The 56,803-nt window shown below is 66.1% G+C and carries 51 protein-coding genes and 3 tRNA genes (2 of these 54 running past the window's edge); 40 read left to right on the top strand and 14 right to left on the bottom strand.

Features of this window, described 5'->3' with window-relative positions; translation table 11 throughout:
• Together flgL and FHS28_RS24580 are read left to right on the top strand one after the other, a co-directional pair.
• Window positions 1-605: the 3' portion of a flagellar hook-associated protein FlgL gene (gene flgL / locus FHS28_RS07415; RefSeq protein WP_088449985.1), read on the top strand. It extends 280 nt beyond the left edge of the window; the window shows 605 of its 885 coding nt (coding positions 281-885); its start codon lies beyond the left edge, outside the window; its stop codon occupies window positions 603-605.
• A gap of 351 nt (window positions 606-956) precedes the next feature.
• The gene (locus tag FHS28_RS24580; RefSeq protein WP_184294347.1) at window positions 957-2,012 is read left to right on the top strand and encodes a hypothetical protein; all 1,056 of its coding nucleotides are present in this window, start codon (window positions 957-959) and stop codon (window positions 2,010-2,012) included.
• Between the two features lie 90 nt (window positions 2,013-2,102).
• Here the strand turns inward: FHS28_RS24580 and FHS28_RS07405 are convergent, their stop codons facing one another.
• Complete coding sequence (locus FHS28_RS07405; protein WP_184294346.1) at window positions 2,103-3,884, bottom strand: alpha/beta hydrolase family protein; 1,782 nt, start codon at window positions 3,882-3,884, stop codon at window positions 2,103-2,105.
• A 209-nt stretch (window positions 3,885-4,093) separates the two neighbouring features.
• Between FHS28_RS07405 and FHS28_RS07400 the strand changes: the two genes are divergently transcribed.
• From FHS28_RS07400 to FHS28_RS07375, 6 genes are all read left to right on the top strand, one after another.
• A complete protein-coding gene (locus tag FHS28_RS07400) occupies window positions 4,094-4,879 on the top strand; it encodes an acetyltransferase domain-containing protein (protein ID WP_088449982.1) in 786 nt (261 codons plus the stop codon).
• A 19-nt stretch (window positions 4,880-4,898) separates the two neighbouring features.
• Window positions 4,899-5,687, top strand: coding sequence for a 23S rRNA (guanosine(2251)-2'-O)-methyltransferase RlmB (rlmB, locus tag FHS28_RS07395; protein WP_088449981.1), 789 nt, complete (start codon window positions 4,899-4,901; stop codon window positions 5,685-5,687).
• 86 nt (window positions 5,688-5,773) lie between these two features.
• Window positions 5,774-6,403, top strand: coding sequence for a uracil phosphoribosyltransferase (upp, locus tag FHS28_RS07390; RefSeq protein WP_088449980.1), 630 nt, complete (start codon window positions 5,774-5,776; stop codon window positions 6,401-6,403).
• A 226-nt stretch (window positions 6,404-6,629) separates the two neighbouring features.
• Window positions 6,630-7,466: a hypothetical protein gene (locus tag FHS28_RS07385; protein ID WP_184294344.1), complete on the top strand. Its 837-nt coding sequence runs from the start codon at window positions 6,630-6,632 to the stop codon at window positions 7,464-7,466.
• A 123-nt stretch (window positions 7,467-7,589) separates the two neighbouring features.
• On the top strand, window positions 7,590-8,657 hold the full coding sequence (locus tag FHS28_RS07380; RefSeq protein WP_184294342.1) for a hypothetical protein: 1,068 nt from the start codon (window positions 7,590-7,592) through the stop codon (window positions 8,655-8,657).
• Between the two features lie 126 nt (window positions 8,658-8,783).
• Window positions 8,784-9,413 carry an FMN-binding negative transcriptional regulator gene (locus FHS28_RS07375; RefSeq protein ID WP_088449977.1) on the top strand — a complete coding sequence of 210 codons (630 nt, stop codon included), beginning with the start codon at window positions 8,784-8,786 and terminating at the stop codon, window positions 9,411-9,413.
• A gap of 182 nt (window positions 9,414-9,595) precedes the next feature.
• Here FHS28_RS07375 and FHS28_RS24575 read toward each other — a convergent pair whose 3' ends face one another.
• Together FHS28_RS24575 and FHS28_RS07365 are read right to left on the bottom strand one after the other, a co-directional pair.
• Window positions 9,596-11,137, bottom strand: a complete 1,542-nt coding sequence (locus FHS28_RS24575) for a methyl-accepting chemotaxis protein (protein WP_088449976.1) — start codon at window positions 11,135-11,137, stop codon at window positions 9,596-9,598.
• Window positions 11,138-11,298: 161 nt separating this feature from the next.
• Window positions 11,299-11,694, bottom strand: a complete 396-nt coding sequence (locus tag FHS28_RS07365) for a 2Fe-2S iron-sulfur cluster-binding protein (RefSeq protein ID WP_088449975.1) — start codon at window positions 11,692-11,694, stop codon at window positions 11,299-11,301.
• A gap of 17 nt (window positions 11,695-11,711) precedes the next feature.
• On the opposite strand from FHS28_RS07365, the gene FHS28_RS07360 reads away from it, so the two are divergent.
• Window positions 11,712-12,248, top strand: coding sequence for a M48 metallopeptidase family protein (locus FHS28_RS07360; protein ID WP_088449974.1), 537 nt, complete (start codon window positions 11,712-11,714; stop codon window positions 12,246-12,248).
• Here the strand turns inward: FHS28_RS07360 and FHS28_RS07355 are convergent.
• Window positions 12,214-13,860 carry a lectin gene (locus tag FHS28_RS07355; RefSeq protein ID WP_088449973.1) on the bottom strand — a complete coding sequence of 549 codons (1,647 nt, stop codon included), beginning with the start codon at window positions 13,858-13,860 and terminating at the stop codon, window positions 12,214-12,216. The two genes, FHS28_RS07360 and FHS28_RS07355, sit on opposite strands and share 35 nt — an antisense overlap.
• Window positions 13,861-13,943: 83 nt before the next feature.
• Window positions 13,944-17,633, bottom strand: a complete 3,690-nt coding sequence (locus FHS28_RS07350; RefSeq protein ID WP_221193804.1) for an RICIN domain-containing protein — start codon at window positions 17,631-17,633, stop codon at window positions 13,944-13,946.
• Between the two features lie 182 nt (window positions 17,634-17,815).
• Here FHS28_RS07350 and FHS28_RS07345 point away from each other — a divergent pair, with 182 nt between their 5' ends.
• The 3 genes from FHS28_RS07345 (at window position 17,816) to FHS28_RS07335 (ending at window position 19,958) form a co-directional block, all read left to right on the top strand.
• On the top strand, window positions 17,816-18,067 hold the full coding sequence (locus tag FHS28_RS07345) for a hypothetical protein (protein WP_246409721.1): 252 nt from the start codon (window positions 17,816-17,818) through the stop codon (window positions 18,065-18,067).
• Complete coding sequence (locus FHS28_RS07340; RefSeq protein ID WP_310736756.1) at window positions 18,064-18,846, top strand: ATPase; 783 nt, start codon at window positions 18,064-18,066, stop codon at window positions 18,844-18,846. Before FHS28_RS07345 ends, FHS28_RS07340 begins: the two co-directional genes overlap by 4 nt.
• A gap of 353 nt (window positions 18,847-19,199) precedes the next feature.
• Complete coding sequence (locus FHS28_RS07335) at window positions 19,200-19,958, top strand: hypothetical protein (protein ID WP_184294340.1); 759 nt, start codon at window positions 19,200-19,202, stop codon at window positions 19,956-19,958.
• A 228-nt stretch (window positions 19,959-20,186) separates the two neighbouring features.
• Here the strand turns inward: FHS28_RS07335 and FHS28_RS07330 are convergent, their stop codons facing one another.
• The 3 genes from FHS28_RS07330 to FHS28_RS07320 all read right to left on the bottom strand — a co-directional run bounded on the left by FHS28_RS07330 (window position 20,187) and on the right by FHS28_RS07320 (window position 21,398).
• The gene (locus FHS28_RS07330) at window positions 20,187-20,618 is read right to left on the bottom strand and encodes a hypothetical protein (RefSeq protein ID WP_088449969.1); all 432 of its coding nucleotides are present in this window, start codon (window positions 20,616-20,618) and stop codon (window positions 20,187-20,189) included.
• Between the two features lie 41 nt (window positions 20,619-20,659).
• Entirely contained in the window at window positions 20,660-21,004 is a 345-nt protein-coding gene (locus FHS28_RS24740; protein ID WP_375140727.1) for an energy transducer TonB, read from the bottom strand.
• Window positions 21,005-21,098: 94 nt separating this feature from the next.
• Window positions 21,099-21,398, bottom strand: a complete 300-nt coding sequence (locus FHS28_RS07320; RefSeq protein ID WP_184294338.1) for a YrhB domain-containing protein — start codon at window positions 21,396-21,398, stop codon at window positions 21,099-21,101.
• Between the two features lie 349 nt (window positions 21,399-21,747).
• Between FHS28_RS07320 and FHS28_RS07315 the strand changes: the two genes are divergently transcribed.
• The 7 genes from FHS28_RS07315 (at window position 21,748) to FHS28_RS07285 (ending at window position 28,575) form a co-directional block, all read left to right on the top strand.
• On the top strand, window positions 21,748-22,860 hold the full coding sequence (locus FHS28_RS07315) for a tRNA dihydrouridine synthase (protein WP_246409719.1): 1,113 nt from the start codon (window positions 21,748-21,750) through the stop codon (window positions 22,858-22,860).
• Window positions 22,857-25,313: an alpha/beta fold hydrolase gene (locus FHS28_RS07310; RefSeq protein ID WP_088449966.1), complete on the top strand. Its 2,457-nt coding sequence runs from the start codon at window positions 22,857-22,859 to the stop codon at window positions 25,311-25,313. Before FHS28_RS07315 ends, FHS28_RS07310 begins: the two co-directional genes overlap by 4 nt.
• Before the next feature lie 7 nt (window positions 25,314-25,320).
• Window positions 25,321-25,665 (top strand): translation initiation factor Sui1, encoded by a 345-nt coding sequence (locus tag FHS28_RS07305; RefSeq protein ID WP_088449965.1) that lies wholly within the window; start codon window positions 25,321-25,323, stop codon window positions 25,663-25,665.
• Between the two features lie 190 nt (window positions 25,666-25,855).
• Window positions 25,856-26,095: a hypothetical protein gene (locus FHS28_RS07300; RefSeq protein WP_088449964.1), complete on the top strand. Its 240-nt coding sequence runs from the start codon at window positions 25,856-25,858 to the stop codon at window positions 26,093-26,095.
• Between the two features lie 75 nt (window positions 26,096-26,170).
• Complete coding sequence (locus FHS28_RS07295) at window positions 26,171-26,416, top strand: DUF3297 family protein (RefSeq protein WP_088449963.1); 246 nt, start codon at window positions 26,171-26,173, stop codon at window positions 26,414-26,416.
• A gap of 789 nt (window positions 26,417-27,205) precedes the next feature.
• The gene (locus FHS28_RS07290; protein WP_088449962.1) at window positions 27,206-27,421 is read left to right on the top strand and encodes a hypothetical protein; all 216 of its coding nucleotides are present in this window, start codon (window positions 27,206-27,208) and stop codon (window positions 27,419-27,421) included.
• Entirely contained in the window at window positions 27,406-28,575 is a 1,170-nt protein-coding gene (locus FHS28_RS07285) for an Ig-like domain-containing protein (RefSeq protein ID WP_088449961.1), read from the top strand. Before FHS28_RS07290 ends, FHS28_RS07285 begins: the two co-directional genes overlap by 16 nt.
• A gap of 49 nt (window positions 28,576-28,624) precedes the next feature.
• Here the strand turns inward: FHS28_RS07285 and glnS are convergent, their stop codons facing one another.
• The 5 genes from glnS to FHS28_RS07260 form a co-directional block, all read right to left on the bottom strand.
• The gene (gene glnS, locus FHS28_RS07280; protein WP_088449960.1) at window positions 28,625-30,502 is read right to left on the bottom strand and encodes a glutamine--tRNA ligase; all 1,878 of its coding nucleotides are present in this window, start codon (window positions 30,500-30,502) and stop codon (window positions 28,625-28,627) included.
• A gap of 76 nt (window positions 30,503-30,578) precedes the next feature.
• Complete coding sequence (locus FHS28_RS07275; protein WP_088449959.1) at window positions 30,579-31,487, bottom strand: LytR/AlgR family response regulator transcription factor; 909 nt, start codon at window positions 31,485-31,487, stop codon at window positions 30,579-30,581.
• Between the two features lie 21 nt (window positions 31,488-31,508).
• The gene (locus FHS28_RS07270) at window positions 31,509-32,756 is read right to left on the bottom strand and encodes a sensor histidine kinase (RefSeq protein ID WP_246409716.1); all 1,248 of its coding nucleotides are present in this window, start codon (window positions 32,754-32,756) and stop codon (window positions 31,509-31,511) included.
• Window positions 32,757-32,840: 84 nt separating this feature from the next.
• Window positions 32,841-33,437, bottom strand: coding sequence for a DUF6622 family protein (locus FHS28_RS07265; RefSeq protein WP_088449958.1), 597 nt, complete (start codon window positions 33,435-33,437; stop codon window positions 32,841-32,843).
• A 267-nt stretch (window positions 33,438-33,704) separates the two neighbouring features.
• Window positions 33,705-35,396, bottom strand: coding sequence for a helicase HerA-like domain-containing protein (locus tag FHS28_RS07260; protein WP_088449957.1), 1,692 nt, complete (start codon window positions 35,394-35,396; stop codon window positions 33,705-33,707).
• 141 nt (window positions 35,397-35,537) lie between these two features.
• On the opposite strand from FHS28_RS07260, the gene FHS28_RS07255 reads away from it, so the two are divergent.
• The 11 genes from FHS28_RS07255 (at window position 35,538) to FHS28_RS07205 (ending at window position 45,229) form a co-directional block, all read left to right on the top strand.
• Window positions 35,538-36,263 (top strand): YebC/PmpR family DNA-binding transcriptional regulator, encoded by a 726-nt coding sequence (locus FHS28_RS07255; RefSeq protein ID WP_088449956.1) that lies wholly within the window; start codon window positions 35,538-35,540, stop codon window positions 36,261-36,263.
• 24 nt (window positions 36,264-36,287) lie between these two features.
• Entirely contained in the window at window positions 36,288-37,571 is a 1,284-nt protein-coding gene (purD, locus tag FHS28_RS07250) for a phosphoribosylamine--glycine ligase (RefSeq protein ID WP_088449955.1), read from the top strand.
• A gap of 318 nt (window positions 37,572-37,889) precedes the next feature.
• Window positions 37,890-38,501: a 1-acyl-sn-glycerol-3-phosphate acyltransferase gene (locus FHS28_RS07245; protein ID WP_088449954.1), complete on the top strand. Its 612-nt coding sequence runs from the start codon at window positions 37,890-37,892 to the stop codon at window positions 38,499-38,501.
• A 348-nt stretch (window positions 38,502-38,849) separates the two neighbouring features.
• Complete coding sequence (gene hemF / locus FHS28_RS07240; protein WP_088449953.1) at window positions 38,850-39,785, top strand: oxygen-dependent coproporphyrinogen oxidase; 936 nt, start codon at window positions 38,850-38,852, stop codon at window positions 39,783-39,785.
• Window positions 39,776-40,435 (top strand): nicotinate (nicotinamide) nucleotide adenylyltransferase, encoded by a 660-nt coding sequence (nadD, locus tag FHS28_RS07235; RefSeq protein WP_310736755.1) that lies wholly within the window; start codon window positions 39,776-39,778, stop codon window positions 40,433-40,435. Before hemF ends, nadD begins: the two co-directional genes overlap by 10 nt.
• Window positions 40,436-41,404 carry a ribosome silencing factor gene (gene rsfS, locus FHS28_RS07230; RefSeq protein ID WP_088449952.1) on the top strand — a complete coding sequence of 323 codons (969 nt, stop codon included), beginning with the start codon at window positions 40,436-40,438 and terminating at the stop codon, window positions 41,402-41,404.
• A gap of 4 nt (window positions 41,405-41,408) precedes the next feature.
• Window positions 41,409-41,879, top strand: a complete 471-nt coding sequence (rlmH, locus tag FHS28_RS07225; RefSeq protein WP_088449951.1) for a 23S rRNA (pseudouridine(1915)-N(3))-methyltransferase RlmH — start codon at window positions 41,409-41,411, stop codon at window positions 41,877-41,879.
• A 19-nt stretch (window positions 41,880-41,898) separates the two neighbouring features.
• Complete coding sequence (locus FHS28_RS07220) at window positions 41,899-42,513, top strand: Maf family protein (RefSeq protein ID WP_088449950.1); 615 nt, start codon at window positions 41,899-41,901, stop codon at window positions 42,511-42,513.
• A gap of 53 nt (window positions 42,514-42,566) precedes the next feature.
• A complete protein-coding gene (gene rng / locus FHS28_RS07215) occupies window positions 42,567-44,051 on the top strand; it encodes a ribonuclease G (protein ID WP_088449949.1) in 1,485 nt (494 codons plus the stop codon).
• Between the two features lie 73 nt (window positions 44,052-44,124).
• A complete protein-coding gene (locus tag FHS28_RS07210) occupies window positions 44,125-44,826 on the top strand; it encodes a MarR family transcriptional regulator (RefSeq protein WP_310736754.1) in 702 nt (233 codons plus the stop codon).
• A complete protein-coding gene (locus FHS28_RS07205; protein ID WP_088449947.1) occupies window positions 44,783-45,229 on the top strand; it encodes a DNA-binding protein in 447 nt (148 codons plus the stop codon). The genes FHS28_RS07210 and FHS28_RS07205 overlap by 44 nt, the downstream gene beginning before the upstream one ends.
• An 81-nt stretch (window positions 45,230-45,310) precedes the next feature.
• Here the strand turns inward: FHS28_RS07205 and FHS28_RS07200 are convergent, their stop codons facing one another.
• Window positions 45,311-46,198, bottom strand: coding sequence for a type 2 periplasmic-binding domain-containing protein (locus FHS28_RS07200; RefSeq protein ID WP_088449946.1), 888 nt, complete (start codon window positions 46,196-46,198; stop codon window positions 45,311-45,313).
• Between the two features lie 526 nt (window positions 46,199-46,724).
• Here FHS28_RS07200 and tolB point away from each other — a divergent pair.
• The 10 genes from tolB to fdxH form a co-directional block, all read left to right on the top strand.
• The gene (gene tolB / locus FHS28_RS07195) at window positions 46,725-48,041 is read left to right on the top strand and encodes a Tol-Pal system beta propeller repeat protein TolB (protein ID WP_088449945.1); all 1,317 of its coding nucleotides are present in this window, start codon (window positions 46,725-46,727) and stop codon (window positions 48,039-48,041) included.
• Between the two features lie 219 nt (window positions 48,042-48,260).
• Entirely contained in the window at window positions 48,261-48,788 is a 528-nt protein-coding gene (gene pal / locus FHS28_RS07190) for a peptidoglycan-associated lipoprotein Pal (RefSeq protein WP_088449944.1), read from the top strand.
• 5 nt (window positions 48,789-48,793) lie between these two features.
• Entirely contained in the window at window positions 48,794-49,576 is a 783-nt protein-coding gene (gene ybgF / locus FHS28_RS07185; RefSeq protein WP_088449943.1) for a tol-pal system protein YbgF, read from the top strand.
• 106 nt (window positions 49,577-49,682) lie between these two features.
• Window positions 49,683-50,492, top strand: coding sequence for a tRNA threonylcarbamoyladenosine dehydratase (locus tag FHS28_RS07180; protein WP_246409711.1), 810 nt, complete (start codon window positions 49,683-49,685; stop codon window positions 50,490-50,492).
• A 45-nt stretch (window positions 50,493-50,537) separates the two neighbouring features.
• Window positions 50,538-50,613: transfer RNA gene (locus tag FHS28_RS07175), tRNA-Lys, on the top strand.
• Window positions 50,614-50,866: 253 nt separating this feature from the next.
• Window positions 50,867-50,942, top strand: a tRNA-Lys gene (locus FHS28_RS07170).
• Window positions 50,943-50,975: 33 nt separating this feature from the next.
• Window positions 50,976-51,051: transfer RNA gene (locus tag FHS28_RS07165), tRNA-Lys, on the top strand.
• 259 nt (window positions 51,052-51,310) lie between these two features.
• Window positions 51,311-52,405, top strand: a complete 1,095-nt coding sequence (gene apbC / locus FHS28_RS07160; RefSeq protein WP_088449941.1) for an iron-sulfur cluster carrier protein ApbC — start codon at window positions 51,311-51,313, stop codon at window positions 52,403-52,405.
• Between the two features lie 435 nt (window positions 52,406-52,840).
• Entirely contained in the window at window positions 52,841-55,912 is a 3,072-nt protein-coding gene (gene fdnG / locus FHS28_RS07155; RefSeq protein WP_184294336.1) for a formate dehydrogenase-N subunit alpha, read from the top strand.
• Window positions 55,913-55,914: 2 nt separating this feature from the next.
• Window positions 55,915-56,803, top strand: the 5' portion of a protein-coding gene (gene fdxH / locus FHS28_RS07150) for a formate dehydrogenase subunit beta (RefSeq protein ID WP_088449939.1). The gene runs 74 nt beyond the window's last position; the window shows 889 of its 963 coding nt (coding positions 1-889); the start codon lies at window positions 55,915-55,917; its stop codon lies off the right edge, out of view.

The raw sequence follows: 56,803 nt of genomic DNA, 5'->3' as shown, positions 1-56,803 counted from the left end.
TGGTCTGGGCGGCCGACGCAGGCAATACCGGCGACGACCTGAATGCGATGTCCGGGTCGCTCAAGACCCTGCATGACAGCCTGCTGTTCCTGGCCAACAGCAAGAATGCGGAAGGGCGCTATCTGTTCTCCGGCACCGCCAGCGATCAGCCCACCGTCGACGCCACCTACGCCTTCCAGGGCAATCTGCAGACGCAACAGGTGGCCGTGGCGGACAACATGACCGTTTCCGCCAATGTGACGCTGGAGACGATGGGCGGCTTTCTGCAGCAGCTCAATGCACTGACCGGACAACTTGGCGCGCCTGGCGTGACGGCGGAAGGGGCGCATGCCAATGTGACCGCCATGATCACGGCGCTGGATCAGACGCTGAATGCGGTGTCCGGCAAGATCGGCCAGCTTGGCGGTCGCCAGAACATCCTGGAGACGCTGGACAGCAACCATGCCTCAGTCAGCCTCTCCAATCAGCAGGCGGCGCTGGACATCGGCCAGATCGATTACGGCGAGGCCGCGACCCGGCTCAACAGCTACACCCTCGCGTTGCAGGCCACGCAGAAGGCCTACGCCAAGGTCAGCGCGCTGAGCCTGTTCGACGCCATTTCCTGAGTCGCCCTCATGGCCTCCCTGCTCGCCCCGACCCCTTCGCCACTGCTGCCGCGCAGCGGTGCCTCCGGTGCTGCGTCCGGTGTGGCTGGGGCTGCCCCGGGCGCTGGTTCTGGCGCTGGTTACGGCGCTGGTTCCAGCGCTGGCGCGAGTGCCGCTTCAAACGGCAGTTTGAGCGTCCATCCGGGCGGGGCCGTTAGCGCGAGGCAGAGCGCAGACTTCAGCCTGAATGCGCCGGGCACGCGAGGAGCGAGCACAGTCCCTACCGGGACGGCGACCGGCGCGCCAAGCGTTGCCGACACAACAAGCGCCTCGGCTACCGACAGCGCCACCGTGCTGCGCGCTGGGGCCGACTTGCCCATCTCCCGCCAACCGGGTCAGCAGCAACGCCTCGGGCGCCTGCAGCAGGGGTTGGATTACCTGGATCGGCTGGCCTCGTCCGTCCAGCAGATCAAGAGTGGACTGAGCGACACGCTGGCCCGCCGCACGGCACCTTCTGAATCGCTGAACCAGCAGGTGGAGCAATTGCGCCAGCTGTGGTCCCAGCGTCCGGAGGCTGCCGCCGGTCGGGTGGATGCACAGCTGCAGGCGGCCGCAAGCCCGGACGCCAGCGCCCGTCAGCGATTCAAGCTGCGCGGTCTGGATCTGGCGGTGCTGCAGCAGCCCGGTCGCGAAACCCTGCGCCTGCAATTGCCCGGCCAGGCCGTGCCGCAAGGCGAAGGCACCAGCCCCAAGCCGGTGCAACTGGCGGTGACGCTGCAAGGGGAGGGAACCCAGGAACAGTTGCAGGTGCTCGCCAAAGCGCTGGCACCTGCCGGGCTCGAAGTGGTGGTGCAGGGCCAGGACATCATCTTCCAGATGGCGGAGGCCCAGTGGCCCGCGCTGCGGGATGGCCTGACGGTGCGCGGTGAAGGCAAGCGCTTCCCGAGTGGACAGCCAGTGCGCGCGATGCTGGAGCCGGCCCCCGAGGCCCTGCAGCCGCAGCGTTGGAACCTGCAGGATGTGAAGGGCCAGCGGGAGGCACTGGGACAACTGCTGCAGGCCGAGCCGCGGTTGGCGCAGGCGCGGCAGACGTTGGGACAACAATTGGTGCAGCAGGTGGGACTAGGGGCTGATCCGCAGATGGGCCCACAGATGGGCCATCAGAAGGACCCGCTGACGGGCGCGCAAATGGGGGCGCAGAAGGTCCACCACTTGGCGCCTCGGATGGCGCAGCCGCCGGCACCAGCGCTGCAGTCCTCACTGCAGGCAACAACACCGGCGGTGACCAACGCCGAGGAGGCCAGGGACCTGGTCGGTGACATCACCAGTTCCCTGCAGTCCCTGGATTTTCACGCGCTGGGTGCGCTGCTGCCGGCCGTGCAAGGGCTGCACCGCCAGCGGGTGCAGCAGCTGCTCACGCCGCGCTGATCGCACGGTCTGCGTGGCCCGCACGGTCTGCGTGGCCCGCACAGTCTGCGTGGCCCGCTCGGTCCTCGCTAAGCATCCCGTTTGAGCCGGTTACAGGTCGCCCACGAGATCGTTGTATTGGTAGACCGCGCAGATCGTGTGGGTCTTCAGCGGACTCTCCGAGAACTTCAGGACCAGCTCGGTCAACACGGACTTCTCGCGGCAGTCGGCCTGGGTCACCGAGGCCAGGCTGCTCCCGCCCGCCCGCAGGCGGGCCACCATGTCCGCCGTGTTCTGCGCTGGCACCAGGGCGTCCGTGCTGAAGTGGTACATCACCACCTTGGCCTGCGGCGCGTTGTAGACCTGGGAGTTGCTCGTCATGCTGTTCACCCGCCAGTGGGCGCGCAGGGCGTTGTACTTGCCGGCCTGGTAGTCCGTCAGAAAGTCGGCGCGCAGTCCGCCATTGGCGTCAAAGATCTTGGCCTCGTCGTAACGGTAGCTCTGATAGTCCATCAGTGCGTCCAGCGACGCCCGCAGGCGCTGGGGCGCCAGGGCCAGATTCTCATGGGCTGCGTAGGCGTCGCGCGGCTCACCCGCAATAGCCAGGATGGCGCCGTTGAAGGTGCGGTCCACATTGAACGGGCCCGCCAGCGTGTTCACCAGCTTGACGGACGCCAGCGGCGTCAGATAGGGCAGGGAAGCCATGACGGAATGGCCGCCCTGGGACGAACCGACGATGCGCAAGTCCTGAGACGCGGTCGCGCCGTACTGCTGCGCCAAATGCTCGCGCAGGGCCACCAGCATGTCTCGCGTCTGGGCCGCGGTGTCCTTGGACACGAGATAGGCCTGCTCGCGGGGCGCCGAATCGCCCACGCCGATCAGGTCCGGTGAGAGGACGATATGCCCCTTGCCAGCGCCCAGCAGGGCGGGAATCAAACCGACCTGGCTGGCCGATGACGGTGCGGCTGCGGTGCCGTCCTGCGCGCCTCGCTGGCTGATCAGCACCGGCATGCGGGAATAGTCGAGTGGTGATCCGTCTGCATTCACAGGAAGCGCCACCAGTCCGCTCAGCGTCACCGGGTAGCCCTCGGAGACGCTGCTGGTATAGGTCATCTTCTGAAGGCGGACCGCGTACTGGGCGCCCGGACGCGCAAGCTTTGGCAGCTCCACGCTCAGCACTTCGTCCACGAGTTTGGCCAGGATGGCTTTGTCATTGACCAGTTGCAGGGCCAGGGCCTCCAGCAGATTGTTGATCTGCGCCGGCTGGATGATGACGTTGGCCGGGATGCCCTTCATCCCCGCGGGCTGGTCCGTCACCGATACCGGGACGCCCGCCTTCTGCCGGCCCGTGGTAAAGCTGTACAGGCGTTCAGTGCCGCGGTAGACGCTGTATGCCGAATCGGGGGTGAGGTCCTCCAACGGCTGCAGCGTGTGCGTGCCGATGACGCCGCCGTCCGGATCGGCTGCCTGATTGGAGACGAGGGTGCGGGTGGGCACCGTCGCCCCAGCGGCATCGGTCAGGCGGATACCGCAGGGGCCGACATCCGGCCCGGGGCCGGTGTAGACCACCGACGGCTCGATGTTGACCAGAACGCCGGTGGCACCCGACGCGGGCGTGGCCGAAGCCACCGCGCAGGGCTTGCCGTCCGCGACGATGATCTCCGTCTGGGTGGGTGGGGGCGGCGGCGTCGAACCGCCGCCACAGGCCGCCAGGCTCAGCGTCCCGAAGACCCAGCAGGCGCCAACCAGGGCGCGTGCCGGAACCCGCGCGCCCAATCGGGGCTCGCGGGGAACAGCGCCAGCGAAAGCGCGCTCTGGAGAGCCGCCCTGGGACTGTGGGACGGTGCGGCTGGCGAATCGGTGAAGCTCGGTGTGGGTAGGGGTGACGTTCACGGGATTACGTTGAGTGAATTCGATCCCCCAGTGTTCGCGAGGTCACCTCCGCCCCTCAATCGCACACTTGTTTGCATTTGCCGCGGCGCCCTGCAAGCATTTGTCAGCTTTGCCCCCACAAATTGGGTCGAAGCCCGGACCGTCCGGGCCCCCCAATCGAACGGTGCCGCGGCGCTTCGGTGCGCCCGCGTTGGGTAGACTGCGGCCCGATGAATGCGCCGGTTCCTACTCCCATTGCAAGCCCTGACCCCGTCGCTGGTTCGCGCGCGGCGCCAGCGTCCGCCACGCCGCGTTATGCCCGTCTGGATGCCCTGCGGGGCGTCGCCATGGTGTGGATGACCGTTTTCCACTTCTGCTTCGATCTGGCGTTCTTCCGCCTCATCCACCAGGACTTCTATCGCGACCCGGTCTGGACCTGGCAGCGCAGTGCCATCGTCAGCCTCTTCCTGCTGTGCGCCGGCATGGGTCAGGCGGTGGCCCTCGCCCAGGGGCAGACCGCTGAGCGCTTCTGGCGCCGCTGGGGGCAGATCATGGTCTGCGCGCTGCTGGTGTCCCTCGGATCGTGGGTGATGTTTCCCCGTTCCTTCATCAGCTTCGGCGTGCTGCATGGCATGGCGCTGATGCTCATCCTGGTCCGCTTTGGTTTCTCCCGGCTGTCCAACCGCTGGCTGGTGCTGCTGGGGCTGGTGGCGGTGCTCCTGCCGTTGTGGGTCGCCCACCCCTTCTTTGATGCCCGCACCACCAATTGGGTGGGTCTGGTCACGCACAAGCCGCTGACCGAAGACTATGTGCCGCTGCTGCCCTGGCTCGGTCCGATGCTGTGGGGCTGCGCCCTGATGCGCACCCAGGCGGTGCAGGCGCTTCTGCAACGTCCGCTGCCCTGGGTGCTGAAGCCGCTGGGCGTGCTGGGCCAGTGGTCGCTCTCCTACTACATGCTGCACCAGCCGGTGTTGATCGGCGCCCTGATGGGGGCCAAGGCGCTGGGCTGGTTCTGAGACCGGCGACAATCGGGGCATGAGCGCATCCAGAACACCCAAGGCCGGCGGCACCGACGCCCCGGCAGCCGGCGGCAAGACCCAGATCCTGTTCGGCTTCCATGCCATCACCGTCCGGCTGAAGACCGCCGCCGATTCGGTGCAGGAGATCCTTTTCGACGCCACCCGCAAGGACCAGCGCATGCGCGCCTTCCTTGAGAAGGCTGAAGCCGCGGGCGCCCGGCTGGTCGAGAGCGACGACGAACGGCTGCACAAGCTGTCCGGCAACCATCGTCACCAGGGCGTGGTGGCCCGGGTGCGGCCGGTGGCCCAGCATCACTCGCTGGATGACGTGCTGGACGGGGTGGAAGGTCCGCCGCTCGTGCTGGTGCTGGATGGCGTGACCGATCCGCACAACCTCGGCGCCTGCCTGCGGGTGGCCGACGGCGCGGGCGCCCATGCGGTGGTCGCCCCCAAGGACCATGCGGTCGGCCTGAATGCCACCGTCGCCAAGGTGGCCAGCGGTGCGGCGGAAACTGTGCCTTACCTGATGGTCACCAACCTCGCCCGTACCCTGAACGAGCTGAAGGAACGCGACATCTGGGTGATCGGCACCTCCGACCAAGCCGACAAGACCCTGTACGACCTCGACCTGAAAGGGCCAGTGGCCTTGGTGCTGGGCGCCGAGGGCGACGGCATGCGCCAGCTGACCGCCAAGACCTGCGACGAACTGGTGCGCATCCCGATGCAAGGCGCGGTCGAAAGCCTGAATGTGTCGGTCGCGGCTGGGGTGTGCCTGTACGAGGCGCTGCGCCAGCGCAAGCCCTGAGCGCACCCTGACCGCAGCCGGGACCGCCAGCCTGGACCGCCAGCCCGGAGATAATCCGGTCATTTCCTCCCCAAGAGCGCCCCGACATGCCCGTCATTGAAGTCAAACACCCCCTGGTCAAGCACAAGATCGGCTTGATGCGGGAGGCTGACATGTCCACCAAGAAGTTTCGCGAGCTGACCGGCGAAGTGGCCCGTCTGCTGGCCTACGAGGCCACCGCCGACTTCCCGCTGGAAAAGACCACCATCGACGGCTGGTGCGGCCCGGTCGAGGTGGACCAGATTGCCGGACGCAAGGTCACCGTGGTGCCCATCCTGCGTGCGGGGTTGGGCATGCTGGACGGTGTGCTGGACATGATGCCCAACGCCAAGGTGAGCGTTGTGGGTCTGGCCCGCGACCATGAAACCCTGCAGCCGGTGAACTACTTCGAGAAGTTCGTGGGCAAGCTGGAATCGCGCACCGCCCTGATCGTGGATCCGATGCTGGCCACTGCCGGCTCGATGATCGCGACCGTCGATCTGCTGAAGAAGCGCGGCTGCCAGGACATCCGCGCGCTGGTGCTGGTCGCTGCACCGGAAGGTGTCGCGGCTCTGAACAAGGCGCATCCGGACGTGCGCTGCTGGACCGCCGCCATCGACTCCCACCTGAACGAGCAGGGCTACATCATCCCGGGCCTGGGCGACGCAGGCGACAAGATCTTCGGCACGAAGGAGTGACCCCTGCGCTGAGGCGGGCGTGGCGGCTTTTGCAGTCGCCGCGAACGGCTTGCGGTTCATGGGTTCGTTGTGGCGTCCGCGCGTCTCCGAGTTCTCCGGGGCGTAGTCCGAAAGAACTCTTCGTAGTTCCGACGGATCACACTTCCCTGTGCAAAGGCCTGCATCTGCAGGCCTTTTTGCTGCCTGGCCTTTTCCTGTGAGACCCGCACGGGTAGGCTTTGGCGTCATGTCATCAATTCGTCATCTCCTTCCGCTACCGCAGGTGCATGCGGATGGGCAGCTCCTGTCCTGGTGGCGCGGTCTGCGCGCCCTGGCGGTGCTCAACATCGGCCTGTGGCTGCTGGTGTTGAACCTGGGGCCGGTCCACAACCCCTATGCGCAGATTCACCTGGCTTTGTCCGGTGTCTATGTGCTGGTGTGTGCGTATCGATCGGTCTTCCCGCGGGTGGACCTGGAACGCCTGGTCGTGGTGGACACCCGGCTGTCCAGCATCTTCCTGGGCCGAAGCGCGGCCACGGTGGCCGAGATCTGCTTTGCGATGCAGCTGGGGCTGATCGTGCACCAGCTCGCCGGTCAGGCCGGCTTGCCCTGGGTGCAGAAAGCGGCCTGGTCCATTCCGGTCTTCATGACCGTCGCCCAGGCGTTCTGCTGGCACAGCGTGCTCACCCTCAATCACATCACCCAGGCGGTGGAGTCGTCCCTGTGGGCGGCCGGCTTCTCGTGGATGGCCGCGCTCCTCGGAGTGATTGCGCTCAACAGCAGCAGCTGGGTGCAGGCGCTGGCGGTGTTCGGCATGCTGGGCGCGGCATGCTTTGTGACCTATGTGCTGCGGGTGGATGTGCCGATGTATTGGCGGCGGTATCAGCAGGGGCGTGCGACCGGGCTGACCTACATGCCGCTGCATCATGGCGCCCGAGATGCCTGGGAGCGGCGGGTTCACAGTGGCAGTTGGGACGCCTGGAAGGCCGATGCGATGTGGCTGACGCCCTATTTCAGCGTCGGCGTGTGGATCAGCATCGCGCTGGCCTGTGTACCGGCGGGGCCCGGCGTGATGCCGGGCTGAGGCGCACCGCCAACACGCCCGTGCAGCGATGCGCGGATGCATCCGCGGGGTCGTTGCCTCCCGCCCCCTGGGGCACGCCTCAGGGGGAGTGACGCCGGCGTCAGAGCCGCTACAGTCCCGGACATGGTTGCACTGTCCTCCTTCCTCACAGCGGCGATGGCCGCCGTATTGTCCCTGTCCGCTCCGGCCGCTCACGCCGAAGGGGCATGCCCGGACGGCGTCTGGGTCGGTACGCTCGGTGGCACCCCGATCTCCATCGCACTGGATGGCGCGTCAAACGATGTCCGTCGTGTGGGTCGTTATTACTACCGTACCTCCCTGGGAGACCTGTTCCTGAAGCAGGAGTCGGGGGGCGACGAATGGCAGGAGACGGACGAGAAGGGCAAGCCGACGGGGCTACTGCGTCTCAGCTGCCAGGCAGACGGCTTGCGAGGAGAGTGGCGCTCGCTGGATGGATCGCGTCGGCTGCCGGTGGTGGCCACCCCCAGCGAGATCGACCAGTATCAGGCGGCACGGATCGCCGCTCTCAAGCCCAGCGTGGACAAGCGCAACAGTGTCCAGAACCGCCGATTCGACATCTTGAGCTTCGGCTCGCAGACGGGGGGGACGCGCGCGGTGCGACTGTCCGGCAACGGCGTCGGCATCGAGACGGTCAACGCCAGTCTGCGCAAAAAGGCCCTGGATGCGATCGCGGGGCATCTGGACTGCAAGTCGATCGGCTTGCAGGAGAGCGGCAAGGACGCCGGTTGGGAGTCCGCCATTGATCAGACCGTGCTCGCGTGGAACGACAGCTATGTGGTGGTGAAGACCTATGCCGAGGGGTACTGCGGAGGCGCCCATCCATGGCACGGCAGCAACAGCAGCACGTATCGCATGGACAGCGGCGAGGCGGTGGAAGTGTCCACGTGGCTGTTGCCGGAATACCGCAAGGAGATCATCGACACCTCCGCCCTGTGGCGATTGCTGATGAGGACCTACGAGAAGGCCAACGCCGGCCCGGATCTGGCCGAATGCAAGGACGCGATCAGCTGGAGCGCTTCCTCCATTCACGCGGAACCGGGCAAGCTCGTGTTTGAAACTTCAGCGCCCTATGCCATGACGCCGTGCGCCGAAGACGTGGAAGTGCCGCTGGCCGCCATCCAGCGCTTCCTGTCGCCCGAGGGCAAACAGGCGCTGAGTGCGTTTCGTTGAGCGCCTTTCGGCAAGTGCCCTTCGTTGAGCCACCACCGCTGAGTCACCACCGCTGAGTCACCACCGCTGAGCCACTACCGCTGAGCCTCTTCCACTGAACCCCTTCTGCAAAGAATACGGACGCCGATGTACATCCCGCAGCCCTACGCCGAAACCCGCGAGGACGAACTCCACCGCATCCTTCAGGCCCAGCCGCTGGGCGTGCTGGTCACGCAGGGATCGGGCGGCCTGGACGCGAACCACATCCCCTTCCTGCTGGACGCCACCCCCGGCCAGCCGACTGTGCTGCTGGCCCATGTGGCCCGCGCCAATCCGGTCTGGCAGACGGGGCCCAACGGGCAGGAAGTGATGGTGGTGTTCCGCAGCGTGGACGGCTATATCTCTCCCAACTGGTATCCCGGCAAGCAGGAGACGCACCGGCGGGTGCCGACGTGGAATTACGAAGCGGTCCATGCGCATGGCCGCATGGTGGGCCGTGAGGATGCGAAGTTCCTGCGCGGCGTGCTGGCGCGGCTCACGCGGCACCACGAAGCCAGCCAGCCGGTGCCCTGGAAGATGGGCGACGCCCCGGCCGACTACATCGACGAGCTGCTGCAGCACATTGTCGGCATCGAGATCCAGGTGACCCGGCTGGAGGGCAAGCGCAAGCTCAATCAGCACCACACCACGGCCGATCGGCAAGGCGCCATCGACGGCCTGACCGAGTCTGGCAAGACTGCCCTGGCCGCGGCCATGCGGGACGTCGCGCCACTATGACAAAGGCCCCGCCGAGGCGGGGCCCTTCAACGCCGGAGATTGCGATGGATGGTCGGCTGACCGAATCACCGAATCACCGAATCACCGAATCGACGGATCATCGAATCGACGGATCATTGAATCGACGGATCACTAGACCGGGCGCCTGCTGGCAGTCGGTCTGACGCGGCCATTGATCCGCCTCAGTTCAGCTTGAAGCTCGCGACCGCCTGCACCAGCTGCGCGGACTGATCGCGCAGGCTTTCCGCGGCTGCAGCCGACTGCTCCACCAGTGCTGCGTTCTGCTGCGTCATCTGATCCAGCTGCGTCACCGCCTGGCCGATTTCCCCCAGCGTCAACGCCTGCGACGCGCTGGACGACGAAATCTCGCCAATGATGCGCGTCACCCGCTGCACGCTGGACACCACATCACGCATGGTGTCGCCGGTTTCTCCCACCAGCCGGCTACCGCCGTCCACCCGCTCCACCGAGGCGGAGATGAGGGTCTTGATCTCCTTGGCCGCCTCGGCGCTGCGCTGCGCCAGCGAGCGCACCTCACCGGCCACCACCGCAAAGCCGCGGCCCTGCTCGCCCGCGCGCGCCGCTTCCACCGCCGCGTTCAGCGCCAGGATGTTGGTCTGGAAGGCAATACCGTCGATGACACCGATGATGTCGGCAATCTTGTTGGACGACTGCTGGATGTCGTTCATCGTGCTGATCACCTGTTGCACCATCGCGCCCCCGCGGCCGGCGACGTCCGAGGCGGTCTTCGCCAGGCTGTCCGCTTCGCGCGCGGCTTCGGCATTGAGCTTCACACCTTCGCTCAGCTGCGCCATCGCGGCGCCGGTTTCTTCCAGACTGCTGGCGGCCTGCTCAGTCCGGTTGGACAGGTCGGCATTGCCAGTGGCGATTTCGGTGGAGGCGTGACGCACTTCGTCCGCCGCCGTGCGCACGCCCGCGATGGTGGCCGCCAGGCGCTGCTGCATCTCCAGCAGCGAGCGGTTGAGCTGCGCCATCTCGTCGCTGCCCTGCACGTCACGGGTCTGGCGCAGGTCGCCGTCGGCAATCGCCTGGCTCAGCGTCTGGGCTTCCTGCAGCGGCTCGGTCACCGAGCGGGTGATCACCAGGGCGATCATCACGCCGAGCACGCTGGCAATGACCATCAGGGTGATGACCAGGGTGCGGGTGGACTGAGCCTCGGCCTGCGCTTCTTCGCGAGCGGCCTGCAGCAGCTTGCGGGTGTGCTCAGCGAAGACGTCGATGCTCTCCAGATAGGCATTCATCGCCGGAATCAGCTTCGTGGCCGCGGCGGCCTTGATGTCGTTACCGGCGGCCTTCTCCTTCACCAGCACATCGCGGGCTTCCTGGTAGGCCTTGCGGGCTTCACCGATCTTGTCGATCAGGCGGGCACCTTCCGGTTCCTTGATGCTTTCGTCCAGTTCCTTCTGGACCGCGTCGATCTTGGCGGACAGCTCCTTGGAGCGGGCGGTGAAGGCCTTCACGAAGGTTTCATCCTCCATCACCATCTGCACGATGCGGCGCTGGATGTTGCCTTCGGTCATGCCAGCCCACTGGCGGGACAGCTCCAGCGTGCGCATGTCCACTTCCACCAGGCGCTCAATACGCTGATGCAGCATCGATACGCGCACCACGCCGACGGTGGACGCCACCGCCATCAGCACGATCACCAGAGCAAAACCGGCCAGCACACGAGTGCGCAAGCGCCATGCATTGAGGTTGAACATCTCTTTTTTCCTTCTTGTCAGGACCCGGGACGGTCCACGGTCTTCTGCCGCGATCCTCACCCTTTCGGGGGCATCGCGATAGAGGGGGAAGGGGATGCTTTGTGAATTGCGCCGCGCGGAACGCGCGCTGTCACCCGCGTGTCACGCCAGTTGTGTCTTTTTCACGTCGATACACGAACATCGGCGTCCCGGTCCGATGCCATCGGGTCTGGCGGACGGGGCGCTTGCAGAACGACGGGGCGAGGAGCGTTGACGATGTGCGTAGCGGCTGGGGCATCGAGTGTGATATCGGACCGCGGCTGCGCCACGCAGGGGAGGATCCATCCCTCCTGCTTCTCCTCCCGCGAAAGGCCGGGCCATTCGATGCGGTACTGGATGTCGCCGGCCGTCATCTGCGTGATGCAGGCGCGGCAGGTGCCGTTACGGCAGGAATGGGGCAGGCGGATGCCGGCGGCGAGGCCGGCCAGCAACAGCGTCTGGTCCGGCGAGGCGTCGAAGGTCCATTGCTGCGGCAGCAGGGTGACGCGGAAGGCCTGGGGGAGGGTCGTCTCGTCCATGTCGATATCATGCCCGGATGACGATGAAGTATCTGCAGGGCTACCCGCCGGCCCTGGTGGCGCAGGCGCAGACCCTGCTGGACCGCGGCGAACTGGCGCCGATGCTGGCCCGTAAATATCCCGAGCCGCACGAAGTGCGCAGCGACAAGGCCCTGTTCGACTACACCCAGGCCCTGAAGCAACGCTATCTGCGCAATGCGGACCCGCTGTCCCGGGTCTGTTATGACGCCAAGCTCAAGGTGGTGCAGCATGCGCTGGGCACGCACACGCGGGCGACGACGAAGCAGGGGAACCGGCTGAAAGCCCGGCGCGAGATCCGCGTGGCGACGCTGTTCAAGGAGGCGCCGGCGGACTTCCTGAAGATGATCGTGGTGCATGAGCTGGCGCATCTGAAGCATCTGGACCACGACAAGGCGTTCTATCAGCTCTGCCACCACATGGCGCCGGACTATTCCCAGCTGGAATTCGACCTGCGCCTGTGGCTGAGCTGTGCGGACGTGGCAGCCGCCAGCCCCCACGTTACGCCAACGGCACCAGATCAAACGACTCGGTGAGCCCCGCAGACGCGCGTGAGGCGATCACCGGCGACGAACCGCCCAGATCCGTTGTGACATAACGCTGGTTCGCCTGGGACAGCAACGCGATGCCGCCCTCCGTCGTGCGCACCAGCTGGAAGCTTTCCCATGGCCCAATCGCATCACGATTGGCGATCAGCGCCTGTGTGCCGCTGTCCTCAGCGCACACCAGCTTGTTGTTGGCCAGTGAGCGCAGCGCCACCCGTCCGCTGCCGGCATCCAGCACCTGGAAGCGTTCCCACCCGCCTGCTGCAGCCCGATTGGCGATCAGGGGGAGGGCGCCGGCTTTCTCGGCACACAGGTAAAAGCCGCTGGCGCGGGCCCGCAGGGCCACCACCAGCGTGGCCTGCGGATTGGCCTTGCCTGGCATCGGCACCGTGGGGCGCATGGGCGTGAGCGGCCACTGGCCCTTGAGCATGCGGCCGCCGTCGGCAGTCAGGCGCAGGTAGTAATCGGCACTGCAGGCCACGCCGTCTTCGTCCAGCGCCTTCATGGCGGCATTGGTCGGCAGGAAGGCCGCGCTCTCTGCCGTCTTGGCAATCTGATTCGCCTCGTTGTACTCGTCGAACATCGAGATGTAGAGCCCCTGAGCCCCGGCCCGGACCAGGTTGTAGAACTGGCGCCACATGAAGTCGCCGTGGGCACGGTGGCCGGCGCTGAGATCACCCGGCATCACACAGGGCTGGTAGTCAATGCCGTGGGCATTGCAATCGAGCTGGTCGGGCAGGTGGAGGTTCTGATAGAACGCGTCCGATCCGGCGGCATCGCCGATGCGGCCCACCATCCACGGGGACAGCATATTGAAGGCGCGATAAACATCCAGGAAGCCGGCGCGCGAGTCGTTTTTGCCTTCCCGCCAGTACGTGGGGACGCCCCCCATCACATAGCAGCCCTGGGCCTTGAACCACTGGATCACATCCAGACAGGCGGCGGGCGACCAGTCCCGGTTGCTGTCGTTGAAGCCGAAGCCCCAGATGCCCACCACGGGACGGCCGTTCTGCCGGGCGTAGGCACCCGAGGTGGTCAGCGCCGACATCTTGTTCAGCCAGTCGGCCTTGATCTCGGATTGCATGGACGCCCAGCTGGTGACGTCATACATGATGTAGAACTTGCGGTCATAGGTCTCTGCCGCCTGCCGCACCTTGAGCGCCATGGCATCGCGGGTTGCGCCTTCGCCGCCGTTGGGATTGAAGCGCTGCAGGGCGGCGGTGTCGCAGCCGTTCTGCTGCATCCACTTGAAGTGCAGGTTCACTGTGGAACTGTCGTAGGACGAGAACAGCGTGGCGGGGGAACCGTTGCCCAGACGCGCGAAGCCGCTGGCATAGGTGGCGGGGTAGTCCCGCATGTCGGGCCAGCTGATGATGGCGCGGTTGGTGGGAGAGGGCGTGCGGGACCAGTCCTGCGACCAGTGCCACCAGGCGTTGATCGGTGAGCCATCACCCCGGCAGGCAAACCAGCCCTGGTAGCCGACCGTGATCTTGCCCACCACATCGCCGACCGGGCTGGCGGCCCGGACCGGGGACAGCGGCAGCGTGGTGGCCGCGACTCCGGCGGCGGCACTGCCAAGGAACTGGCGACGGGAAACAGTCATCGGGAACTCCTGCTTGGAAAAGGGCGGCTCGCCCGGGGAGTGAGACGGGCGCCGCGGCACGGGCCGCGACGCCTGCGAAGGGCTCAAGGCCAGGCGCGTTGCACCCAGTCGTTGAGGGTGTTCACCCGCGAAGCCTCCACGCCCAGCCGGTTGCCCTTCCAGACGGAGAACTGCAGCTTCTGTTCGGCGGTGGTGCGGTAGTTCTCCGAGTTCATCGCATACAGCCCGCCGGACAGGGCCACGAGCGACCGCTTGCTGCGGTCCAGGCAGAACGCAAAACCAGCGGTGGGCTCGGGCTCGCCGAGGTCCATGTTGTTCGGATCACAGCGGCGCCAAGCCGCCGGATCGGTGGTGGCATAGACCTGGTTGAACTGCCGGAACGCCCCGTTGAGCACCTTCAGGTAGAGGCCAGCCTGCAACTGGTCCAGCTTCACGAACGGCGTGCCGCCGTTGCCCTGAGTGGTGGCGGTCTCCATGAAGTTGGACGGCGCCAGATGCTTGAGCACCTGGGCGCGACTGAAGCGGCCGCGGTTGTCGATGATCGAGCGGGTGTCGCTGGCCACATACAGCGGGATGCGGTTGTTGACGAACTGCGCCGACTTGATCCGGGCCTGCAGCAGGCGGATGTCGCTGAGCATCGAGGCGGTGGCCTGGGCCGGCGTGGCACTGCCCAGCAGTTCCGAGAGGTATTGGTCAAAGCCGGTGAGGTAGGGCCAGTCCACCGAGTAATTGACCCAGTCCCCCTGCGCGCCGGGGTTGATCGTCACCTGTGCCTGGTACCAGGCATTGGTCCGGTAATAGGAGCCGGCTTTGTTGCCGGTTTCCCAGGCGAGGATCCATTCGCGGGTTACCTTGCCACTGCTGTCGACGTCGCTCTGGTAGACCATGTGCGGCGCCAGGTAGAAGGCGCTCACGGTATTGAACGGCCAGCCGCGCGCTTCGCCCCGGCCGGTCCAGGTCTTGGTGGTGGCGTCGTAGTCACCGATGAACCAGCGCTGGTCGCCTTCCAGCCCGTAGCGCTGGGCCCATTCCCATTGCTGCACCAGGTTCCACTGCAGCAGGCTGCCCACCACCCGTTCAATGAAGGCGTTCGTGGTGAACGCTGCCGGCTCGCTGGCCATGCGGGTGGACGAGGCCAACTTCTGCAACTGGGCGGCGCCCACCTGCGCGCCGTACTGGCCATTGCTGGCGATGTGATTGCCACGCCCACCGCCCAGGAAGGCATAGACCTCGAAGCCGTAGGGCTGGATCATGCTCTGGATCTCGTTGCGCTGGGCCGGGGTGAGGTGGCTCCAGTCGCCGAAGGTGGAGGACCTGTGCGACTCGAACCAGGCTGCGATGCGCTTGGACGTGCCCAACGGATCCAGCCGTCCATTCCCTGCAAAGGTCGCGCCGCCGGTGAAAGAGCCCGCGGTATTGGCGCCGGTCGGCCAGATGTCCATGGGATGCATCGCCGGCAGATAGGAGTTCCAGTCCGGGAACTGGATCGGCATGGCCACTTCACGCGCATTCAGCGTCGCGGTGGCGTCCATCACCTTGTCGATGTCGGCCTGGGTCAGGGCCAGCGCCGTGTTGTCCAGCGGCTTGCCGAACAGCGCCTTCACGGCCTGGCTGGGACTGTCCACCACCGCATCCAGGCCCGCACCGGCCGACCATTCCGCGATGGGGCGGCTGTCGAGGCCCGGACCCGGCTGATAGGGCGGATTCCACGGCGCGGCCTGCGCCACATGCGGCAGGTTCTGCAGGGCATAGCGCAGGTACGCGGAGATCTGCCGCCCTTCGCCTTCGCTCAAACCGTGGAAGCGCGAGCGCTGCACGATCGAATTGTTGGAATAGTTGAAGTACTGAAGGTCACGCCCATCCGACGCGTGGCAGGACGCGCACGCCGCATGAATGGGGCGGTTGGCGAGGGTGGATTTCAGCAGCTTGTCCTGCTGCTTCCACAGGGCTTCACCGGCGGCGACGTCCGCCGTCCAGGTGCGGCCGGCCAGTTTCTCGGCCTGGATGTCCGCGCGCTGGACCGGATTGGTGGCCAGGCTCACGCCTTGGGCGTTGCGCAGTTGCAGGTCGATGATGCGGTAGCCGTTGGATTCCCCATCGCTGCCGTTGAAGCGGAACTGCACCAGATTCACGCCGCTGACCAGCCGCGCCTTGGTGTCGGCATCCAGCTTGAGGGCCATGCGCACGGTGTAGAGGCCGCCACGCTGCAGGCCGCCTTGCACCCGCTCCGCGTCGGCCAGCGTCATGGTGGCGTCGGTGATGTCGATCCAGGGGAGATTGGCAGCATTCGCTTCGCTGACGCCACCGAGCACCCGCAGGCTGCCCTTGATGCGGGCGGGGGTCTCCGTGGTCGCCTCGAATTCGGGCGGGCCGAAGAAGCCGCAGCGGTGGCAGCGCATCCACAGCTCGCTGGCGGCGGCGATGCCGTTGGCGTCGAGCGTCAGGTTGGCCGTGGCCACGACCGGGGCGCTGGGGAGGCCGGCGCCGAGCAGTTCCAGCGGCAGGGTGAGCGCGGTGGTCGGAGTGGGGCCGGACGTGCCGGTACCGGGCGGGGTGGTGCCACCACCGCTGCCTCCACCCCCGCCGCCGGATCCGCCGCCAGATCCACCGCCGGTGCCGCCATCCCCGCCAGAGGCACCCTCCGTGGTGGGCGGGAGCACCGGCGTCCACACCTGGTTGTCCGTCGTGAGGATGCGCCACTGCTGATTGGCCTTGTCCGGGCCGCAGGACCACTGCTGGATCGGCGCGCCGACGTCAGTCCGCTCGGCGGTGAGATCCAGGCATTGCCCGCTGTGCTGCGCCTTCAGTTGTACGGTGGATCCGGTGGCCACGGGCAGGAAGTGCTGGTTGCCGCCGTCCGTGTCGGTCCACTGCTGCACGGCGGTTCCTTCGACCATCGCGGCGCCCACCACGTCCAGCAGCTTGCCGCTGGCGACATTGCGCAGGCGGTAGCCGCCGTCGCTGGCCAGGGTCAGGTCGAAGCGCTGCCGGTCGGCGCCGGTGCAGGCGGCCTGCACCACGCGGTCGCCCTCGGACAGCCCAGTGCCGGCGAGATCCAGACACAGGCCGGAGTGGCTGGACTGAATGCTGAAGCGCCCATACGGCAGCAGCGCGCGGGTCGCCGTGGCGGAGGAAGTCGACTGCGGATACAGCACGAACAGTTGCGCTGCTTGTGCGGTACAGCTCGTCTGCTGCAGCGATGCGCCCTGCACCGAGATGCACTTGCCGCTGCCCGCATTCACCAGGCTGAACAGATGGCCCTGAATGCGACTGAGGGTGAAGCGCTGCGCGGTGCTGTCGTTGGCAGCCCAGAGCTGGAGCGACGCACCGTCCGCGGTGGACATGGCGGTGAGGTCGAGAGCCAGCCCGGTGCTGACCTGGGTGAGGCGGGAGGTGCCGTCGGTATTCACGGTGAGGTCGAAGGCCTGGCGTGTGCCGGTGGTGCAGTCGGCCAGCGCCAGCGTTCCGGCTCCGGTGCCCGAGGCGGCGCCGGTGACGCACTGACCGTTGCTGGCCAGGGCCAGCACGTAGCGGCCGGCTGGTACGGTGGCGGACGATCCCGTTCCCGAATCGGCCGGGGAGGCTGTGGGCTGGCCGGCTGGCTGCTCGGTCGGGCCGGAGGGCGACTTGTCGTCACCACATCCCGCCAGCGAGGCCAACAGGGTCAGCAGCGTGGCACCCGCTGCGGTTCGCAGGGCTGCCGGGGTGTTCCACCATCGCGCCATCATCAACTGCTTGGTTCCTGATCGGCGCGGATTAGACGGGCGGCCCATGACGCTCACAAGCCTTGAGAGGGCCTTGAAATCATGAGTTACGGCTGACGCAGTTTGCGGCCAACACATCCGCCAAAACCTACCCGGACGGGGAATGTTGGGCAGGTGGGAAGCAGGGTAAGGGCGGGCGGCCCCGGCATCGCCCTGATAAACTCTCCGTCATTGGAGATCCCAGGACCTACATGTCTACCCGTTCCAGCAGGCCCCTCACCGAGCGCGCAATGCAACTGGCGGAGCGGCGCATTCCCGAACTGGCCTCCCGTTCCGGTCATGAGGCCTACAAGACCACGCTGATCCGCACCGGGGGTGTGGTGGTGAAGACCAGCCAGGGCCAGCTGGTGGAGCGCCGGGCGGATGGGTCGTCCATCGTGCTCAAGGAACTGCCGCTGGGCAAGCGCGTCAAGCCGGGATTGGTGCTGAAGCGGGTCAAGTGAGTTTGACGCCCAAGCCGCCGCGGCCTGCGCAACCTCGTTTGCGGGTGCTCGCCGGGCCGAATGGGTCGGGCAAGAGCACGATCCAGAAAGAGCTTCGGCCCGAATGGATCGGCGTGTTCGTCAACGCGGACGAGATTGAAAAGGCGCTCAAAGAGAGCCAGGGCGTGCTGGATCTGAAGCGGCTGGGGATCATCGCCAAGGCGTCGGTGGTGCAAAAGCACTTCGAGCGCCACCTGTCGAGTTCCGGATTTGCGAAGAAGCTGGGCCTGGACCGGCTCGTGGGCACGCTGCGGGTCGACAAGTCCCTGCATTTGTATGTGCCCGGCCCGCACGATTCCTACCTCGCTTCGGTGCTGGCGGACGCCATCCGGCGCGAATTGCTGGCGGAAGGGCATACCTTCACCTTCGAGACGGTCATGTCCTCCCCGGACAAGGTCGAATTCATGAAGGAAGCGCGTGCGCAGGGCTATCGCGTCTACCTGTACTTCGTTGCGACGGACGATCCGGAAATCAACCTGGACCGGGTGAAGCGACGCGTGCTGCAGGGCGGGCATCCGGTGCCCGAGGAGAAGGTCCGCAAGCGCTATCGGGAATCGATCGACCTGCTGATGGAAGCCTGCCAGGCCGCGCACCGCACCTACATCTTCGACAACTCCGGCTCGCGTCACAAACTGCTGGCGGAGATGGAGGAGCTGGATGACGAAGTGTCGATTCAGGTGCACGCGAGTTTGCTGAATCCGTGGTTTGTGGAGACGGCGTTGTGGCGGTCGTTCAGCTGAGGAGGCGGCGCGATTGCTGATGGGCGGCCATGAGCCATGGCCTGCCTGCGCGGCGTGCTTCAGCGGCCGCCTGCTCAGCTCAACAGTAGTGCTGAAAATCTGCTGCCCCATCTATGGCAGTCGGGATGTCATCGAGTCGTCTGCCATCAAGGTGGGCCGATACGGCTTGTGCAGCGGTGCCCGCCAGCGTGGCCGGACCACAACTGGCGGGGAAATTTGCGTACACATGCATCCGCCCTTCGATCAGTCATTCTGAACCCGCAAATCGGTCGTTGGCTGATGGCGCCCAATTTCGCACTTGTCTAACGTGGCGGCGTTCTTCCCTCGTATGGAAGAGGCAAGGAGTCAAAGTGATGAGGGAACGAGCCAACGACACGACGCAGGTGAATGCACGCGGCGCGGCACTTGGGGCGGAGGGGTCGCAATTGAGAGGGTTTCGGCACCCCGCTAGCGGCATTCAATCGGAGGTGGACAGTTCACCGCGCATGATCGCCCAGCGGCGTGAGCTGGCCTCCTTAACGGGCGGCGCCGCAAATGCCCCTCCAGTGGCCTTGACGGGACTGGAGCGGCCCACCGATTCCCTTTCCACGGCAGGAGGGATCGTTCAGCGAGTGGTGACCAAGAGCACAGCGCCATGGGGTGACTTGAAAGGTAAGTGGGTGACCAGCCTGAATACCAGCCGTGGTTTTGACACGCAGGAGCAGGCGCAACAATATGAGGATGAACTGCTGGAAGTACGGGAGCTGGCTCAAGAGCAGTTGGCACAGCAACAGGAGCGCGAGTGGCAGGTTGAGGCCAACGGCAGGGCCTGGATGTTTGCGGACCAGCAAGGGAGGCTGACGGCCCACTTTGGGGACGGTTGGGGCGAGTCCTACAACATCACTAGCTACGACCAGTTGCGGGAACGGATCCTCGCGAGTGTTGATCGGGACGACGAAGAGACCGGCACATGGGAAATCGATCTGGGCGACTGCCGGAACCTGCGGGAACACATGGTCCGTCCCTGCAAGATTCTGTATGAGGTAGAGGGTGTCGTTACGGTGATCAAGGGACCGATCCACCGCCAGACGGTCAAGCGCCGGGTCTATCACTGCGGGCCAACCAGCCAATAGCTTGAGCGAGGTGCTGTGTACGGCAAGCAGGGCGCCCGGCGCCGGCTTTGCTTACCACGCCATCGGATTGGCGCAGCAGCAGTGAACCAGTCCCCCCGACCCGATCATTCCTCTAAACGCGAAGATTGCGGCGAGAAGGTCGCGCGTTCAGCTGCCTAATGGCGGCGCCCAGCGCAAGGTGCAGCTGTCCGCTGCAGTAAATGGCGAGGTGCCAACTGTCTCAGGACCTTAGGATCTTGGGCCAATAACACCGTCGTGGCCCCGCTGCACGAAGACACAAACGTCATCAGGAAACGAAGGGAGTTGCTCTTCGTATGGAGACTCGAAGTCATAGTTCGTGCTGACATGGTAGGTCGCATTGCGCGCGGTCGGATTGATCCGAATGCCCCAGACAGCAAGGAGTTCTTCAGAGGTTCCCGCCTCCTCATGTGACCGCCAGAACTCCGGGGCTTGAGAGCGCAAAATTCTGCGTGCCTCGGCGATTGCGGCCGGAATGGCGGCCCACACGGCAGGGAATTCCTGGTGGGCGAATTCAGTCGCAGCGTGGCGCTGCGCTATGTTCTCGAAGTCCACCCAGATGAGAGTGGTTCCAAGTTGGTACTCGTCGTGGTTGTCATAGGCTCCCAGCAAGGATGCGTGACGGAATTCGTGATGATCCATTGAGGCGCCAGACGTGGAAGTGGGCAGATTCCGAAGCGCGATCAAGGCTTCGGCCGGAAGCTGATGATGAGCACCGGTGGCACCTTGCCATCAACGTCTTGAGGCATCCAATTCGCTCGCAGTACTGCCCTTCGTACCGACTTATCCCAACTTTCGCTACCGCTACTCACGACAACCTCGGCGTCGATCACTTCCCCGGTGGGGCGAGTAGTGACTCGAATCTGCGTGACAGGGTTTCCTTCAACGTCATTCGGGAACAGGATGTACGGAAGAATCACAGCGCGAACTCGTTGCGCATAGCTCACCTCCGGGGCCTGACTGGCGACGACCGGCGGAGTCGTGCTCGCTTGCGGCGCAGGAGCACCAACGACGGAAGCGCTCGCCATCAAGATCGCCGGTGGAAGCAACTTCGGAAATTTCATGTGACGCCCGAACGTTTGACTTCAGCGACCGCTGCAGGCGGTCCCCTGCACGGTTGGACTAGCCATTGGGGTTGCCGGAACGCTCGTAATTTGCGATGTAGTGTTCAATTGCATATGCCGTTCCTGTCGCGAGGATGCGTCCCGCTTTGCGCTCTACGATAAGAGGTGCGTTGCCCCCGACCGCGTGTTGAACCTCACCAGTTTCTTGCCAAAGCTTCGAGGTGTAAAAGAACACCCATCCCCAAGGTTTTTCAATGGTCGCTTCGTCGATCACAACCCATTCGTCGTCAGGAGACAACCACTCGGGTCTCCCCAGCTGAATAACGACACGCTGGCGTGCTTCTTTTAACGTGATCATGGCTAATGCTGGAGCCGGTGGGCTTTCACTCGAACGACTGCTTATACAGCAGCTTGTTGATGCGAAGAGCCACATTGCTTCCAAGGAACGTATCCTGCTGTGCTTCTGCCGCATTTTTAAGCACCGAGAGAAACCGCCCATCAAATCAACAACTTGCCGCACCCCTGCGCAGCCTGTACACCCGTTTATCCACAGCGGGTGTGGACGATCCGCTATGCTCTCGGACTTTCCGCCGCGCCGGCCCTGCTGCGCCACGCTGGCGCCCTCCCGAGCCCGTAGTGTCCTGATGACGCCTGAGTCCGACATCGCTGCCGCCCCAGTCGCCCCCGCCGCGGCCAGCCCCGTTCCCATGATCCTGCTCGCCCCCATGGAGGGCCTGCTGGACCACATGCTGCGCGACACACTCACCCGCGTGGGGGGCGTCGATCGCTGCGTGTCGGAATTCATCCGCATCACCGACCAGCTGCTGCCGCGCCGCGTCTTCACCCGCATCGTCCCGGAACTGCGCACCGGCAGCCGCACCCGCGCCGGCGTACCCGTGCGGCCGCAGTTGCTCGGCTCTGACCCGGCCTGCCTCGCCGACAACGCCGCCCGTCTCGCCGAACTGAATCCCGCCGGCATCGACCTGAATTTCGGCTGCCCCGCCAAGACGGTCAATCGTCATCGCGGCGGCGCCGTGCTGCTGGATGAGCCCGCCCTGGTGCACGACATCGTGTCCGCCGTCCGTCGAGCGGTGCCGGCCGACATCCCCGTGTCCGCCAAGATGCGCCTTGGCAATGAGGACCGCTCCCTGATGCTGGAATGCGCCAGCGCCGTCGAGCGTGCCGGCGCCTCCGAGCTGGTCATCCACGCCCGCACCAAACGGGATGGGTACAAGCCCCCCGCGTATTGGGACCAGATCGCCATCGTGCGTGAAGCCGTGCGTCTGCCTGTGGTCGCCAACGGCGAAGTCTGGACCGTGGCCGATGCCCGTCGCTGCCTGGCCGAGTCCGGCTGCGACCGGCTGATGCTGGGGCGCGGCATGGTGGCCCAGCCCGGGCTGGCCCTGGCCCTGCGTGCCGAGCTCACCGGATCGTCCGCGCCGGCCTTGCCATGGTCGGAGCTGCTGGTGCTGATGGCCGACTTCTTCTTCCAGGTCCGTGCCAAGGTCGCCGCCCGCCATCAGGCCGGACGGCTCAAGCAGTGGCTGCACTATCTGCGCCGGCACTATCCGGAAGCGGAGGAGGCCTATCTGCGGGTGCGGGTGATCAATGGGGCGGACGATCTGTCACGCCAGCTGTTTGGCGACGCGGTGGCGGATGAACTGTCCGCCCGTTTGGCGCTGATCAAGGCGCAAGCAGCGGTCTCGACAGGGGCTCCGCCGCACGCTCACGCCCACCTCCAGCCCGACGCAGCTGATGCCGACGACTTCTCCACCGATTCCGACGACGTGCCCGACGAGGCCCTGACGCTGACCGCATGACTCTGCCCACTTCTGTTGCCCGCCCGCAGGCCTGGCTGAAGCCGCTGACGGCTTCATTGCTGCTGTCCACCCTGAGCGCGCTGCTGCCGGCCATGGCATCGCCTCGCACCGCCGTCACCCCGCTGACGCTGGAGCGCGTCTACAGCGACCCGCCGCTGCAAGGCCGCACCACCCGTCAGGCAGAACTCTCGCCGGACGGCACCTGGGTCAGCTACCTGCGTCCTTCGGCCACCGACAGCGAGCAACTTGAACTCTGGGCCCAGCCGACGGCCGGCGGCGAGCCTCGCAAGCTGGTGTCCGCCGCCGAGGTGCTGGGCGGCCGACGCCAGCAGCTGACCGAAGCCGAACGCATGGCGCTGGAACGCAAACGCATCAGCCAGGGCGGCATCACCGGCTACCAATGGTGCGGTCCCGACGGACGCACCTTGCTGTTCCCATTGTCCGGCGATCTCTATCTGGTGCGGCTGACCGATCAAGGTCCGGTGGCGCAGCGGCTGACCAACGATCCCGATGTGCCGGAGCAGGACCCTAGCTGCTCGCCCGATGGCACGCAGCTCGCTTACGTCAAGGGCGGCAACCTCTGGCTGCAGTCGCTGCAGTCCTCGCCAACTGCGCAGGCCCCCCAGTCTCCCCAGTCTCCGCAGTCCGCGCAGGCCCCGCAGTCTGCGCAGACGCTCACCGCTCCTCGCGCCCTCACCACGGACGCCACCGACACCCGCTTCTGGGGCCTGGCCGAATTCATCGCTGCCGAGGAACTGGGTCGGCAGCGCGGCTATTGGTGGTCGCCGGACGGTCGGCGGCTGCTGGCCTTCCGGGTGGATGAGTCGCGCGTGCCGGTGAAAACGCGCGCGCAGATCTTTGCCGACCGCACCACCATGACGCAGCAGCGTTACCCGAGCGCCGGCAGTCCGAATGCGCAGGTGACGGCCTGGGTGCTGGACCTGTCGGGGCAGGGCGCTGCGAACGCCGTGTCGCTACCCCTGCCGGCCGAAGCGGAATATTTGCCGCGCGCTGGCTGGTTCAGCGACGGCACCCCGTGGTTGCAGTGGATGACCCGCGACCAACGCCGACTGGTGCTGACCGAATTCAAACCCGGCGCTACCGATGCTGCAAGCGCAACGGCAACCGCCTCCGCAAACGCGGCCGCAACCGCAACCGCAACCGCCCTGGTCGGCCGCGTCATCACCGAAGAGCGCGATGACGCCTGGGTCGAAGTCCAGGACGATTTGACGGAACTGCCAGCCCGCCGCCTGTCCGGTCAGCCGGCGTTGCTGTGGTCCACCGAGGCGTCGGGCCGTCGGCAACTGGTGGTGATCGACCGCGTCACCGGACGTCGCACTGCGCTGACGACCGAGTCTGAACCGGTCGCCTACCGCGTCTGCAGCAGTGGCGATCGCGTGGTCTACGCCGCCGCCCGCGACCGCGGTCGTTCCCGCGAGCTGTTTGCCGTGGACCTGGCCGGCCGCGCGCGACCCCTCGCCGGTCAGCGGGAGCGCCAATGGCGCGATGCCCGCTCGGATGGGGATTGCTCCCGCCTGCTGGTGACCCGCTCGGCCTGGGGCGAGCCGCCGCGCCTCTTCCTGCAGGATCTGGACAGCGGCGCCGCTCCGGTGGCGCTGCCGGGCGATGCGCCGGACGCACTGCTGGCCAAGGTGGTGCCGACGCCGGAGGTGATCGAGGTGACCGCCGCCGACGGTCGCACTCCGCTCAACGCCTTCTATTTCGCCCCGCTCGATGGCCGTCCCGGCCTGCATCCGGTCATCACCCTGGCCTACGGCGGCCCGGGCGTGAGCACCGTGGGCTGGAGCTGGCATCGTGACACCGCGCTCATCGCCTACTGGCAGCGTCGCGGCTACGGCGTCTTCACGCTGGACACCCGCGGCATGGCTCACCGCGACCGTGCCTTCACCCGCGCCCACTTCCAGTCCTTCGGCGTGACTGAGGTGGCCGACCTCTTCGCCGCGGTGCGTCAGTTGCCTCAGAAGCGTGCCGGCATCGATGCGCGACGCATGGGCTTCTTTGGGTGGTCGTATGGCGGCTTCCTGGCCGTTCGCAGCATGCTGGACGAGCAGACGCCGTTCGCCGCCGCGGTGGGCGGTGCGCCACCGACCGACTGGACCCTCTACGACACCGCCTACACCGAGCGCTATCTGGGCCTGCCCACCGATGCGTCCGGCCAGCCAGCGGCGACCTACAGCCGCTCGAACCTGGTGGACCGCGCCGCGCTGCTGCAGCATCCGCTGATGGTCATTCACGGCACGGCTGATGACAACGTGCTGTTTGAGCACACGCTGCGGCTGAGCGAGGCCTTTCAGAAGCAGTCGGTGCCCTTCGAGATGATGGTGTATCCGGGCAAGGCGCATGGCATTGCCGGACGTGGCGCGCGCTTGCATCTGTACCGCACGGTCGATGCCTTCTTTGCCCGCACGCTGCAGGCACCCTCCGCACGTTGAGGTCAGCATGGCACTGGTTTATTCCACCGACGGCGGCCGCACCTGCCCGGTCTGCCGTCAGGCCCAGGCGGACTGTCGCTGCAAGGCGCAGGCGCAATCGGCCGTTCTGGGCAACGGTCAGGTGCGCGTGCGGCGCGAGACCGCCGGCCGCAAAGGCAAGGGCGTGACCGTCATCCTGGGCCTGCCCCTGACCCTGGATGAACTCACCGGTGTCGCGAAGCAGCTCAAGGCGGCCTGCGGCAGTGGCGGCACGGTGAAGGACGGTACGGTCGAGATTCAGGGCGACCACCTGGACAAGGTGATGCAGTGGCTGCAGAAGGCGGGGTATTCCCCGAAACGCGCAGGCGGCTGAAACAGGCGGACAAAGCAGGGGTTGCAGCGACCGCAGTGCCGACGGACTGTGACACCTCTCGCATTCCCGCCCCCATGTTTGAGGGTGGGTCTGCAACAGCTGTAAGAACTGCGACGTTTGCACGCACATGGCGCTGGCCGGCGCCCTAAGGTTGGGCCATGCCTGCCTCCCCAGGCGTTGGAGATGCGTGATGAATCCGTCCGTTGACACCCGCCGCGACAGCCGTCCGACCGCCCCGTCCCAGGCGCCGTATCTGCTGCGCTTCGAGTCCCTGTTCCACAGTGGCCGGGGGCTGAGTTTTCCCTGTGATGCCGGCGGCCAGGTGGCCCTGGACCAGCTCAGCGAGCAGGCCCGCGACAACTATCTCTTCGCCCGCGCGGTGGTCGGCCACGAGTACGCCACGCCGGTGGTGCAGCGTTGCTACGGCTGACCTGAAGGCAGGCCAGCGGGGCCGGTCTGAACTGCAGGACAATGCAGGTCCTGTGTTCTTCTTGTTGACCTTTTCATGACCGAGACCGCTCGCCCCGAACTGCCCGACCATCTGTCCGTGGACCCGCGCAGCCCGCACCATGTGGCCGCCATCTTTGAGCACGAGATCGGCATCCGCTTCAACGGCAAGGATCGCATGGATGTCGAGGAATACTGCATCAGCGAAGGCTGGATCAAGGTCCCCGCTGGCCGCACGCTGGACCGCAAGGGTCAGCCCCTGATGATCAAGCTCAGGGGCAAGGTCGAGGCTTACTACAAGTAAGCTGGACCGCACCGGACCTCGCCGCAGACGCGAGGATGTTCGGTGATCCGGTCGGGCGGCGAAGGGTTGCCATGGCCGGTCTCTGATCGGATCTGGCGATGTGGGCCGCCGAACAGTGCGGCGAGGGCTTCGCCTTCACCAAGTCGGTCCCGTCACCGGTTTCCGCGGTCGCTGGCCGATTTCCTACCCACGCAGGCCGCTGCGGCCCGGGGGCCATGCGGCGAATACTGGACATCCCTTCATTTGGATGTCTGACATTCGCCATGAGTCTTCAAAATGACCTCTCTCGCGCTTCTGCGGGCGCAGCGCCTTCCACGCTGACGACGGCACGCCCTGCCGCGACGCAGCTCACCGGTCCGTCTCTGGCCACGCCGCTCGTTGGCGCTCCCTTCAGCGGCGCTTCCCTCAGCGGCGCTCCCCTCAGCCACTCGCCTCCCGGCAGTAGTCCTCTTGCGGCCGGCCCATCCGCCACCACGTCTCCGCGACGCTTCCGGCGAGAAGGCCGTGACGATCCGCTGAGCCACAACAACGAAGCGGACGCGGAGCCGGAGCCACATGATGACCACGGTGCCGATGCTGCGGAGGCCGCTCCTGCGGAGGCCATCCTTGTGGAGGCTGATCGTCTCGCGGAGCCTGCCCGCGCTGACGGGGAGCGGAACGACCGTACTCCGCTTCTGCCGCTTCTGGGAAGCAGCAGCGTTGCCCACAACGAACCTCAGGCCAATGACGGCGCGGGTGCCGTCGCCATGGGGGCTTCACCTCGCAGTTCATACGTCAGGGGCAATTCCGATGGCGCTGCCGGCTGGTGGATCGCGGGCGGAGGACTGCTGGCCGCCGCGGCCGCTGGGGCGTCCGGTGGCGGCGGCGGCGGTGCGGCTGGGGGTGGCGTGGGCGGGGTGGGCGCAGCGCCAGGCCAACCACCCGCAGAACCGCCCGCTCAACCGCCCGCAGATCCGCCGTCCCTTCCAGGGAGCGACCCTTCAGGCGCCATGTCCCTGGGTCTGATGAATCGGACCGGGGTCGTCTCCGGCCTGCCCAGCACCAACGATCCCGTCATCCAGATTGGCAACCTCGAAACCGACGCCATCTGGTTCTATCGGGTGGACGGCCAGAGCTGGGTGCAGGGGCAGGGCGCGCAGATCCCTGCCTCCTTCTTCACCGGGCAGGGTGCGCATCAGGTCGAGGTCTATCAGACGGATCTGGCGGGCAACGCCAGCGCGACGGCATCGCTCAGCTTCTGGCTGGACGACCTGCCGCCGGACGCGCCCACCGTGCAACTCAAGAACAACACGGGCGACAGCAGCGACACCCTCACCAGTGACGCCACCCTGGTCATCCAGGGACTGCAGCCGGGCGATGTCTGGTTCTATCAGGTGGATGGCCAGGGCTGGGTGCCGGGAGAGGGTGAGGAGGTGCCCGACGCCGCATTCGGGACGGACGGAGACCATGTCATTCAGGTGATCGTGCGGGATGCCACGGGCAACGAGAGCGCGGCGACCACCCTGCAGATCCAGCGGGACACCACCGCGCCCACCACCGCGCCCACCGTTGCACTGAACCAGGACACCGGCGTGCGTGGTGACGGCATCACCTCCATTCCCACTTTGCGCTTTGCGGGGCTGGAGCCGGGCGCCCAGTGGTCGGTGAGCCTCGATGGGGGGCAGACCTGGCATTCGGTGGGCACCGACCCGAATGGGTTGTTCAGTGACAGCGCCGCCTTCACGCGCGATGGCACGTGGACCGTGCTGGCCCGTCAGATCGATGCGGCGGGCAATGTGGGCACTGCGCTCAGCAGCTTCACCTTTGAACTGGACCGGGAAGCCCCAGCCGCCCCCACGCTCAGCTTGATGAATGACACCGGCGTGTCGAGCACCGACCGGATCACCAGCGATGGCACGGTGCGGATCGAGGGTCTCGAAGCAGATGCACGATGGACCTACAGCCTGGACGGCGTCCCCTACGGTCTGAGCAACTGGGGTGACGAGCTGGTGCCGGACGGCTGGTCGGACGGCCACCACGTCGTGGAGTTGATTGCCTTGGACGCGGCCGGGAACGCCAGCAGCAAGGCCCGTCTGGAGTTTGTGCTGGACACCCAGGCGCCGGGTCTCCCGAGCTTGTCGCTGGTCGACCTGACACCGCCCGCGCCACCGGTGATCTGACGAAAAAAAAGGGCGCATGTCTGCGCCCCTTTGGGATCACCGTGTCCCGTCACTTGCCGAAGCTGTCCTTCAGGCCGGTGATCTTGTTGAACACCGGAGCACCGGTCTGATGGTCCTTGCGGTCCGCCACAAAGTAGCCATGACGTTCGAACTGGAATTTCTGATCCGGCTGTGCGCCGGCCAGCGAAGGCTCCACAAAGCCTTGCACCACCCGCTTGGAGTGCGGATTGATGACGTCCAGGAAGTTGCGGTCGCCAGCGTCCGGTTGCGCTTCCGTGAAGAGGCGGTCATAGAGGCGCAGCTCGGCAGCGATGCCGTCATGCACGCCCACCCAGGTGATGACGCCCTTGACCTTCACCGCATCCGCGCCCGGCGTGCCGCTCTTGGTGTCCGGCACCAGACGCGCCAGCACGGCGGTGATGTCACCCTGCGCGTTCTTCTCGCAGCCGGTGCACTCGATGACATAGCCGTACTTCAGGCGAGTCTTGTTGCCGGGGTAGAGGCGGTGGTAGCCCTTGGGCGGGGTCTCCATGAAGTCCTCGCGCTCGATCCACAGTTCCGGACCCAGGCTGAAGGCGCGCTGGCCCAGCTCCGGCAGGTGCGGATGGGCCGGGGCGCTGCAGGCTTCGCGGTGATCCAGCGAACCGAACACCTCCGCATAGTTCTCCAGCTTGAGCTTGACCGGGTCCACCACGGCCATGGCCCGGGCGGCCTTGCCTTCCAGGTCGGCGCGCAGGTAGCCGTCCAGCACCGAATAGTCGATCCAGCTGTTGGTCTTGGAGGCGCCGGTGCTCTCCACCATCGCCCGGATGGATTCCGGGGTGTAGCCGCGGCGGCGCATGCCCACCAGGGTCGGCATGCGGGGATCGTCCCAACCCTGCACATGACCTTCTTCCACCAGTTGGCGCAGCTTGCGCTTGGAGGTGACCACGTAGCTCAGGTTGAGACGGCCGAACTCGTACTGATGCGGCAGCGGACGGGCCAGCAGGCCGCCAGCCGCCAGATGTTCCACCAGCCAGTCGTAGAACGGACGCTGATCTTCGAATTCCAGCGTGCAGAAGCTGTGGGTGATGCACTCCAGCGCGTCCTCAATCGGATGCGCGAAGGTGTACATCGGGTAGATGCACCACTGGTCGCCGGTGTTGTGGTGGGTGGCCCGGCGCACGCGGTAGAGGGTGGGGTCCCGCATGTTGATGTTGGGCGACGCCATGTCGATCTTGGCGCGCAGCACCATCGAGCCGTCCGGATGCTGACCGTCCCGCATTTCTCGCAGACGGGCCAGGTTCTCTTGCGGGCTGCGGCTGCGGAAGGGGCTGTTGGTGCCCGGCGTGCGGAAGTCGCCGCGGTTGACGCGCATCTCTTCGGGCGTCTGCTCGTCCACGTAGGCCAGATCCTGGCTCACCAGGTATTCCGCCGCCCGGTACATGAAGTCGAAGTAATTGCTGGCGTAGAACAGGTGGCTGGTGCCTGCGGCGTCCGTGCCGGCCGAAGCGGCATCACCCGACGCGGCACCACCCGACGCGGCGCCAGCTGGCGTCTCCCACGACCAGCCCAGCCACGCCACCATCTCCTTGATGGCGTCCACATATTCCTGCTCTTCCTTCTCCGGATTGGTGTCGTCGAAACGCAGGTGGCAGACGCCGCCGTAGTCGCGCGCCAGCCCGAAGTTCAGGCAGATGCTCTTGGCATGGCCGATGTGCAGGTAGCCGTTGGGCTCGGGCGGAAAGCGGGTGCGGATGCGAGCCGGGTCCAGCGGGCCGGCGGCATGGTGGGCCGCATCGCCGGGGCTGCCTGCGAAGTGACGCGCCGGCTGGAAGCCCTGTTCCAGGTCGCGTTCGATGATGGCGCGCAGGAAATTGCTGGGCTTGACAGCATCGCCGTCGTGCTCAGGCGCGGCGCTCGGGGTCTTGTCGGTGCTGGCGGACATGAATGAATCACTGGCGAAAGAGGCAGACGATTCTACGCGCCGGGCGTCTCCGGAACGGGCGCAGGCCAGGCCGCGCTTACATCGCCTTGAATCGGTGCGCGAACATCCGGCTGACGGCCAGGCGTTCCGGGCGATGGCGCAACTTCAAGGTCAGGCGGCCGGTGTCGTCCCGCAGCGCCCGCTCGATGGCGTCCACCTGCACCACGTGGCCCCGGTGCACCTGCCAGAAGCGGTCGGGGTCCAGCTGTGGCAGCAGCTCCCGCAGGGAGATGCGAACGAGGTATTCCTGGTCGGCCGTCAGCACACGGACGTATTTGTCGGCGGCTTCGAGGAATTCGATCTGCTCCACCGGCAGCAGCACGATGCCCTGTCCCACGCCGACCTGGAGGTGGCGCAGCCGGGGCGCGGCAACGTCGGCCTGGGCGGTGTGGGTGGCCTGGGGGGCCTGTGGCGCGAAGTCCCGCAGTGGTCCCCCGGCCAGGAGCAGGCTGCGCAGCTGGTCGAGCGTGGCTTCAAGGGACATGGGGCTTGCCGCAACGGCGGGCGGGCCCGACACGCTGCTCGGCAGGCTGGACGATGCGCCACCCGCCGCGCGGGCGGCCAGTCCCGCCCGCAGACGCATCACCGTCTGCGCCAGCCGTTCCCGCTGGACGGGTTTGAGCACATAGTCCACGGCGGCGCGGTCAAACGCCTGCAATGCGTACTGGTCATAAGCGGTCACGAAGACCAGCAGCGGAAAGGGCGGGGCGCCCGGCCCGTCCGGCCATTCGTCCGCCAGCATCGCTGCGGCTTCCAGTCCGGTCATGCCGGGCATGCGGATATCGAAGAAGCAGACCTGCGGCAGATGCTGCAGGGCCAGATCCACGGCGGCCTGCCCGTGGGCGGCCATCGCAACCACTTCCAGATCCGGCCACAGGCCTGCCAGTTCCTGGCGGAGATGTTGTGCCAGCAGTTCTTCGTCTTCTGCGATCAATGCGGTGGGCATGCGTGTCTCGGAGCGTGGGGGTCAGGGGGTGGTCCCGGCGGATGCCGGGGGCGGCACTGCGTCGGACCCTGGGCCCGGCAGCGGAAACGGAATCTCGATCCGCGCGAGTGTCCCGCCTTCCGGACGGGCCTGGATCTGAAGCGACGCGTCAGGCCCGTACACCACCCGCAGCCGCTCGCGGATCTGACGGGTGCCAAAGCCCGAGCCCGGCACCGGCGTGGCGGGTGGCGAATAACCGGCCCCGTCGTCGGCGACGTCCAGCTGCAGCCGGACGGGCGATCCCCCCACCAGTCGCGCCGTCACGGTCAGGCGTCCGCCTCCTACATGCGGCTCCAGCCCATGTTTGATGGCGTTCTCCACCAGCGGCTGCAGCAGCAGTGGCGGGACCCGCAGGTCAGCGGCCTGCGCCGGCAGATCGAACTCGAAGCTCAGCCGCTGTCCCATGCGCACCTGCATCAGCGCCAGGTAGTCGGCCAGCCGGGCGAATTCATCGCGCAGGGCATGACGGTCGGCCTGCGAGGCCGCCAGAGTGGCCCGCAGGAAGGCGATCAGATGGTCCAGCATGGCCTGCGCCCGGGCAGCGTCCATGCCGATCAGCACCCGCAGATTCGCCAGGGTGTTGAACAGCATGTGCGGCTCCAGCTGGCTTTCCAGCAACCGCAACTGGGTCTCGGCCGCCTGGCGGCGCAAGGTCTCGGCCCGGGCTTCGGCTGCCGCGGCCTTGCCTCTCGAGAGAAAGATGAAGGTCAGCGCAATGCCGGGCAGCATGGAAAAGCCCAGGGCGCCCAACATCGCCTGCCAGGGGGCGTCCAGCGGGCTCTTGAAATGCAGCCCGGTGAAGAGGTTCCCCAACCAGGCGCCGCCGGTATAGCCCAGCGCGGTGCCGAACAACAGGCACAGCAGCATCAGCGGCCATCCGGGCCAGTTGTCGTTGAAATCGTGCGACCAGCCCAGCCGGTCATACAGCCGGATACGTCCACGGGCCGCCGACACGCGAAAGACATGGATGAAACCGCCGCAGCCCAGGCTGATGCAGAAGCTGTAGATCAGCGTTGGCTTCCACTGGTTGTTGAGCGTGCCCACCAGCAGCAGCGTCAGCCCGACGGAGACGATCGTCAGCAGGATCAGCTGCCGCAGCAGGAGGCGGGCCCAGTCCTGCAGTCCACCCTTCCGGGGCTGGGGATGCAACTGCAGCTGCAGCTGCAGCTGCGGCTGCGGCGGCTGCTGCCGGGCGCTCAGGCCGGGGCCTTCATGCGGGGTAGGGGACATGTGAAGCCAGTCAATGGGATAGAGGGCGCGAGGCGGGCGGTCGCCGGTGGCGGCGTTGTACCGGCGGTCGCGGACGCCATCGTGTCATGCCGCCATCGCGGCCTGGACAGGCCGCTCCCATCCACCGCGGCGCAGGATGTTGAGGCTGCGGCCCACGAAGAAGCCGCTCAGCAGGCCAAAGCTCAGGCTGGCGATGCCGGCAAAGGTCGCGTCCTGGGCCAGGCTGGGACGAACGCCCAAGGCCATGCCCACCGCAAAGCGTGCGCAGAAGATGGCCAACATCACCACCATCGGCAGCCAGCTGCCCGGCACGCGATACAGCCCCGACGCCCGTTGCGCGCCAGTGGCATCGATGGCGCCGGGTGCCTGGGGCTGCCCCGTGCGGGAGTCGGTGCTGGCCGGCCAGCCGCTGGCAACGAGGGCCCCAGTGCTGGTCAGCAGGCCAGCCGCCCAGGCGACCATCGCCACGCCGGCGGTGCCGGCCTGTCCGAAGCCTTTTTGCACTCCCCAGGCACCGAACACCAGCCAGACGGCGGGCAGCACCAGCAGGCGCTTGCGGCTGACGAACTGGGTCTGGCGCTGCTTCAGGCCGAGGGCGATCAGCGCCACCAGCAGAATCCACACCCAGACGGGGACGTGGGTGGCGATCTGGGTCAGGGCGTCGAGGGGCGAGGTGTGCATGAGGGTCTCCAACAGTCCGGGTTGAGGCATCTCGGTGGATGCGATGACCGAACTGTGAAGGTCCCGAGCGGCGGCAGCCACGCCGGTGCGACGAGCCGCAGAAGGACGCCGCCAGTGGCTGGCCAGCGGCGCGAGCGGCGCCCGGGAAGCGCGAGTCGCCCGCCATCCATGCCGGTGGAGACCCGCCGGTGTGCGTCGCGAGGTGCTGGCCCTCGAACGACCGCCGCACGCGCTCAGCGGGGGACCACGTCCAGGCGTCAGCCGGCATCAGCGCCGCGAGCGCCCGGACTTGCCACCCAGCAGGCTGCCCAGCACCCCGCGCACCAGTTCCCGGCCGACCGACGACCCGATGGAGCGCAGCGCCGACTTGGCAGCCGCCTCGGCCAAACCCTCCCGGCGACCGCCCCGCGGCCCCGTGCTGCCGAACAGCACATCCTTGAGCCCGTCCAGCATGCCGCCTTCGCCTTCAGACTCACCGGCGCGTGTGCCGCCGCGTGCGCCGCCTTGTGCGCCACCCTGTGCGCCGCCAAGGTCACCCGCACCGCTGTCGGCGGCGCCGCGCTGGAACACGTCACCGGCCTCGTCCGCCATCGTCCGCGAGCCGGTCGGGCGACCGGTGGCGGCGTCCCGCGGGCCCGACGGCGCGCCGGCCTGAGCATCCCGCTCCGCCGACTGCGCACTGGCCGCCGCCCGTCCGGTCAGTTTTTCATACGCCGATTCCCGGTCCACCTGCTGCTCATAGACCCCCGCCACCAGCGACTGCTCCATCAGCGTCTTGCGCTGGGCCGGTGTGATCGGGCCAATCTGGCTGCCCGGCGGCAGAACGAACACCCGCTCGGTGATGCAGGGCCGCCCCTTGTCGTCCAGCAGGCTCACCAGCGCCTCGCCCACGCCCAGTTCGGTGATGGCCATGGCGATGTCCAGCCCCGGCTTGGGCCGCATGGTCTCGGCAGCGGCCTTCACCGCCTTTTGGTCCCGCGGGGTGAAGGCGCGCAGCGCATGCTGCACCCGATTGCCCAGCTGGCCCAGCACCGCATCGGGGATGTCCAGCGGGTTCTGGGTCACGAAGTAGACCCCCACTCCCTTGGAGCGCACCAGCCGCACCACCAGCTCGATCCGCTCCACCAAGGCGGGTGGGGCATCCTTGAACAGCAAATGCGCCTCATCGAAGAAAAACACCAGCTTGGGCTGGTCCAGATCTCCCACCTCGGGCAGCGTCTCGAACAGCTCCGACAGCATCCACAGCAGGAAGGTGGCGTAGAGCCGGGGCGCGGCCATCAGCTTGTCGGCGGCCAGGATGTTGATCACGCCCTGGCCGTCCACCGTCTGCATGAAGTCGGCAATGTTCAGCATCGGCTCGCCGAAGAATTTGTCGCCGCCCTGCGTTTCGATCTGCAACAGTCCGCGCTGAATCGCCCCCACGCTGGCGGCCGACACATTCCCGTACTGGGTGGTGAACTCGCTGGCGTGTTCTCCCACGTGCTGGAGCATGGCCCGCAGGTCTTTCAGGTCCAGCAGCGCCAGGCCGTGGTCGTCGGCAATCTTGAAGACCATCTGCAGCACGCCCGCCTGGGTTTCATTCAGGCCCAGCATCCGGGACAGCAGCAGCGGCCCCATGTCGGAGACGGTCGTCCGCACCGGATGGCCCTGCTCCCCGAAGACGTCCCACAGCGTGGTGGGGCAGGCGCAGGGCGCCGGCGCGTCGATGCCGCGTTCCTGCAGCACGGCCAGCAGCTTGGCCGAGGCGCGGCCGGGCTGGGAGATGCCGGTCAGGTCGCCCTTGACGTCGGCCATGAAGACCGGCACCCCCATCTGAGAGAGCGATTCGGCCAGCTTCTGCAGGCTGATGGTCTTGCCGGTGCCGGTGGCGCCGGTGATCAGCCCGTGGCGGTTGGCCAGCGCCGGCAGGAGCAGGCATTCGATCTCGCCATGCCGGGCCAGCAGGATGGGGTCAGCCATGAAAGGTCTCCAAAAACATCAAGCGCCAACAGCCCGCGGCCGGAGACCGGGGTTCCGAAAGCTAAAATCGCAGTCTAACGAAGCATCAACAGCGTCGGCCCGACGATTTTCCCGGGCTGGCGACACAGGAGAACCAGTCTCATGGCAGGGCATTCGAAATGGGCCAATATCCAGCACCGCAAGGGCCGTCAGGACGAGAAGCGCGGGAAGGTCTGGACCCGTCTCACGCGTGAAATCATCGTCTCGGCCCGCGCCGGCGGCGGGGACGTGACCATGAACCCGCGCCTGCGCCTGGCGATCGAAAAGGCGAAGGCGGCCAACATGCCGGCCGACAACATCAAGCGCAACGTCGACAAGGCCACCGGCAACCTGGACGGTGTGACCTACGAAGAAATCCGTTATGAGGGCTACGGCATCGGCGGTGCGGCCATCATCGTGGACTGCATGACCGACAACCGCGTCCGCACCGTGGCTGAAGTGCGTCACGCCTTTTCCAAGTACGGCGGCAACCTGGGCACCGAAGGCTCGGTGGCCTTCCAGTTCAAGCATGTCGGCCAGATGATCTTCGCCCCCGGCACGTCCGAGGACAAGGTCATGGAAGTGGCGCTGGAAGCCGGCGCGGAAGACGTGGTGTCCGGCGACGACGGCTCCATCGAAGTGCTGACTGCGCCGGGCGACTTTGAAACCGTCCGCGCCGCGCTGGAGGCCGCCGGCCTCAAGCCCGAGGTGGCCGAAGTCACCATGCGCGCCGAAAACACCATCGACCTGGCCGGCGACGACGCCGCCCGGATGCAGAAGCTGCTGGACGTGATCGAAGACCTGGACGACGTCCAGGAGGTCTTCCACAACGCCAACCTGGATCAATAAGCGCCCCGGCGCAAAGGAATATCGATGAAGGTCCTGGTTCTGGGTAATGGCGGGCGCGAACATGCGCTCGCGTGGCGGCTGGCGCAGGGGGAGCGCGTCAGTCAGGTGTTCGTGGCGCCGGGCAACGGCGGCACGGCACGGGATTCGCGACTCAAGAATGTCCCGATCACCGATATCAAGGCCCTGGCCGACTTCGCTCAGGAACAGAAGATCGCCTTGACGGTGGTCGGCCCCGAGGCCTTCCTGGCGGCCGGCGTGGTGGATGAATTCCGCGCCCGCGGCCTGCGCATCTTCGGCCCCACCCGGGCGGCGGCGCAACTGGAGTCGTCCAAGGCCTTCGCCAAGGACTTCATGAAGCGCCATGGCATTCCCACGGCGGCTTACGAGACCTTCTCCGATCCGGCCCAGGCGCATGCCTATGTTGACGCGCAGGGTGCGCCTATCGTCATCAAGGCGGACGGCCTGGCGGCCGGCAAGGGCGTGGTCGTGGCCATGACTCTGGAAGAAGCCCATCAGGCGATCGACTGGATCCTCGCGGACAACAAGCTGGGCGTGGTGCACAACGAAGGCGGCGCGCGCGTGGTGATCGAGCAGTTCCTGGAAGGCGAAGAAGCCAGCTTCATCGTGCTGTGCGACGGCAAGAACGTGCTGCCGCTGGCGACCAGCCAGGACCACAAACGCCTGCAGGACGGCGACCAGGGTCCCAATACCGGCGGCATGGGGGCCTATTCCCCGGCGCCGGTGGTCACGCCCAACGTGCACGCGAAGGTGATGCACGAAATCATCACGCCCACCATTCAGGGCATGGCACGGGACGGCATGCCGTTCACCGGCTTCCTGTATGCCGGTCTGATGATCGATGCCAACGGTCAGCCGCGCACCGTGGAATTCAACACCCGCATGGGCGATCCGGAAACGCAGCCGATCATGATGCGCCTCAAGAGCGACCTGTTCGAGGTGCTGATGCACGCCACGGACGGCACGCTGGACCAGGCCGAGCTGCAGTGGGACCGTCGCGCCGCGCTGGGCGTGGTCATGGCTGCCGGGGGCTACCCGTTGTCGCCTCGCAAGGGCGACGTGATCTCCGGCCTGCCGGAAGATGCCGAAGATGCGATGGTCTTCCACGCCGGTACCGCCCAGCAGCCGGATGGCAGCCTGGTGACCAGCGGCGGGCGAGTGCTGTGCGTGACCGCGCTGGGCGAGGCGGTGCGCCATGCCCAGCAGCGGGCCTATCAGGCGCTGACGTCCATCCAGTTCGAAGGCAAGCAGTACCGGCAGGATATTGGTCACCGGGCGGTGAAGCGCTGAGCGGTCCTTCTGCCGTGAAGCGCCGAGCGGGCACCCGCCACGCGCCCGGCGTTACGCGGTAGTTTTCAGGGTTTCGGGGCTGGATTTGTTCAATGCCCGTTGCTTCGGCAGCGCGGCTCTTTGAACATATCGGTTCCAGAAACTTTGAGCGATATCTTGACTCTCGAGCGTCTCCAGCACGCCCCTTCGGCGACGGACACGGCGTTCTCGGCCGGCGCGGGGGCTGCCTCTGCGGTTGAGGACTCCGCTGGCGATTTCTCCGTCGGCGAGCCCTCCGTCGGCGAGCCTTCCGTCGGGGCACCCTCCAGGAATGCAGCCTTGCCGCGCCGCTGGACCGGTCCGATGATTCCGCTGCCACCCGGTAGCCGTCTGGCGGGGTGGATCTTGGGGCTCTTCGGCTGGAAGGTGGCCGGCCGCTCGCTGCCGGCGCGGCAGGGCGTGGTGATGGTCTACCCGCACACCTCCAATTGGGACTTCCCCATTGGCCTGCTGTCCAAATGGACGATGGGCTTCGAACTGAAGTTCTGGGCGAAGGACAGCCTCTTCAAGCTGCCGCTGTTTGGCCGCTGGATGCGCGCCGTCGGCGGTGTTCCGGTGAACCGCCGTGCCGCCAATGGTCTGGTGGGCGACACCGTGGCGCAGATGGAGCGTGCGCGGGAGCGGGGCGAGCAGTTTTGGCTGATCGTGGCGCCGGAGGGCACCCGGTCCTATACCGACAGCTGGAAGTCGGGGGCTTACTGGGTGGCCGTGCAGGCCAAGGTGCCGGTGGCGGTGACCGCCTTCGACTACGCCACCCGCACGGTGGTGTTCACCGAATTCGTCGAGCTCAGCGGAGACCCCGCACGCGACTTCGCCCTGTTTGCCGAAGTGCTCAAGGGCCGCCAGGGCAAGCACCCCGACCAGGCCGGCCCGATCCGGCTGCGTGCTTGAAAGCCCGGCCCATCCGCCCAGTCCGTGTCACCCGCGCCAGCGGCACCGGCGTTTGAAGATGGCCCTCTGGATTCACCCCAAATCAAGCTTCTCACCACACCTTGCCAACCCGCCCGGAGCACCTCGCGACGCATCACCCCATTTAGGACCGACAATCGCCCCCTTGCGGGATGGCGCGCCGACATGAGGGCAGGGCGGCGCCATCAGGTGAGGGTTGACGCTGGCTGGCGTTGATGGGTGCCCGATGGGTGCCTCATTGGCGCTGGGCGGCGGCGGGCGCTGCAGATCGGCGCGAGCCGGCCCAGACCGCGGCGGAGAGGGCGAAGCGTCCTGAAGAAAGGTGAATCGATGAACACTCAGTTGGTGCGCGACTACCTGCTGGGCTTGCAGCAGCGCATCGTCTCCTCGATGGAGGCGCTGGACGGACAGTCTTTCATTGAAGACGTCTGGCAGCGGGAGCCCGGTGGGCGCCTCGAAGGTGACGGGCGCGTGCGTTTGATCGAGAATGGCGGGTTGTTCGAGCGCGGCGGGGTGAATTTCTCGCATGTGAAGGGCCGGGTGTTGCCCCCGTCTGCCACGGCCCACCGGCCGGAGCTGGCCGGGGCGCCGTTTGAGGCGATGGGGGTGTCCCTGGTGCTGCACCCGCACAATCCGTATGTGCCGACCGTCCACATGAATGTGCGGATGTTCGCGGCCCTGCCGGCGGAAGCGCCGGCGGTGGTGTGGTTTGGCGGCGGCATGGACCTCACTCCGTATTACGGGTTCGAGCGGGACGCCCAGCATTTCCATCGCACCTGCCGGTCGGCACTGGAGCCTCACGGCGCGGAGCTGTATCCGCGCTTCAAGGCCTGGTGCGACGAATACTTCTATCTGAAGCACCGCAACGAGCCGCGAGGCATCGGCGGCGTCTTCTTCGACGACTACGCCGAGGGCGGCTTCGATGAGGCCTTCGGCATGATGCAGTCGGTGGGCGACGCCTTTGTGCCGGCCTACCAGCCGATCGTCGAACGCCGGCATGGCGCCGCGTACGGCGAGCGGGAACGGGACTTCCAGGCCTACCGTCGTGGTCGGTATGTGGAGTTCAATCTGGTTTTTGACCGTGGCACGCTGTTCGGGCTCCAGTCGGGCGGACGGACGGAATCTATCCTGATGTCCATGCCGCCGATGGCCCAGTGGCGGTATGACTGGCAGCCGGAGCCCGGCACGCCGGAAGCGCGGCTCTACACCGACTTCCTCCGGCCGCGTGACTGGGCGGACGAAGAAGCGACCCACCTGTGGTTCTGAACGGCACCGCAGCGATCGCCGGGCCGTCGTCGGCCACGGGGCGTGCCCAGGTCCGGCAGGTCGGGTGGTTCGGCGGGTCGTTCGACCCGGTGCATCTGGCGCATCGAGCCCTGGCCGAAGCGGCACTGGCGCAGCTGCGGCTGGACGAAGTCCGCTGGGTGGTGGCTGGCCAGCCGTGGCAGAAGCAGCAGGCCGGTCGGACATTGGCGGCCGCGGAGCATCGGGCGGCCATGGTCCGGCTGATGATTGAAGACGAACCCCGGTTCGTGCTGGACGACAGCGAACTGCGCCGCGCCGGTCCCAGCTACACGCTGGAGTCGGTGAAGGACTGGCAGGCGCAACATCCCGGTGATCAGCTCTGGCTGATCCTGGGACAGGATCAATTGGCGGGTCTTCCCACCTGGCGAGGGTGGGAAGACCTGATCGGACGTGTGGGGCTGGCCGTGGCCGCCCGCGGGTCCGACGAAGTGAAGGCGCCGGCGGCGCTGCTGGACCGGCCCCATCGGCTGGTGCGGCTGCAGATGCCGGCGCTGGTATGGTCATCCACCGAAGTGCGCCGTCGTGCGGCTTCGGGCGGGGACGTGAGGCCCGTGGTGGGCGAAAAGGTTGCAGGTTATATTGGCCTGCACCGTCTCTACAGTGAGCACTGAATGGACATCAAGAAACTGCAACGTGCCATCGTCGATGGTCTGGAAGATGTGAAGGCCCAGGACATCCTGGTCTTCGACACCGAAGCACTGTCGCCCCTGTTCGAGCGCGTGATCATCGCCTCGGGCACAAGCAACCGGCAGACCAAGGCCCTGGCGTCCAGCGTGCGGGAGACGGTGAAGAAGCGGGGCATGCAGGTCATGCGCACCGAAGGCGAAGACAACGGCGAATGGATCATCGTGGACTGCGGCGCTGCCGTGGTGCATGTGATGCAGCCCGCCATCCGCGAGTACTACCACCTGGAAGAACTGTGGGGCGGCAAGCCGGTCAAGCTGAAGCTGGGCGACAGCGGCACCCGTCTGGTGAAGGCGTCCGAGCCGATGGACGAGGAAGACGAAGACGGCGTGATGGTGAAGAAGCCGGCCCGCAAGGCCAAGGCTGCCACCAGCGCCGCCGCACCGGCCAAGAAGGCGCCGACGCGCGCTGCGGGCAGCAAGTCGGCTGCCGTCAAGGCGGACGGCAAGGCGCCGGCAGGCAAGTCGTCTGTCAAGTCGTCAGCCAAGCCGGCTGGCAAGGCTGCCGCGGGCAAGACGGCTGCCGGCAAGGCCACCGCCAAGTCGGCCGGCAAGGTGGCCAGCAAGACCGCCACCAAGACGACCAGCAAGACCACTGGGACCAAGGCCACCAGCACGGTCGCCGCCAAAGCCGGCGCGGCCAAGCCGGCTGCTCGCAAGACCGCGGGCCGTTCTGCGCCGAAGGAAGTGATCGCGCAGACCATCAAGGTCGGCACGAAGAAGCCAGCGGCGAAGAAGGCGGTGGCCACCAAGACGGCGGCCAAGCCCGCAGCGAAGTCAGCGGCCCGCCCCGCAGCCAAATCGGCAGCCAAGCCGGCCACCAAGTCGGCCGTGAAGAAGCCCGCCGCCCGCAAGACCACGGTGACCACCGGCACCAAGTCGAAGTCCAAGGCCTGAGTCCGTGCGGCTGGTGTTGTGTGCGGTCGGCCAGAAGATGCCGGCCTGGGCGGATGAAGCGTACGAGGACTTCGCCAAGCGCTTCCCGCCCGAGATGCGTCTGGAGCTCAAGGCCGTCAAGGCCGAGCCCCGGACCACCGGCAAGAGCACCGAGCAACTGATGGCCGCCGAGGCGCAGCGTCTGGAAGGCGCCTGCCCCAAGGGCGCGCGCCGGGTGATCCTCGACGAGCGTGGCGACCGGGTCACCTCCCGGCAGCTCGCGCAGCGCCTGGAGACCTGGCGCGGCGACGGGCGGGATGTCGCGATCTTCATCGGGGGCCCGGACGGTCTGGACCCTGGCTTGAAGGCCACCGCCGACGAGATGCTCCGCCTCTCCGACCTGACCCTGCCGCATGCCTTTGTGCGGGTGCTGCTCGCCGAAGGCCTGTACCGGGCCTGGTCGGTGATGGAAGGGCATCCGTATCACCGTGAATGAGTTGCCGAGTTCCGTCTTGATGCCCATCCTCTATCTCGCTTCGCAAAGCCCCCGCCGTCGCCAGTTGCTCGATCAGATCGGCGTGGCGCATGAGTTGCTGCTGCCTGGCGAGGACGAAGATGCGGAGGCGCTGGAAGCGGTGAGGGCAGGGGAGTCGCCGGACGACTATGTCCAGCGGGTGACCCTGGCCAAGCTGAAGGCAGCGCTGGAGCGGCGGGGCCGTCGCGGCCTGCCGGCAGGCGCGGTGCTGTGTGCCGACACCACCGTCGCGCTGGGCGCCGACATCCTGGGCAAGCCGGCGAATGCCGACGAGGCCCTGGCGACGCTGCGCCGGCTCAGCGGCCAAACGCATCGGGTGCTGACGGCCGTGGCGCTGGGGCACACGGATGCCCAGGGCGCTGAGCAGATCTCCGCGGCACTGAGCGTGTCCACCGTCCGCTTCGAGGCGGTGCCGGAGGACCGGCTGGCGGCGTATGTGGCCTCCGGCGAGCCGATGGGCAAGGCCGGCAGCTATGCGATACAAAGTCAGGCGGCGGCATGGATCAGCCACATCAGCGGCAGTTATTCGGGCATCATGGGGCTGCCGCTGCATGAAACGGCCCGCTTGCTGAAGGTCGCAGGCTGGGTGCTGTAGCCCAAGCGATGCCGTCAGCCCCGAGGCTGACGGGAGCGCTGGAGCACAACAATATGGAAGATATCCTGATCAACTGGTCCCCGCAGGAGACACGGGTGGCGGTGGTCGAGAACGGCGCGGTGCAGGAATTGCACATCGAGCGCACGCTCGAGCGCGGCCTGGTGGGCAACGTGTATCTGGGCAAGGTGGCGCGGGTGCTGCCGGGCATGCAGTCCGCGTTCATCGATATCGGCCTGGAGCGGGCCGCCTTCCTGCATGTGGCCGACCTGCATCTGAATGGCGTGACGCCCCGCAACCATCATGGGGACGGGGCTCATCCGGTGCCGATCGAGCGGCAGGTCTATGAAGGCCAGGCGCTGACGGTCCAGGTGATCAAGGACCCGATCGGGACCAAGGGCGCGCGACTGTCCACCCAGATCTCGATTGCGGGGCGGCTGCTGGTGCATCTGCCGCAGGACAACCACATCGGCATCTCGCAGAAGATCGGCTCGCCGGAGGCACGTGATGCGCTGCGCAGCCGCATGCAGACGCTCGCCTCGGCGGGCGTGCAGGACGGCAACACCGGCGGCTTCATCCTGCGGACCAATGCGGAAGAAGCGAGCGACGACGAACTGGCGGCCGACATCGCCTACTTGCGCAAGACCTGGGGCACCATTCGCGAGAAGAGCCTGCGCGAGCCGCCGGGCACCTTGCTGTTCCAGGACCTGAGTTTGGTGGAACGGGTGCTGCGCGACCTGGCCAGTGAGCGGACCAATTCCATCCGCATCGATTCCAAGCTGCAATACGACGTGCTGCGCGGATTCGGCGAGGCCTACATGCCGGCGGCCACGGCCAAGCTGGATCTGTATCGCGGCGAGCGGCCGATCTTCGACCTGCACAACATCGACGCCGAGGTGGCACGGGCGTTGGCACGACGGGTGGATCTGAAGTCGGGCGGCTACCTGATCATCGACCAGACCGAAGCGATGACCACGATTGACGTCAACACGGGCGGCTTTGTGGGTGCGCGGAATTTCGACGACACCATCTTCAAGACCAACCTGGAGGCCGCGGGCGCGATTGGACGGCAACTGCGGCTGCGCAACCTGGGCGGGATCATCATCGTTGACTTCATCGACATGACCCGCGAGGAGCACAAGACGGCGGTGCTGCAGGAGTTCCGCAAGCAGCTGAGTCGCGACCGCACCAAGGTGACGGTCGGCGGCTTCACCCAGCTGGGGCTGGTGGAACTGACCCGCAAGCGCACCCGCGAGAGTCTGTCCCGCATGCTGTGCGAGCCGTGCCCGACCTGCGAGGCCCGCGGGCAGGTGAAGACGGCCCGAAGCATCTGCTACGAGATCATGCGGGAGATCCTGCGGGAGTCCCGGCAGTTCAACCCGAAAGAATTCCGGGTGGTGGCGGCGGCGAATGTGGTGGAGATGCTGTTGGATGAAGAGAGCCAGCATCTGGCCGGGCTGTCAGACTTCATTGGCAAGCCGATTTCATTGACGGCCGAGCCGACCAATCAGACCGAGCATTACGACATCGTGCTGATGTGAGCGGCGACCGAGGGGGCCATCTACGGGGGCCACTGCTGGGCCCTCTGCGGAGCCAGCTGCCCCCAAGATTTGGGTGGCCATCGGGGCTCGTGTCCGCGCGGTCAGCCGGCCTGGGGCCTGGCCGGACAAGTCGCTGCAAAAAAGGCGACAATCGCTGCCGAATATGCAGCATTTTGACGCCTCCCTCCTGTTCCCGGAATACCGCCGCCGAATCCTCGCGTTGCTCCTGTTGCGGCCAGAACTCGCGCTGCATGGACGCGAGGTGTCGCGCCGGACGGGGCTTGCGTCCGGCACAGTGACGCGCGAGCTGAACAAGTTGGTGGAGGCCGGCCTGCTCAGGCGAGAAAAGCGCGGCAATCAGCAGGTCTACAGTGCGCAGGTGCAGGGCCCCATCTATACGGAGCTCGCCAGCATCCTGCGCAAGACCGCCGGCATGGGGGAGGTCCTCGCCGAAGCTTTGATGCCTCTGGCTGACCGATTGAAGTCGGCCTTCATCTTTGGATCGGTGGGGCGAGGTGAAGAGTCAGCAGGAAGTGACGTTGACGTGATGCTCGTCGGCCAAGCAAGCTTCAGGGAAGTGGTGGAAGCGCTGTTTCCGGCCCAGACCCAGTTGGGTCGCGATGTGAATCCGAAGGTCTTTTCGCCCGAGGAGTTCAGGGTCAAAGCGCGCGCCGAGCCTTTTCTGCGGGATGTGCTGTCACGTCCCAAGATCTTCCTGATCGGGAATGCCGATGACCTTGCAGAACTTGTTGGGCGTGACACTGGACACGATTGAGCCTGACCCATTGATGATCGGGAAGTTGCTGGCCGCCGCCCGGCGCAACATTGCAGATGCGCAGCTCCCTCAGCTCAGCGCGGAAAACCGTTTTGACGCTGCGTACAAAGCCATCCTGCAGTGCGCGATGGCGGCTCTGCAATCCAACGGTTATCGCACCTTGACCAGCAAGCCGGGACATCATCAGACTGCCCTCCAGTCGTTGACGGTCAGTGTCGGTGTGCCGTCTGCCGACGTGATCGTGTTGGATGCGCTCCGCAAGCAGCGCAACCTGGCGGACTATTCGGGCGATCTGGTCCCTGAGGCGACTGCGGCTGAGTGCTTGCTCAGCGCGCAAAGTCTGTATGCGCACGTTTCGGGCTGGCTGCGGGTGCATCGCGCCCACTGGTCGCTCGCTGACTGAGGCGCGTCTTCAGCAGCGCACTCGAACGCAGGGGGGGGCGCAGTCGGCGGGGCACCCTCAGGTGCGCACCTGGCGGCACATTCAACGCCGCAGCGGCATCGTTTCGACGGGCATCGGCGGCGGAATCGCTTCCCAGAGATCGCTGCCCGCCTCGGCCACGGCCCAACGGACGTCCGGGCGCGAGAGCAGGGCGCTGAAGAGGTGCTGCATCGCCTCGGCACGCGCCGCAGGCATTTGTGCAGACACGAGCAAGCCATTCCAGTTGGTACGTGGAAAACGGTCCGGGTGGCTGATCAGCGGGGGCAGGGTCCGGGTGGTGACGCGGTGGACTGAGCCGCTGCCGGATGCGCGGCCGGCCTCGATGCGGTCACTGGCGTCGGCGGAGAGATCATCCATGCGGGCGAGCGCCGACAGGATGCGGGGATCCGGCGGTGGGCGGGAGCCGCCAAGCAGCTGGGCGGCCCGGGACTGCATTGGGCTCGGGGTCAGATCCGCCGGGAAGACGGACATGAACGGCAGGCCGCCCACCTGGGCCAGCAGCCGAAAGCGCGCGAGCGAGACCGGAGGCGAGGCCTCCCACTGTGCAGCACTCGCAGACTCGGCAGTCCCCCGGCGTTGCCGATCCGCACGCAGCACTGGCGGGTGAGCATCCAGCATCCGCGCGCTGGTCAGCAGCACCAGGCGACCGTCTGTGCCGGCCTCCGCCACCCACCGTGCTGCCGTGCGGCCCTGGTCCTCGGGCAGGTTCTTCACGGTCACGGACTCTCCGGTGCGCGCGGACCAGGCCCGCGCCAGCACCCGTGCCACATGGTCCGGACCACTGCCTTCCACGAACGGGGTCACCAGCACCACCGGGGCCGGGTCTTCGCCACCTGCTGCGTCCAGTGTCGTGCCTTTGGCGTGAGCCGCACTCAAGGCGAGCAGCGGGGCGATCAGCGGGCCGAGCAGCGCCACGCTCCAGTGCCGCATCCCCCCGAGCCAGGCGGGTCGAAGACCCCGTGCAGGCAGGGTATTTGCCCTTCGATCCCGGGCTGCCGGATGACCAGTGGTCGCCGCCTGTGCGGACAGCGGTGCTGGCGCATCCGCCCTTGTGGTCCTGCCTTGCGCCCCAGCCGTTAAGCCGTTGTCGGCGGCGCGCAGCCGCCCCGCAGCGGCGGACGCGGAAGGGGAGGGGGAGAGGTTGGGGGCATGGCAGGCAAAAAGGCGGCAGGGCAGCTTCGGCATGAGGGACACCACTTTGGAGACCGGCGGATGACGCGACGTCACGAACGATTGGGGACATTCTGGGCAGCACCGCTTGCCGGGATCCATGACTCTCATGCGCAAGGGTTCAGCGCATCACCCCTCAGGGTTTGCATGGACTCCCCAATCCTGACCAGTCCCACGCCAGCGCCGTGAGATTCCACCGGGACAATTCGTAGCCTCTTGCGAAGCGCACCGGGCAACGCCCGCGTGCGGCTCGTGCACAATTCGGACTTCATTCATTGCGCAAGCCATGATCAACAAGACACCTGCCTCGCCTTCGACGACATTGACACGCCGCGCCCTGCTGGGCAGCGTCGCCGCCGGGCTCACCGTGCCCACCTGGTCCTCCGCCTGGGCCCAGTTCCGGGTCGAGATCGCTGGGGTCGGCGCCACGCGGCTGCCGATCGCCATCAACGATTTCAAGGATGAAACGGCCACCGGTCAGGCGCTGGGCGCGATCATCCGTGCCGACCTCGAGCGCAGTGGGCAGTTCAGCATGGTCCCGGGCCAGCCGGGCCTGTCCGAAACCAGCGTCCCGCAGTACGGCGAATGGCGCTCGCGCGCGGCCGACGCGCTCGTGGCTGGCTCCGCCACCCGACTGGCCGACGGCCGTTTCGACGTGCGGTACCGCCTCTGGGACGTGGTCAAGGGCCAGGACCTGGCCAGCGAAAGTCTGCCCGTCGTCACCGCCGACCTGCGCCTGGCCGCCCACAAGATTGCCGACGCGATTTACCAGAAACTGACCGGGGACCGCGGCGTCTTCGCCACCCGTCTGGTCTATGTGAACAAGGCCGGTCCGCGCTACACCCTGCGCGTCGCGGATGCGGACGGTGAGGGCGAGCAGACCGTGCTGGCCAGTCCGGAGCCGATCATCTCCCCGGCCTGGTCGCCGGACGGCAGCGAACTGGCCTATGTGTCCTTCGAAACCCGCAAGGCGGTGGTCTGGATCCAGGATCTGCGCACCGGTCGCCGCCGCAAGATCGCCGACTTCCGCGGCAGCAACAGCGCTCCGGCCTTCTCGCCCAACGGGCAGCAGCTGGCGCTGACGCTGTCTCGTGACGGTGGCTCGCAGCTGTACCTGATCGGCCGGAACGGGGAGGGCGTGCGCCGCCTGACGCAAAGCCCGTCCATCGATACCGAACCGGTGTTCACCCCGGACGGCGCCCAGATCTATTTCGTGAGTGACCGCGGCGGCGCGCCCCAGATCTACCGCATGCCGGCCGGCGGCGGCAGTGCGGAGCGCGTGACCTTCAGCGGCAACTACAACATCAGCCCCACCATCAGTCCGGATGGCCGCACCCTGGCCTACGTCACCCGGGTGGGCGGTGGCACCTTCAAGCTGTGCGTGATGGACCTGGCCAGCGGCAATGTGCAGCAGGTGACCGACACGACGGACGACGAAAGCCCGAGCTTCGCGCCCAACGGCAAGCTGATCGTCTACGCCACCCGCGCGGGCGGCCGGGACGTGCTGATGACGACCACCCTCGACGGCAAGGTCAAAGCCAAACTGGCGACCCCCACGGTGGCGGACATCCGCGAGCCCGCCTGGGGCCCGTTCGGCAACTGACGTCCATGTCAGGCATCCGGTTTGCCCTAGTCCCCTTCGCGCCGGCTCACGAATGTGCGAGTCGCGAATCTGTCATCGGCGGGAAGGGTGCTGCTGACGCTCGCGGGTCTTACAGCGTGACCGACGATTGCTTCACAATTCGTGTTTTTCCGGCTGATGCCGGTATTTCCGGCGTCCTGCCGACACTCGCCTGCCCTTGATCATTAGGAGCGCTTACTCATGAAAATCGAAAAACTGATGCTGAGCCTGGTGGCAGCTGCCGCCCTGGCTGCTTGCAGCTCGACCAAGCTGGACGAAAAGCCGCCGGTCGAAACCGCTCAGCCGGTGACCCAGCAGCCGACCGCCCCGGTCGCCCCGCCCGTGTCCGAGCGCCCGGTGGCGACCGTTGACCTGGGTAAGCAGCTGGACGAGGCCGTGGCCAACCAGCGCGTGGTTTACTTCGACTTCGACAGCTACGTGGTCAAGGACGACTACCGCAACCTGATCGAGACCCACGCCAAGCGCCTGAACAACAAGAAGTCGCTGACGCTGAGCCTGGAAGGTCACACCGACGAGCGCGGCGGCCGTGAGTACAACCTGGCCCTGGGTCAGAAGCGTGCGGAAGCCGTGGCCAAGTCGCTGACCCTGCTGGGCGTGGCTTCGAGCCAGGTCGAGCCGGTGAGCTTCGGCAAGGAGCGTCCGGCTGATAATGGCCACACCGAAGAGGCGTGGGCCAAGAACCGCCGCGTCGAACTGCGCGATAAGTGAGAGAGATGAGCATGCTGCGTTTTCCCCGTTTCTCCCCGTTGATGCTGGGCGTGGTCCTGGCCTGGACCGTCAGCGGTCCGGCGCAGGCCGCACTGTTTGAGGATGATGAGGCCCGCAAGGCCATCCTGGACCTCCGTGCCAAGCAGACGCAGAACGAGGATGCGCAGCGTGCCCGTCTTGAGCAGCTCCAGAACCAGCTGGCCACCGCTCAGCGGGGCCTGCTGGACCTCTCCGGGCAGATCGACGGCCTGCGGGCCGAGATCGCCAAGCTGAGAGGTCAGAATGAACAGCTGGCGCGTGATCTGTCGGAAACCCAGCGCAAGGTGTCCGACCAGACCGCGACCATCGACAACCGCCTGCGTCCGCTGGAACCCCAGAAGGTGTCCGTGGACGGCAAGGAATTCCAGGCAGATCCGGAAGAAAAGCGGCAGTTCGACGCCGCCATGGGCCTGATCCGCAACGGCGACTTCAATGAAGCCGTGTCGGCCTATTCCTCTTTTCTGCAGCGTTATCCCGCCAGCGGCTATACCGATACCGTGCGCTTCTGGCTGGGCAATGCGCAATATGGCAAGCGCGACTACAAGGGCGCGATCTCGACCTTCAAGTCCTTCGTGGCGGCCAATCCGGATCACGCCCGGGCGCCCGAAAGCCTGCTGGCCATCGCCAATTGCCAGGTCGAACTGAAGGACACCAAGAGCGCTCGCAAGACGCTGGATGACCTGATCAAGGCCTATCCGAACACCGAAGCCGCGCGCGCCGCCAAGGAGCGGCTCGCCTCGCTGCGCTGACCCTGCAACGCCGCCGCCGGTGCCGCCCGTGAAGGGGGCGCGGTTGCGGACCCAGGCCCCGCCGGAGACTCCGCGGGGCTTTGCTGTTTCTGAGACGATGATCGGCATGACCGAGACGCCCTCCACCGCTCCTGCCCACGACCTCGACGCCGACAGCGAACGCCGCTTCGGCGGCCTGCAGCGCCTGCATGGCGAGCGCGACTATCGCCACTTGCGTGCCGCCCGCTTTGCAGTGGTGGGTCTGGGTGGCGTCGGCTCGTGGGTGGTCGAAGCGCTGGCCCGCATGGGCGTGGCGCGGCTGGTGCTGATCGACCTGGACCATGTGGCCGAGTCCAACATCAACCGGCAGGTGCAGGCGCTGGGCAGCACGCTGGGCATGGCCAAGGCCGAAGCCTTGAAGCAGCGGGTGGCGGACATTCACCCCGGCTGCGAGGTGTTGACCATCGAGGAATTCGTGGACGACGAGAACTGGCCGCTGCTGCTGGGCGACGTGCAGATCGACGGCATCGTGGACGCCTGCGACCAGGTGCGGGCCAAGGCGCAGATCGCCGCCTGGGCGCGCCGGTTGAAGCTGGCGCATCTGTGTGTGGGGGCTGCGGGCGGCAAGCATCGTCCGCAGGACGTGGAAGTGCTGGATCTGTCCGAGACCACCCATGACCCGCTGCTGGCCAGTCTGCGTCAGCGGCTGCGCAAGCTCCATGGGCTGCCGAAGCAGGGAAGCATGGGTGTGCGCTGCGTCTTTTCGCGCGAGCCGGTGCGGCGTCCGGAAGCCGCCTGTGAGGTGGACGGCAGCCTCAACTGCCATGGTTACGGCTCGAGCGTGGCGGTGACGGCGGGCTTCGGCATGGTGGCCGCCGCCGACCTGGTGGCGCAGTATTTGAAGGCACTTGCGCGCCGCGAAAAAATCGCTCTATAATCTGCGGCTCTGCTGAGGGGCGAACACCTCGAAGAGTAAGACGATGGGTCGTTAGCTCAGTCGGTAGAGCAGCGGACTTTTAATCCGTTGGTCGCAGGTTCGAATCCTGCACGACCCACCATGCGAGTTTTGCTGTGATTTTTTTACCTTGAGATACTCGGTAAAAAGCTCGAGCAACAAAGCTTGCAAACGAAGCTTGCAAACGAAGCTTGTAAACCAAGCTTTTAAACGAAGTTTGCATTGTCTTTCGTCGATTTTCCGTGAACGTTGCGGTTGATTGACGAAGGATACTGAAAAAATCGTGCTAGAATTGGCGCGAAGATTATGTCGGCAGGTCATATTATGATTTATAGTATGGCTTGCAGTGGATCCGGGGGCTCTTAGCTCAGTTGGTAGAGCAGCGGACTCTTAATCCGTTGGTCGAAGGTTCGAATCCTTCAGGGCCCACCACTACAGACACGATTTGAGAATTTACAGAATATCGGGCTCTTAGCTCAGTTGGTAGAGCAGCGGACTCTTAATCCGTTGGTCGAGTGTTCGAGTCACTCAGGGCCCACCAACTCTTTCGATGACGCGCATCCCGTGCGGCATGGACTGAAGCAGCAGAATCTCTCGCGCTTCGTCCAATCGGTCATCGAAACCCCCGAAAGGGCACAGCTTGCTGTGCCCTTTTTTGTTTTGGCGCAGGCATTCTTCGCTTGGGTATGGGCTTGTCTTTGCAGCTCTTCACCGCGCCCGCGCATCCTCCCGCGTCTTGTCCCCCGCTTTGTTGAGGCAAAGTCCCCTCGGCTAGACTGACGCACTCCATTGAGGTTCACATGTCCCAAATTCAAGAAGCCACCCTCCTGGCCGCCCTGCAGCAGGTGGTGGATCCCAATACCGGTCGCGATCTCGTCTCGACCCGGCAACTCAAGAACCTGCGCATTCAAGGCGACTCGGTCAGCTTCGATGTCGAGCTGGGGTATCCCGCCGCCAGCCAGATCGACAGCCTGCGTGGCGCCCTGGTCGCCGCTGCGCGCAGCGTCGCCGGCGTGGGCAACGTGAGCGTGAGCATCACCAGCAAAATCATTGCGCATGCGGTGCAGCGCGGCGTGCAGCTGCTGCCCGGGGTGAAGAACATCGTGGCCGTGGCGTCGGGCAAGGGCGGTGTGGGCAAGAGCACCACGGCGGCCAACCTGGCGCTGGCCCTCGCAGCCGAAGGCGCGAACGTCGGCCTGCTGGATGCGGACATTTACGGCCCCAGCCTGCCCCTGATGCTCGGCATCCAGGGTCGGCCGGAAAGCACCGACGGTCAGACGATGGAGCCGCTGGTCTCTCATGGGCTGCAGCTGATGTCCATTGGCTTCCTGGTGGAAGAAGACCAGGCCATGGTCTGGCGCGGTCCGATGGCCACCCAGGCGCTGGAGCAGCTGCTGCGCCAGACCCGCTGGCGCGACCTGGACTATCTGGTCATCGACATGCCTCCGGGCACCGGCGACATCCAGCTGACGCTGTCGCAGCGTGTGCCGGTGAGTGGCTCGGTCATCGTGACCACGCCGCAGGACATCGCGCTGATCGATGCCAAGAAGGGGTTGAAGATGTTCGAGAAGGTGGGCGTGCCCATCCTCGGCATCGTCGAGAACATGGCCGTGCATGTGTGCAGCAACTGCGGCCACGCCGAGCACATCTTTGGCAGCGGCGGTGGTGCGCGCATGGCGGAGCAGTACGGCATGGAGCTGCTGGGCTCCCTGCCACTGGCGCTGTCCATCCGTGAGCAGGCCGACAGCGGCAAGCCCACCGTGGTGGCCGAGCCGGACAGCGTCCATGCTGCCGCCTACAAGGCGATCGCCCGCAAGGTGGCGGTCAAGCTGGCGGGTCAGGCCAAGGACTACTCCTCGAAGTTCCCGACCATCACCATCTCCAAATCGACCTGACACGGACCCATACTCCAAAGGTCTAGCAAAAACTCTGCTGGAAACTGCAAATTTTGGGTTTTCAGCGAGGCTGCAAACTCGGGTCATTTGCCAGAGTCTGGGGCTTGGTTTTTGTGCAGTGCAAAAGATGGGAAAGGGGGCTGACACGTCGTCATCGCCCCACATCCAGAACGCTGAGCGCGCGTCCGAAAGGTCGTGCGCTTTTTTGATGGCGTGCCGCAACCCCGATGAACACGGGCTTCCCGGCCATCTGTACAACTTTGGAAGCATATTCTGAAGGACGACTGTGCGGGTGGCGTGTGCCACTGCACACTTCTTCGCGCTCTGACATTGGACAAAGCTTTCGCTTTGTGTGGAAATAATGAATGCGGGCCGCGTGTCGGCCGTGATTTTTTCCGAGGTGGCAACGTCGCCATCTCAGGAGGCATCGATAACATGGACATGAACCGGAGGCACTTCTTCCGGGTGAGCGGGGCGGCCGTGATGGGCTCCAGCCTCGTTGCGCTGGGGTTCTCCCCCACCGCGGCACTGGCGGAGACACGCCAGTTCAAGCTCTCCCGGGCGACAGAAACACGCAACACCTGCCCGTACTGCTCGGTGGGTTGCGGTCTCATCATGTACTCGCTCGGTGACAAGGCCAAGAACGTCAAGAGCGAGATCGTTCACATCGAAGGCGATCCGGACCATCCGGTGAACCGCGGCACGCTGTGCCCGAAGGGCGCCGGCCTGCTGGACTTCATCCACAGCCCCAACCGCCTGAAGCATCCGGAGATCCGCGAAGCCGGTTCCAAGGAATGGAAGCGCGTCAGCTGGGACGAGGCACTGAACCGTGTCGTCAAGCTGATGAAGGCGGACCGTGACGCCAACTTCGTCGCCACCAATGCGCAGGGCCAGACCGTCAACCGCTGGTTGACCACCGGCATGCTGTGCGCCTCGGCGTCGTCGAATGAATCGGGCTACATCACCCACAAGGCGATGCGCTCGATGGGGTTGCTCGCGTTCGACAATCAAGCGCGCGTTTGACACGGACCGACGGTGGCCAGTCTGGCCCCGACGTTCGGACGCGGCGCGATGACCAACCATTGGGTGGACATCAAGAACGCTGACCTGATCCTGATCATGGGCGGCAATGCCGCCGAGGCCCATCCCTGCGGTTTCAAGTGGGTGATCGAGGCCAAGCATCACAACAAGGCGAAACTCATCGTCGTGGACCCGCGCTTCACCCGCTCGGCCGCGATGAGCGACTACTACGCGCCCATCCGCGCGGGGTCGGACATCGCCTTCCTGGGTGGCGTGATCAACTATCTCTTGTCCAACGACAAGATCCAGCACGAGTACGTCAAGCACTACACCAACGGCAGCTTCATCGTTGGCGAGGCCTACAAGTTCGAGGACGGTCTGTTCTCGGGCTATGACGCGGCCAAGCGCAGCTACAACAACTCGTCCTGGGCCTATGAGATGGACGAGAAGGGGTTTGCCAAGGTCGATCCGACCCTGCAGCACCCCCGCTGCGTGCTGCAGCTGATGAAGCAGCACTATGCGCGCTACACGCCTGAAATGGTCAGCACCATCTCCGGCACGCCGAAGGACAAGTTCCTGAAGATCTGCGAGTCCATCGCGGAGACCTCGGCGCCGGGCAAGGTCATGACCATCATGTACGCGCTGGGCTGGACACAGCACAGCCAGGGCTCCCAGATCATCCGCACGGGTGCACTGGTGCAGCTGCTGCTGGGCAACATCGGCCTGGCCGGTGGCGGCATGAACGCGCTGCGCGGTCACAGCAACATCCAGGGCCTGACCGACCTGGGCCTGCTCTCGACGGCCCTGACTGGCTACATGAGCCTGCCCAAGGAGTCCGAGCAGGACCTGGACACGTACTACAAGACTCGTGCCCTCAAGCCGCTGCGTCCCAACCAGATGAGCTTCTGGCAGAACTATCCCAAGTTCTTCGTCAGCCAGCAGAAGGCCTGGTGGGGCAAGGCCGCGACCAAGGACAACGACTGGGCCTACCACTATCTGCCGAAGTGGGACAAGGGCTATGACATGCTGCAGACCTTCGACCTGATGCATCAGGGCAAGGTCAACGGCTACATCTGCCAGGGCTTCAACCCGGTGGCGTCGCTGGCCAACAAGACCAAGGTGGTCGAGAGCCTGTCCAAGCTGAAGTACCTGGTCATCATCGACCCGCTCGAGACGGAGACCGCGAACTTCTGGAAGAACTACGGCGAGTACCACGACGTCAAGACGGAAGAGATCCAGACGACCGTGTTCCGCTTCCCGAGCACCTGCTTCGCGGAAGAGGACGGGTCGCTGACCAATTCCGGTCGCTGGCTGCAGTGGCACTGGCGCGGCGCCGAGCCTCCGGGCGAAGCCAAGCAGGACGCGGAGATCATTGCCGAGCTGTTCCTGCGCCTGCGCGCGCTCTACCAGAAGGAGGGCGGCGCCTTCCCGGATCCGATCGTCAACCTGAGCTGGCCCTACAAGATTCCGAACAGCCCGTCCGCGGAAGAGCTGGCGATGGAATTCAACGGCAAGGCGCTGGCCGACGTGCTGGATCCGAAGGACCCGACCAAGGTGCTGGCCAAGGCCGGTGAGCAGCTCTCCGGTTTCGGCCTGCTGCGCGACGACGGCTCGACCTCGAGCGGCTGCTGGATCTATGCCGGCGCCTGGACACAGGCGGGCAACCAGATGGCTCGCCGGGACAATTCGGACCCGTGGGGCATCGGCCAGACGCTGAACTGGGCCTGGGCCTGGCCGGCGAACCGCCGCGTGCTCTACAACGCGGCCTCCTGCGACCCGAGCGGCAAGCCCTGGAATGCCAAGCGCCGCCTGATCAGCTGGACCGGTGACAAGTGGACCGGCTCGGACGTGCCCGACATCCGTCCGGATGCGAACCCGAACGACCCCGATGCGGTGCGCCCGTTCATCATGACCGCCGAAGGTGTGGCGCGCCTGTTCGCGCCCAGCGGTCTGGCGGACGGTCCGCTGCCGGAGCACTATGAGCCGTTCGAGACGCCGCTGGAAGTCAATCCGCTGCATCCGAACAATCCGAAGGCCAAGAGCAATCCGGCCGCGCGTGTGTTCAAGAGCGACTTCGACCAGTTCGGCAAGCCGGACAAGTTCCCGTATGTCGCCACGAGCTATCGCCTGACCGAGCACTTCCACTACTGGACCAAGCATGCGCGGTCCAATGCGGTGATCCAGCCGCAGCAGTTTGTCGAAATCGGCGAGGAACTCGCCAAGGAGAAGGGCATCGCCAACGGCGACACCGTCAAGGTCAGCTCCAACCGCGGCGCCATCAAGGCCGTGGCGCTGGTGACCAAGCGGGTGGCGTCGCTGGACGTGGGCGGCAAGCGGGTGCATACCGTCGGGCTGCCCAATCACTGGGGCTTCGTGGGGCTGGCTCGCCCCGGCTTCCTGGTCAATACGCTGACCCCCTTCGTGGGTGACGCGAATTCCCAGACGCCGGAAGTGAAGAGCTTCACCGTCAACATTGAGAAAGCCTGATCATGTCCTCGCTTCAATCGCTCGACATCGCGAAGCGCTCGGCCACGACCACGCCCAGCCCTGACGCCCGCCGCCAGGTCATCGAGGTGGCCAAGCTCATCGACGTGTCCTCCTGCATCGGCTGCAAGGCCTGCCAGGTGGCCTGCATGCAGTGGAACGACCTGCGCGACGAGGTCGGTCACAACGTCGGTGTCTATGACAACCCGGTGGACCTGTCGCCGCAGTCCTGGACGGTGATGCGCTTCTCCGAGGTGGAGGTCCAGCAGGACCGCCTCGAATGGCTGATCCGCAAGGACGGCTGCATGCACTGCGAAGATCCGGGCTGCCTCAAGAGCTGTCCGTCGCCCGGTGCGATCATCAAGTACCAGAACGGTATTGTTGATTTCATCTCGGAGCACTGCGTCGGTTGCGGCAACTGCGTCACCGGCTGTCCGTTCGACGTGCCCCGCATCTCCAAGGTCGACAACAAGGCCTACAAGTGCAGTCTCTGCTCCGACCGCGTCGGGGTGGGCCTGGAGCCGGCCTGCGTCAAGGCCTGCCCAACCGGCGCCATCCGCTTCGGTTCGAAGGAGGACATGCATGAGTTCGCCGAGGAACGGATCGAAGACCTGAAGGAACGCGGTTACGACAAGGCCGGTGTCTACGACCCGCAAGGCGTCGGCGGCACCCACGTCATGTACGTGCTGCAGCATGCGGACCAGCCGGAGCTCTACCACGGCCTGCCCAAGGATCCGAAGATCAGCCCGCTGGTCTCCTTGTGGAAGGGCGCGGCCAAGCCGCTGGCGGTGGCCGCCATGATCGGCGCCGCCGTGGCGGGCTTCTTCCACTACATGAAGGTGGGTCCGATCGAGTCGGGGCATGACAACCCCGATGAAGACGAAGAGTTCGCCG

Origin of the sequence: Roseateles terrae, from assembly GCF_014192155.1 — a bacterium.
In the GTDB taxonomy this organism is placed as follows: domain Bacteria; phylum Pseudomonadota; class Gammaproteobacteria; order Burkholderiales; family Burkholderiaceae_C; genus Roseateles; species Roseateles terrae.
Note: the sequence above shows the minus strand (reverse complement) of the source record. Positions and strands in the feature narration are given on the sequence as shown.

Bases quoted from the DNA above. Each gene is read 5' to 3' on its own strand.
- FHS28_RS07400 (WP_088449982.1), top strand. From the start codon at position 4,094: ATGAATGCGCCGGTTCCTACTCCCATTGCAAGCCCTGACCCCGTCGCT.
- rlmB (WP_088449981.1), top strand. From the start codon at position 4,899: ATGAGCGCATCCAGAACACCCAAGGCCGGCGGCACCGACGCCCCGGCA.
- upp (WP_088449980.1), top strand. From the start codon at position 5,774: ATGCCCGTCATTGAAGTCAAACACCCCCTGGTCAAGCACAAGATCGGC.
- FHS28_RS07385 (WP_184294344.1), top strand. From the start codon at position 6,630: ATGTCATCAATTCGTCATCTCCTTCCGCTACCGCAGGTGCATGCGGAT.
- FHS28_RS07380 (WP_184294342.1), top strand. From the start codon at position 7,590: ATGGTTGCACTGTCCTCCTTCCTCACAGCGGCGATGGCCGCCGTATTG.
- FHS28_RS07375 (WP_088449977.1), top strand. From the start codon at position 8,784: ATGTACATCCCGCAGCCCTACGCCGAAACCCGCGAGGACGAACTCCAC.
- FHS28_RS24575 (WP_088449976.1), bottom strand. From the start codon at position 11,137: ATGTTCAACCTCAATGCATGGCGCTTGCGCACTCGTGTGCTGGCCGGT.
- FHS28_RS07365 (WP_088449975.1), bottom strand. From the start codon at position 11,694: ATGGACGAGACGACCCTCCCCCAGGCCTTCCGCGTCACCCTGCTGCCG.
- FHS28_RS07360 (WP_088449974.1), top strand. From the start codon at position 11,712: ATGACGATGAAGTATCTGCAGGGCTACCCGCCGGCCCTGGTGGCGCAG.
- FHS28_RS07355 (WP_088449973.1), bottom strand. From the start codon at position 13,860: ATGACTGTTTCCCGTCGCCAGTTCCTTGGCAGTGCCGCCGCCGGAGTC.
- FHS28_RS07350 (WP_221193804.1), bottom strand. From the start codon at position 17,633: ATGGGCCGCCCGTCTAATCCGCGCCGATCAGGAACCAAGCAGTTGATG.
- FHS28_RS07345 (WP_246409721.1), top strand. From the start codon at position 17,816: ATGTCTACCCGTTCCAGCAGGCCCCTCACCGAGCGCGCAATGCAACTG.
- FHS28_RS07335 (WP_184294340.1), top strand. From the start codon at position 19,200: ATGAGGGAACGAGCCAACGACACGACGCAGGTGAATGCACGCGGCGCG.
- FHS28_RS07330 (WP_088449969.1), bottom strand. From the start codon at position 20,618: ATGGATCATCACGAATTCCGTCACGCATCCTTGCTGGGAGCCTATGAC.
- FHS28_RS24740 (WP_375140727.1), bottom strand. From the start codon at position 21,004: ATGGCGAGCGCTTCCGTCGTTGGTGCTCCTGCGCCGCAAGCGAGCACG.
- FHS28_RS07320 (WP_184294338.1), bottom strand. From the start codon at position 21,398: ATGATCACGTTAAAAGAAGCACGCCAGCGTGTCGTTATTCAGCTGGGG.
- FHS28_RS07315 (WP_246409719.1), top strand. From the start codon at position 21,748: ATGATCCTGCTCGCCCCCATGGAGGGCCTGCTGGACCACATGCTGCGC.
- FHS28_RS07310 (WP_088449966.1), top strand. From the start codon at position 22,857: ATGACTCTGCCCACTTCTGTTGCCCGCCCGCAGGCCTGGCTGAAGCCG.
- FHS28_RS07305 (WP_088449965.1), top strand. From the start codon at position 25,321: ATGGCACTGGTTTATTCCACCGACGGCGGCCGCACCTGCCCGGTCTGC.
- FHS28_RS07300 (WP_088449964.1), top strand. From the start codon at position 25,856: ATGAATCCGTCCGTTGACACCCGCCGCGACAGCCGTCCGACCGCCCCG.
- FHS28_RS07295 (WP_088449963.1), top strand. From the start codon at position 26,171: ATGACCGAGACCGCTCGCCCCGAACTGCCCGACCATCTGTCCGTGGAC.
- FHS28_RS07290 (WP_088449962.1), top strand. From the start codon at position 27,206: ATGGCGCTGCCGGCTGGTGGATCGCGGGCGGAGGACTGCTGGCCGCCG.
- FHS28_RS07285 (WP_088449961.1), top strand. From the start codon at position 27,406: ATGTCCCTGGGTCTGATGAATCGGACCGGGGTCGTCTCCGGCCTGCCC.
- glnS (WP_088449960.1), bottom strand. From the start codon at position 30,502: ATGTCCGCCAGCACCGACAAGACCCCGAGCGCCGCGCCTGAGCACGAC.
- FHS28_RS07275 (WP_088449959.1), bottom strand. From the start codon at position 31,487: ATGCCCACCGCATTGATCGCAGAAGACGAAGAACTGCTGGCACAACAT.
- FHS28_RS07270 (WP_246409716.1), bottom strand. From the start codon at position 32,756: ATGTCCCCTACCCCGCATGAAGGCCCCGGCCTGAGCGCCCGGCAGCAG.
- FHS28_RS07265 (WP_088449958.1), bottom strand. From the start codon at position 33,437: ATGCACACCTCGCCCCTCGACGCCCTGACCCAGATCGCCACCCACGTC.
- FHS28_RS07260 (WP_088449957.1), bottom strand. From the start codon at position 35,396: ATGGCTGACCCCATCCTGCTGGCCCGGCATGGCGAGATCGAATGCCTG.
- FHS28_RS07255 (WP_088449956.1), top strand. From the start codon at position 35,538: ATGGCAGGGCATTCGAAATGGGCCAATATCCAGCACCGCAAGGGCCGT.
- purD (WP_088449955.1), top strand. From the start codon at position 36,288: ATGAAGGTCCTGGTTCTGGGTAATGGCGGGCGCGAACATGCGCTCGCG.
- hemF (WP_088449953.1), top strand. From the start codon at position 38,850: ATGAACACTCAGTTGGTGCGCGACTACCTGCTGGGCTTGCAGCAGCGC.
- rsfS (WP_088449952.1), top strand. From the start codon at position 40,436: ATGGACATCAAGAAACTGCAACGTGCCATCGTCGATGGTCTGGAAGAT.
- FHS28_RS07220 (WP_088449950.1), top strand. From the start codon at position 41,899: ATGCCCATCCTCTATCTCGCTTCGCAAAGCCCCCGCCGTCGCCAGTTG.
- rng (WP_088449949.1), top strand. From the start codon at position 42,567: ATGGAAGATATCCTGATCAACTGGTCCCCGCAGGAGACACGGGTGGCG.
- FHS28_RS07205 (WP_088449947.1), top strand. From the start codon at position 44,783: ATGACCTTGCAGAACTTGTTGGGCGTGACACTGGACACGATTGAGCCT.
- FHS28_RS07200 (WP_088449946.1), bottom strand. From the start codon at position 46,198: ATGCGGCACTGGAGCGTGGCGCTGCTCGGCCCGCTGATCGCCCCGCTG.
- tolB (WP_088449945.1), top strand. From the start codon at position 46,725: ATGATCAACAAGACACCTGCCTCGCCTTCGACGACATTGACACGCCGC.
- pal (WP_088449944.1), top strand. From the start codon at position 48,261: ATGAAAATCGAAAAACTGATGCTGAGCCTGGTGGCAGCTGCCGCCCTG.
- ybgF (WP_088449943.1), top strand. From the start codon at position 48,794: ATGAGCATGCTGCGTTTTCCCCGTTTCTCCCCGTTGATGCTGGGCGTG.
- FHS28_RS07180 (WP_246409711.1), top strand. From the start codon at position 49,683: ATGACCGAGACGCCCTCCACCGCTCCTGCCCACGACCTCGACGCCGAC.
- apbC (WP_088449941.1), top strand. From the start codon at position 51,311: ATGTCCCAAATTCAAGAAGCCACCCTCCTGGCCGCCCTGCAGCAGGTG.